This is a genomic window from Companilactobacillus keshanensis, from assembly GCF_003946205.1.
Taxonomy (GTDB): Bacteria; Bacillota; Bacilli; order Lactobacillales; family Lactobacillaceae; genus Companilactobacillus; species Companilactobacillus keshanensis.
Genome location: NZ_RHOS01000004.1, coordinates 1 through 57,671, shown reverse-complemented (window position 1 = coordinate 57,671; position 57,671 = coordinate 1). Strand labels below are relative to the sequence as shown.

Here is a 57,671-nt window from a genome sequence, read left to right as displayed (position 1 = left end):
TCGGCTAGAAGTTTTATCCGCAAAAAATCAACTCTCGATGATCTTAAGGAGTTAGAACAAATAATTAATAATCGAAAAAAAGAACTAGTTGATGATGAAGTTTAGTCGATATTTCGAAAGTAAACCTTTCGGTTATCGACATTTTTATTTATCCCCCTTTAGAATCATCTTAATTTATCAAAAAGTTAGGGCTTACAGTCATATAATAGTAAGATTTTGCTATACTTGGCATAGGGGTGGAAAATATGAGTATAATTATTACATTTATAAATGGAGAAAAACTGAGAATCAAAGCTGACACATATATTAGAACTAGTAAAGCCCTCTCATCTCGTTTCAGTGATGAGGGAGATACATATTATCTCGAACAAATCTTTGAAGGTAACTTTGAAGACGGAAAACAGTATAATTCAATTGATGAAGTGGCTAAAATTGAAGGGTTGCTTGGAACTAGTGATTGGTTCAGTATCGGAAAAGATAGCACGAGATCACTCAAGACCTCATCGATCATGAGCATCGAGCGAGAATAGGATTTAATGACAATTAAAAATAAAAAGAGCAAAAGAAAAAGCTGTAAGTATTGATAAACAATACTTACAGCTTTTTGATTATGCTGCAGGTGAGATTCGAACTCACGACCTACGGTTTAGAAGACCGTTGCTCTATCCAGCTGAGCCACTGCAACATCACTTGTATTATTATAGAGAATGTACCCCAATGATGTCAACGGAAAAATAAAAAAAATCATTTTATTAGACTAAAAAAACTAGATCTAACGATCTAGCTTAATTTGTTACTTATTTTCTTTTTCTAACTCAGCGGCAATCTCTCTGTCGTGCACTGTATCCTCGGAATCTTTAGGACTACTATTCTTTATTAACTGAATCAAATTTTCTATTTTCATAGGCCCACACTCCAGGTATCTTTACAGCTTTTTATGTCATCAGTATCTGGACATCAGTATCAATTGCCAATATCATAACAAATTTTATTTAATTTATTAACAAATCAGCTCATATGTTTAAACATATTTTATTATTTAAAAAATAATTCTTTACAAGCATTAGAAATAGCAATTTTCACATGCTCATACGTCAATCCACCCTGAATATATATAATATATGGTGCACGCATTGGACCATCTGCAGAAAACTCTACACTGGCTCCTGATACAAATGTTCCGGCTGCCATAACAACTTCATCTTCATATCCTGACATTTCACTTGGAATTGGCAAAACATTAGAATCGATCGGTGAAAATTTTTGAACAACTTTAGCAAATTGGACCATCTTATCTGGATCGTTAAATGTAATAGTTTGAATCAAGTCGGTTCTATCATCATTCCATTTTGGTGAAACATTTAAGCCAAGATTTTCAAAGATAGCTGCTTCAAAGATGGCTCCTTTAATAGCATTACCTGTAACTCTTGGTGCTAAGAAGAATCCTTGGAACATCTCTGCCAAACGGTCGATCGTCGCACCTTCTGAATCACCAATACCAGGAGCAGTCAGACGATAACTTGATAGCTCAACAAGTTCTTTTTTACCAACAATATAACCACCAGTTCTAGCAATACCACCACCGGCATTTTTGATCAATGAACCGGCCATTATGTCAGCACCAACTTCGGTTGGTTCAATGGTCTCAGAAAATTCTCCATAACAGTTATCAACAAAGATAATTGCATCGGGTTCAACTTCACGTACGTTTTTTATGATCTCAGCAATCTCAGACACCGTCAAACTTTTCCGTGTTGAATAACCACGAGATCTTTGAATAGCTACTACTTTAGGTTCTTGTTCCTTAATTTTTTTAGCCATTGTTTCAAAATCAACTTTATCGCCAATCATTTCAACATAGTCAAAACCAATTTTATAGTCTATCAACGAACCCTTCTTGTTACCCGCTATACCAACGACTTCTTGCATAGTGTCATAAGGTTCACCAGTAACATATAACAAATTATCTCCAGGGCGCAACATGCCAAACAGGGCAGTAGCTAAAGTATGTGTTCCCGAAACAAATTGTGGACGCACAAGAGCAGCCTCTGTCTTAAAAACATCTGAATAAATAGCTTCTAATTGATCACGACCACGATCATCGTCACCATAACCAGTTGTCCCAAGTAAACTGCTCTCATCAATTCCCTCATTGCGAAAGGCACTTAAAACTTTTTCTTGATTATCTAAAACACGATCATCAATTTCTGCTAGTTGTCCGGAAATCTGCTGATCGGTTTTTTTAATGACTTCTTTTAATCCCTCTGGAAAATCCTTATTCCAAGTTGTCATATTTTCCTCCTAAAAATTTTGTTATCTTTTGGTTGATTACCGATTGATAATCATTTACCTCACTGATATTATACCAATCTACATCCATTTGATTTCTAAAATATGTTAATTGTCGCTTCGCAAAGTGTCGAGAATTCTTTTTTATTTCATCTAAACAGCTATTAAGATCTGAAACACCTTCAAAATATGGAAATAGTTCTTTATAACCAATTCCGTTCTTAGCCTGAGGAATGGTAGCACGATTATCAAAAACAGCCTTAGCTTCTTCAATAAGCCCCATATCAGCCATTTTGTCTACTCTTTGGTTGATACGATCATAAAGTTCTTCCCTATCATCTGTTAAGCCAATAATATAAAAATCAGCCCATTTGTCGCCGTTGCTCTGCTGAGTAATCGATTTTCCTGTTGTTTGATATACTTCAATTGCTCTAATAATCCGTCTGGAATTACTTAGGTCAATTGAATCATAAGCTTTTGGATCAGTGCTCTTTAAGATTTCCTGTAATTTTTCCAGTTTGCCACTCTTTTCTAATTGGAGCAAGCTATCACGTAGGTCATCATTACCTGAAGCTGAACCTCCTAAGTTCAAGTTTTGAACCAACGAGTTCAAGTAAAAGCCTGTACCCCCAACAATGAAGGGCGGTTTATTATTCATATTAAGTTCATGAATAATAGAAACAGCTTTTTTTTGAAAATCTTTGACTGTATAACGCTGATCGACATTACAAATATCCACCAAATGATGCTTGACAAGTTTTAATTCCTCTTTTGAATCTTTAGCAGTACCAATATCTAAATGACGATATATCTGCATCGAATCACCAGAAATTATCTCTCCATTAAATTTTTGTGCTAAATTAATTCCTAAAGCGCTTTTGCCAACTGCTGTTGGACCAACAATCGCGATAACTTTTTCCAAAAAACTCACCTCTGACGCTAATTTTATAGATATTTTTCCTAAAATACGCCATAATATAACCAAGGATAGGAGGTATGACATTATGGCCAAACAACAAAAACATTTTCGCTTTGCTAAAGGTTTCTTAATTGGTTCAGTAACTACTGCTACTGCAGTTTATGGTGCCCTTCACGCTTTCAAGAAGAACGTGATCGAACCTGAGGATCAAGAAAACGACCGTGTCGAAGCTAACCGTCGTCGTGCAAACCGTAAAAGCCTACAAGCACATCAAGGCTAACAATTTAAAATCTATAGCAAAAAGTCGAGACAATGTCTCGACTTTTTTTATTTTATAGTTTAGTAGTTTTTTTAGTTTTACCTTTCCATTCAGAAAATCGTTCATCTAACCATTTAACATCTTCAAATCCCCACTTTTTGAGTTTCAAAGCTGCTCTGATACTTACAGAAGGACGTTCTTCGTACAAATAAACCGGTAAGTCGGGTCTCAATTCACCTTCGTTATACTTCAATTGAGTATATGGTAAATTTCTAGCACCCAAGATGTGTTTTGAATCAAAATTATTCTTTTCACGCAAATCAATAATTTGTGCTTTTCTCATATTTTCTTCAAATTCATCTTGATCGATAGCACCCTTTAATCTTCTTGCTTGAATCCTATAATATGCCCATGAACCAACCATATATGCAAAGACCGCAATTACGATTATGTACAAAATTATATTTAAAACCTTCATATCCATCAAAAATACCCCCTATTTCATCTTGATCAATGAGGCAGCGCCAATAACTCCTGCACCATTACCAAGACTAGCCAAACGTAATTCGGTTGAATCTTTGATAGTAGCGAACTCATTAACACGCATTGCCTTGTTAACTTTATCCAATAAGAAATCACCAGCAGCTGAAACTCCACCACCAATAACAACATATTTAGGATTTAGTGAGTTGGCAATATTAGCCAAAGCAAAGCCCAATGAATCACAAACATAATCTGCAACGATCAATGCAAGATCATCATTTTTCTTAGCTAAATCAAAAACATCTTTTGCTGAAATATCTTGCCCATCATCAAGCATAGCCTTAAGTTCTGAATCACCAGCGTATTCACCGGCACGATCTCTCGCAACATGCACGATTCCAGTTGCAGATGCGATAGTTTCTAAACATCCGCGTTTACCACATGTACATAGGAAACCATGAGGATCGACAGTAATATGACCGATCTCACCTGCGGCCCCGTTTGCACCATGTAATAAATTACCGCCAGCAATGATACCACCACCGACGCCAGTACCTAGAGTAACAAAGACAACATCATCCGCATTATTACCCGCACCCTTCCATCTTTCACCAAGGGCAGCAACGTTTGCGTCATTTTCAATTGTAACAGGAATTCCAGTACCTTCTTCAATATCACGAACAGGATATACTGAATCAGTCCAATTTAAGTTATAAGCGCCCTTAATTGTACCTTCTTTAAAATTAATAGTACCAGGTGAGCCTAGGCCAATTCCATCAAACTGATCAGCTTTCATTTCATACATTTTTAAATGATGTTTGATCGAATCAATAATATCAGGAATAATCATTTGTCCGTCTGCTAAAACGTTAGTTTCCATACTCCACTTTTGCTGGATATCTCCATCAGCAGTAAGTATTGCAAATTTGATTGTTGTGCCACCTAGATCAACACCAATTAGTTTTTTCTCTGTCACTGTCATCTTTCCTTCTCTTCTTTAATCTTTATTCTCTTCTTTTCTGTGTTCTGACTTTAACACCAGCTGAGCCCTAATAAAGGTATCTTTATCGATCATTTCATTATCAAATAAATTTCTGACTTCAATTGACATTAATTCAATATCCCAAAGTCTTTTACCTAAATGAACATAAGTACCAAAACGCTTCAATAACTGTTGTACATCATAGAGATTCTTTAAACTTACATTATCCAATGTTCATACCTCTTGCATACATAAAGTAAGAAACAACAATGATAATTATCACTGAAATTATCCTAATTATCAACTTTGGACGGTCTCCTTTTGGCAAACCTAAAACAAAACCTAAGAAGAATCCACCTACAATACCACCGATATGACCCCAAACATCGAAACTTGAACCCACTAAACTTATTATCAAGTTTAAAACGATCAAAGTTAGAAATGATTTACCCAACTCCTGAAATCCAGGGTTATCACGGTACATTAAAGCAAAGGCTAAAAACGCGGCAAAGGTTCCAAATAGTGAGGTACTTGCCCCAGCAGAAATAGTATAATATCCGCCAAAGGCAAAGCTAGCTAAATTACCAACTATTCCACTTAACATGTATAGAACAAAAAAACGCCAATGTCCCATCAAAGGTTCTAATGACCTACCCATAATATATAGAGTAAATCCATTCATCAAAATATGAAAAATACCTATATGTAAGAATATTGGTGCAATCAGGCGCCACCATTGGCCATCTTGAATCATGGGTGTAAATTTTGCTCCAAAATTAACCAAAGTACTTGTACTTTGAGAACCACCACTAATTGTTTCTAATATGAAGACACCAACGGTTAAAGCCAAAAGAAACCATGTAACATAGGGTTCTCTTTCTCTATACATTATTTTCGCCTTTCACCGTGATGATTTCATCCACTGATTTATCTAATACATAAACTGGCCAGGGAGTTTGCAAATAATATTGTTTCGACATTGCTAAAGCAAGCGTTTTCGTAGGATATGTGGCTAAGTAACGATCATAATAACCTGCTCCAAAACCTAAACGATTATTATCTTCTTTAGAAAAGGCCAATCCCGGAACAATGAGGAGTTCTGGAGGATTTACAGTGTCCACATAGTCTACTGGTTCTTTAGCACCAAACGAACTGTCTTCAAGTGAAGTTTCACTCGTATACTTAACAAAAGTCATTGTATAATCCGAAAAGGTCTTTGGTATATAGACATCTTTTCCCATATCCCAACAGTATTTGATAATTGGAAAAGTAGGAATCTCATTGTTCGTACTCAAAGTAATGCCAATATTATTTGAATTGATGAATTCTTCATTTTGGAATAACTGCATGTAAAGATCATTGATCTCTTGTTGCGCACTTCCAGATCTCATAAAGTCGTCAATCAAATCTATTTGCTTTTTTCTAAAGCTTACTTTGTCCAAATTTTTGCCTCCCTAGTAAAAAAAAACAACAGGGCTATTCACCTGTTGTTTATTTTGTTTCACGGTGCAATGTAACAGTACGTTCGCGTGGACAGTACTTCTTAAGTTCGAGACGCTCTGGATTGTTACGTTTGCTCTTGTTTGTTAGATATGTACGTTCATGACATGAAGTACATTCCATTGTTATATTTACTCTCATTGGGAACATCCTTTCATTATACTTAACTAAAATTCAACTAATTAAATATACCATTTTTTCAGTTATATTAAAAGAACTAATTTGGATTAATCCTGGCCAGTCATCTTATAATAGTACTCATAAATTGCCTTAGCAACAACCTGAGAGTAGCCACCTGTCTCAGAAGTTATGTTAGGGAACACAACTGCCATAGCAATATTAGGATTATCATAAGGACCAAAAGATACCAAACTATTATTAATAGTTTCAGGTGGATCACTATTGTTAGGATCCTTGGGATTAAAGTAGAACGTTTGAGCAGTACCGGTTTTAGCAGCAACTGCTGGTTTCAAATCTTTAAGCTTTGTAGCTGTAGTCCAACCATTAGTACCATGAACGGCGGCATACATACCACTTCTAACAACGTTAAGTTCAGAACTAGTAAAACCGACACGATTTAATACCTTAGGTTGAGTAACTGACTCAATAGTACCTTTATCACCATTATCGTTAGTGTTTTGAGTTGATTGAACAATATATGGACGCATTCTATATCCACCATTAGCAATAGTAGAAATATATTGGGCCATTTCCATCAAAGTATACGAATCGTAGTTACCAAAGGACAAATCAAGTGCTGAACCAGTCTTCAACTGACCATCACTAGTGTGCGTTGAACCAACAAGTCCTGTTGTTTCACCGGAAATATCAACACCAGTCTTAACACCTAACCCAAATTGATTAAAGTATCCCCTCATCTTAGAGAAAATATCAGAATCCATGTGGATATATGAATTAGGCGTGTATTTTGCATTAGCCTCTTTCATTGCTAAAGCCATCATATACTCATTGGATGAAACCTGAAGTGCCATTTCGGCATTCAAACTACTGAAAGTACCAATTGGATATACAGATTTCTTAATAGCTGTACCTGGTAAATAAATAGGAACATCGGCCTGAGTATTATTTGTTGGCGTGATTACGCCATCCATCAAAGCACCTAAAACTGTAGCGCCCTTAACAGCGGAACCCATAACAAACGCTCTATTTATAACACCTAATGAATCTTCAGTTGTCTTACCTGTAGTTGGATCATTCTTAATACCAGCTAGAGCTAAAATAGCCCCTGTTTTAGGATTTGTAACGACAACATAAGCACCATCAGAATATTGCGTAACTCCGTCAGATTGAGCAGTACTATAAGTAGATTCTAGGATACTTTGTACTTTCTTTTGGAACTTAGAATCAATAGTTAGATTTAAGTTACTACCCTTTTGTCCTTTATAGACAATTTTGCTCTTTTTGATTTGGTTATTACCGCCAATTTGAACTTCTTTTTGGCTCTTAGTACCAGAAAGTAAAGTTTCGTAGCTCTTTTCCAAATAACTGGTACCAACACGATCATTTCGTGAGTAACCATAAGCAAGCATTGTATTTAACTCATCATCAGGAATACCCTGCCTCTCAGTTGAAACACTACCAATGATACTTGCGATAGATTTCCCTTGAGGATATTCTCGATTCCAGTTTGTACCAATACTTACACCAGGAAGCTCAGTTAAATGCTCACTAACTTGAGCAATTTCTTTAGCTTTTAAATTTTTATCTTTCAAATAAACCGTTGAAAGTGAATAAGCAGAGCTCATTTTTTTAAAAACTGAGGCCTTAGCAAGATCAGCATCACTTAAATGAATTCCTTGTGCTTTAATATATTTAATCTCATTGCTATAAGTCTTACTTGAAGAGAGTTGATCACCATTTGAGTCGACTCTATATGACTTAGGCATTTGTTTGGCTACCTTGGCAGATTTACCAGGCGCAGCTAAAATATAGTCAGCTTCGTCACGAGTTGATAAATTATCTTTATCAAATGAGACATACTTCGTCAAACGATTGACGATTTGATAGATATCACTCGACTTAACACTTGAGCTCTTTGTATAAGTTATTGAATTTTCGGTTGAATTACCAACTAGTAATCTTCCCTTTGAATCATAAATCATTCCACGAGGTACATTGCCGCTCATTACTGTTTTGTCTGTTCGATCTACTTCAGCGGCAAATTTACCACCATAAACAATTTGTAAATATGCAAGTTGTCCCACTAATAAAGCAAACAAGGCAAAAACAATAAAAAAAAGCAGGTTCAGTCTAAATGGAATAGTAGACTTTGCTTGACTACCTGTTCTTTTCTTTATTATATCGAGTATTTTTCTCATAGGTTTCCCTTCAAAACACTAAAAAGCATTATTCATTAGATTTAAAAATATACTTGGGACCATCCAGGTCAGGATCATATTCTACTAATAAGTCATAGCGTGCAAAGAACCAAACATCGCTGTCAGTAATGAAATACGTAACACCATTGATCTCTGTACTTGATTCAGGTTCTACTGGTTTTTCAGTTCTAAATGCAATAGAGAAACCTTCATGGACCATTGTTTTGCCATAAACTTTACCATAAAAATGAATTCCATCTCCAGGTTGAACACCAACTTCATCTTCAAACCATCTAGATGCTTCCTCAGTTAATTCAATTTTCATTTCTTTCACCCCACTATTTTATAAAATAAACATAGCAGAAAACGATTACATTATGCAACTCCGACGGCTTTTATAGTTAAGTCATAACTACCTACTGGTGTATCAACTGTAACAATATCACCAACATGTTTACCGATTAGTGCTTTTGCAATTGGTGAATCATTTGAGATTTTACCATCATCTGGATCAGATTCTGCAGAACCAACAATGATATATTCTTCAGGATCATCATCATCTTCTTGAACTGTAACCTTTTTACCGACTGATACCTCATCATTAGCAACTTTATCAGTATCAATAACGTTAGCATATTGAATCATCTCAATTATTTGTGAGATACGTGATTCAACAACACTTTGTTCGTCCTTGGCTGATGTGTACTCAGAATTTTCTGAAAGGTCACCAAAACCTCTGGCAATCTTAATTCTATTGATAACTTCCGGTCTTTTGACCTTCTTTAAATCTTCTAATTCTTCTTCAAGCTTTTGCTTACCTTCTGCAGTCATTGGATAACTTTTGTCTGCCATTATTAAACTTCCTCACTTTTAAAATATCTATATTAATTTTTATTGAAACTTCAAAATGTCATCTAGCCAAGAGGGCCAGATGACACTTATCCATTATATCTAACTTCGGACTATTGTCCTAGTGAAGAATTCTTAGTTTCGTGCTCTTCAAGAGTATGTGAGTAATAAACTTTACCCGTCTTCAAGTTAGCAACGAAGTATAGATAATCTTCACTTCTATCAGAAGGATTCAAGACAGCTTCGATAGATTGTAAACTTGGCGTATTAAATGGACCAGGTCCATATCCCTTATTCTTATATAAGTTATATGGAGATTTTACACTGGTATCCTTATTTGTCAAACTAGTTTTATGTGTATTTAAAGCGTACATAACAGAGATATCTGACTGTAAAGGCATATCTACATCAATACGATTAAAGAATACACCTGCAATCTTCTTACGATCCTTATTAGTAACACCTTCACGTTCAACTAAGGAAGCAAGTGTCAATACTTGCTGAACTGTTAAGTTCTTTTCTTTGATTTGATCATAATAAGGTTTCATTTTTTCATCTTCATTAGCAACCATTTGGTTAACTAATTCCTTCATGGTCATCCCCTTATAAAGTCCATAAGTGGCTGGGAATAAGTAACCTTCAAGATGATATCTGACATTTTTCTTCTTCATTGATGAATCCAAAAGTTCAGGATACTTCTTTTGAAGGGCGGCCAGATACTTCTTATTTTTCATTAACTTCAAGAAATCCTTCTTCTTAAAGCTAGTGCTCTTTTGAATTTGATCGCCAATTTGATCAATTGTTACACCTTCACGGACCAATACAGTATCAGAGGCCGCACCAGTAGGTACAGCACTTCCACCCTTTTGCAATTGTTTAACGACTTCGTTCATCGACATTGATTGCTTAAAATGATAGTATCCTGCTTGGAAATCAGTGTAATTTTGAGCCTTAATATAGAAATTAAAAACAGTACCACTTTTAATAACTTTATCTTGCTCTAATTCTTTAGCAATATCTTTGCTAGATGAACCTACTGGAACTTTCACCACGATTTCATCGGTATTCTTTGAATTGTACGGTTGTAGTGAGCTATTGACGTAATTAAAACCAATAATAGCTACAACGACCGCCAAAACAGCGATAACCCCAACGATCCAGTATGCAATATGATTTGCAACGGTTCGTTCTTTAGCACGCGTTGAAATTTTATCCTCAGATTCTTTCTTTAATGCTTCTTTCTTGTCATCCTTTTGGCTCAAGACACAGCCTCCCGAGTTAATTTATTAAATTATACCATTAGTTTGGGCGCTATTATCTTATTTCCACATTAAATTTTTGAACAAGACTTTCTTTAATAACATCAAAAGCTTGTTCAACTGTTTCGTCAGTTAGTGTGTCGTTAGGGTTTTGGAAGACCAAATGGTAGCCTAATGACTTATGTCCCGGTTTGACGTGTGAACCTTGATAAAGGTCAAAGATATTAGCATCAATCAAGTATTTGCCACCATTAGTGAAAATATCGTTGACGATTTGTCCGCTTTCAACATCCTTATCGACTAAAATAGCTAAGTCACGACTTACACTAGGGTATTTAGGAGCGGTTTGAGATTGAACCTTACGTTTATTAAGCTCAAACAATTCATCAATGTTCAGCTCAAAGACAAATGTATCATCAATATTATGTTCACTTTGGTAACTAGGATGTAGTTTACCAATATAACCGACCCTTTGTCCATCTGCTGTTATAAATGCTGATTGTCCTGGATGTAAATTAGTGATTTCATCAGTCGTGACATATTCAAAATGACTCTTAGCATTAGTAAATGAAAGTAATTCTTCAACAATTCCTTTAACATCATAGAAATCTACTTCTTTTTTAGTAGTATTCCATGAATCATTGGCAATATTACCGCTAATTGCACCAGAGATGTATTCAACTTCGGCTGGACGATCTTCACCTTGATGACGATCAAAAATTCTTGCTTGTTCAAAAATAGCAATGTCATTATTGTTTCTAGCTTGATTGTAGGCAACATTATTGACCAATCCTGGAATTAAACTAGTTCTTAGATATTCATGGTCTTCTGTCATTGGATGCAATAATTTAGTTAAGTTAGTTTTTTTAGTATTGAAAGCTTTAACTTCAGTCTTGCTTAAAAGTGCAAAATTGATAACTTCATCTAATCCTTGGCTTAACAGTGAATCACTTAGCTTATTACTGAATTCACGTTTTGGAGAATAGCCACCACTAGTTTCCATACCTGAAGGTAATGTGCCCTTCAAGTTTTCATATCCATAAATTCTAATAACTTCTTCAATAAGATCTGCTTCAATTGCCATATCCCAACGTCTTGTAGGGATTGTAACTGTAACTGCATCACCATCAAGTTTAGCTTCGAAGCCTAGTTGATCGATGATCTTCATAATTTTATCCGTTGATAGATCTAATCCCATCAAATGGTTAATGTGTGCAATGCTACCAGTGATAACTGTTGGATTAGCTTCTGTCTTGTTGCCAACAATTTCTTGAGAGATCTCACTTACTGATCCAGTCTGGTCAACTAATTGAACAGCACGTTGTAATGCTTCAGAAACACTGCCATTATCAACGCCTTTTTCGTAACGGTTTGATGCATCTCCACGAAGATCATGACGTTGGGCAGATTTACGTACACTTACTCCATCAAATACGGCACTTTCAAGTAATACATTCTTTGTATCTGGTGTAACACGAGCACTTATTCCGCCAGCAACACCGGCTAGACCTAAGATCTGTGTACCTGAAGTTACAACAAGGTCGTTGTGACTCAATGATTTTTCAGTATCATCTTCAAGAGTAAATTTCTCACCACTCTTGGCATTTCTTACAACCAATTTATTTTCTTGTAACTTATCAAGGTCATATGCTTGGATAGGTTGACCATATTCGATCATAACGTAATTAGCAGCATCAATTACATTATTCACAGGTTGAATATTTTGATTCCACAAACGACGTTGCATCCAAAGTGGACTTTCACCTACTGTAATATCCTTTAATTCACGTAACAAGAAGTCGGGTACTAATTTTGGATCATTTACTTCAGCAGTAACATCAGATAGTTCTTTAACCTTTGCGTCATCTAATTCTGCTTTCTTTATGTCCGGTTTTTCATCGTAAGTTGCGCCAATTTCCCAGGCAGCTCCGTGCATACCCAAAGTATCGGCTCTGTTCGGTGTGATGTCTAAATCGACCATTTCATCAGTTAATCCTAATAATTCTAAAGCATTTGAGCCTGTTTTTTCAGCCTCTGGGAAAACATAGATCCCGTTTTGAAAAGCCTCTGGGACATATTTTTCAGGAACGCCAATCTCGTCTAATCCACAAATCATACCGTTAGATTCAATCCCGCGGATCTTACCATGTTTGATACGTTTTCCTTCTGGTAAATGTGCGCCATGTCTTGCAACGATAACATATTGTCCATCCGCAACATTAGGAGCACCACAAACTATTTGAATATCTTCATCTTCGCCAACATCAACGGTACAAACATTAAGATGATCTGAATCAGGATGAGGTTTGATACTAGTAATATGACCAACAACTAGTTTATCTAATCCTTGACTCAGGGTTACAGGATTTGATTCAATACCTGTCAATGATACTTTATTTGCTATTTCTTCAACTGTATGAGTAACGGGAATATACTCTTTTAACCAATTTAGTGAAATTTTCATATTACTAATTTACCCCTTTGAATTGTTCTAAGAATCTAACATCATTTAGATAGAAATCACGAATATCAGTAATTCCATATTTAAGCATAGCAAACCGCTCTGGTCCAAGGCCAAAAGCCATACCACTATATACAGTTGAGTCGATACCAGACATTTCCAAAACATTTGGATGAGTTAGTCCAGCACCTAAAACTTCGATCCAACCAGTATATTTACAAATACGGCAGCCTTCACCGTTACAGTTGAAACAAGAAACATCAACTTCAACTGATGGTTCAGTAAATGGGAAGTAACTTGGACGGAAGCGAATCTCTCTATTTGGTCCAAAGACGTGACGACATAAGGCCTCTAGAGTTCCCTTTAAATCTGCCATACTAACATTTTTATCAACAACTAATCCTTCAATTTGGTGAAATTGATGTGAATGAGTTGCATCGTCATCATCACGACGATAAACAACACCTGGTGAGACAACCTTCAAAGGCCCCTTTGAGAAATCATGAGACTCCATATCACGACCCTCTTGAGCAGAAGTTTGTGTTCTCATCAACAGTTCATCGGTCAAATAAAATGTATCTTGCATATCACGTGCAGGGTGATCCTTAGGGATATTTAATCTCTCAAAATTATAGTGATCTTCTTCGACTTCATGACCAGCATCAACTTGATAGCCAAGACCAATAAAGAACTCTTCAATATCTTCGATTGTTTGTTTCAAGATATGTCTTGTCCCGATAGTTCTTGATTGTGCAGGTAACGTTACATCAATTCTTTCGTCTTCAAGCTTTTTAGTAATCATTTGTTGATTCAATTCATCCATTTTTTCTTCAATGGCCAATTGAATATCTTTTTTAACATTATTGGCTAAAGTACCAATTTCTGGTCGTTCTTCAGCTGGAACATCTTTCATGCCACGCAAGGCTTTAGTGATAGGACCCTTTTTACCCAATAGATTAACTCTTAAATCATTCAATTCTTGTAATCTTTCGGCACGTTTGGCCTCATTAATACCATTTTTTCTTAAATCTTTTAACTTATCATTTAATGACATATTTTCCTCCTGCACAAGTTGCTATTTCTACACAAAAAAAGTCCTCATCCCAAATAAGGGACGAGGACTCGCGGTACCACCCTAGTTCATGTTAAAGACATGCACTCAAATGGTTGTATAGTAACCAACTATAAAACTCCGAAAGTGAATTCACTAATTCATTTGTCAAATCTTCTCAGCTATTGATTCTTCCTGTCACAAATTCGTTAGTTACTATTTTTCTTCAATGTTTTAATTATTAATATATCTACGATTATACAAAAAGTATTTATTTAATCAAGTTTCTAGATCTTCAAACCATATAATAAAATACCTGCTGCAACCGCAACGTTAAGCGATTCAGCCTTACCCAAAATTGGAATATAGATATTTTTATCTGTTTCCTTTAAAATGTCTGCCGTTAATCCATGTGCTTCATTACCCATTATCACAGCAAAATCAGATACCTTAGTTAATTCAGTATATGATTCTGCTTGATCATTTACTTCTGAACCATAAACAGGCATATCTGACTTTTTAGCCAATTTAATAGCTTTAGCAAGATCCATTCGATAGATTGGTAAATGGAATTGGCTTCCTTGCATTGCACGTTGAACTTTTGGTTGATAAAAATCTGCAGAATCAAGACTTGTGATCACACCATTATATCCAGCGGCGTCAGCAGTTCTAACAATTGTTCCGACATTACCAGGATCTTGGACACCTGAAAGCATGACCCATTGTCCGGATAACTCAGTTAATTCAGCTGCTTCTTGAACTTCAATCACAGCAAAAATTCCTTGAGGTGTCTTAGTTTCGGATAAACTTTGTGCTACGTCATCTGAAATTCCAATTGCATCATCATAGTATTTTTTAACCAAACGATCATCTTCATTATTTTCAGTTACCAAAATCTTGATGATCTTTTGATCGTTGGCATCGGCTTCACGAACTAGATGAAAACCTTCAATTAAGTAAGTACCAGTTTTCTTGATATACTTAGTAGCAGAAAGCTTAGCAATCTGTTTTATCTCGTCATTTTTCTTAGATTCAATGTATTTCATAGGTTTCTTCCCTCTTGTTTTATAATTAGATGGTAACATACACAACAATCTGGAGTGAAAAATAAAATGAAACATCTTTCAATTAAAGTAACTGGCCTTGTTCAAGGAGTCGGTTTTAGATATTCAACCGTTCAAGTAGCTATTAATGTTGGTGTCAACGGTACTGTTAAAAACGAGCGCGATGGATCTGTTTCTATTGAGGCTGAGGCAGATGAGCGCCTACTATATATTTTCTTAAGTAAAATTCAACAATCCCCATCGCCATTTGGAAAAATAAATCATTTGGATTATACTTTCTCAGATAATTTAAAATCATACAAGAATTTCAAGGTCATTGGTTGAAAGACCAAATGCTTTAAAGTATATTACTTTTATATGATTAAAAGGGTGGTTTATAATTGAATAAAAAATTTATCAAATACATTTCAGTGCTATCGGTCGTTGTAGTGCTGGCATTGGTCGTCTCAGGTTGTACACAATCTGGAGCCCATATGCATGCACCAACTGGCGGACCTTACGGCCTGATCTACAAGTATCTTGGGGTTCCTTTCCAAAACCTGATTTTAGCTACAGCTAGGATCGTTGGCGGTAAAAATGCCTACGCTTGGGGAATCGTTATCATTTCCTTTGTTGTTCGTTTGCTACTATTGCCACTTTCTTTGAACCAACAATACAAATCAACAACACAACAAGAAAAAATGCGTGCCGTACAACCTCAATTAGCCTTACTTCAAGAAAAGCAAAAAGAAGTTAAAGATCCAGCTATTTCTCAAAAACTAAGTGCCCTAATGATGGATATTTACAAGAAGAATAATTTGAGTATCACCGGTGGAATGGGATGTTTACCATTATTGCTTCAAATGCCAATTCTGATTGCCATTTATCAAGCCGTACAATATTCCAAACAAATTGGTTCAGCTGTATTCTTGACAATTCCACTTGGTAAACCAAGTTTTGTCATCGCAATCATCGCCACTGTTTTCTACGTTATCCAAAGTTGGATGTCATTACAGATTGTCCCACAAGAACAAAGAAAACAAATGCAAATGATGTTGTTCATGAACCCAATGTTTACATTCTTCATCTCAATGTATGCTTCCGCTGCGCTGGCTCTATACTTCCTAGTCGGTGGTGTTGTTATCCTGATCCAACAAGCATTAACTAATTACGTCATGGTTCCTAAAGTTAGACGTGAAACTGACGAATATCTTAAAGAACATCCTATTGAAGTTGTTGTTAGTGAAGAAATCATTGCAAAAATCATCAATGATTCAACAAGTAGTTCAACTAAACCTGTTGAAGGCAATGAAAGTTCTGATGCTCCTAAGGATGAACATACGAAGTTACGTGAGTTAAATAAGGGTAAACAAAATATTGATAAAAAATAGTTAGCTATTTTAGTTCAAAAAGTGTATTCTTATTTGTGCAGGTAGCCTACCTGCATATGTGATTGCATTATACATTCCAAAGATTTACTATAATGTAGTCTCGGACCTATACCTAGGATGGTATGGGTCTATTTTTTTATTCTGCTAAATTGCTTTTAATATAATTAAATAACACTCTCTGAATATGCTCATATTGCATATCTAGAGAGTGTTTTTAGTTCTAAACATATAATAAAATTCTGAATTTATACTCCAATCTAAATCGACTAAAGAAATTTATATTTTGTAAGAATTAATTTCTCCAATGTTTAAAATTCCGTTAGACCGGCAATTTGTAAAATGAACGAATTTTAGCGTTCAATCATAAGTATACTTCGTTCTTACAAGAGGAAACACATCCTACTGAATAATCTCAAATCCATACCCTTTAATATGCTGCTTCAACATCTCCAAATATGTTTCAGCAATCGGACTTAATTTAAGTTGTCTAGGTTTAAGCCATCCCAATGTCATTGAATCATCGACATCAAGTGGAATCGCCACTATTTTGTCATCATTTAACGCACTACTAATGATTCCTGAACTAATTGTATAACCATTTAAACCGACCATTAGATTAAAGATAGTAGCTCGATCACTGACTTTGATACTCTTTTTATGATCTAATGTACTCAATATTTCCTCTGAAAAATAAAACGAATTATTCTCCCCCTGCTCATAGGATAAGTAAGGATAATTGACTAGATCATCCAAACTTACTTTAGTTTTCTTAGTTAAGGGATTTTGACGACCAACGAAAACATGTGGCAGTGCCTTAAATAAGGGAGTAAATACTAAATCTTTTTCCTTGAACAATTTTTCCATGACTCGTTCGTTAAAGTGATTTAAATACAGAATACCGATTTCACTTTTGAAGTTGGTCAAATCACTTAAAATATTTTCAGTTTCGGTTTCTCGAAGAGTAAATTGATATTCCTCAGCATCAACAGTTTTGATCAATTGCACAAATGCATGAACTACAAATGCATAATGTTGAGCCGATACAGAAAATGCTTGTTTTCTGACAACTTGTTTTTGATATCTGCCTTCCAGCAGTTGGACTTGATCCAAAACTTGACGAGAATAAATCATAAACTCACGTCCCTCATTTGTCAGAGAAACGCCGAGTTTACTACGTTTTAGAATTTTAATTCCCATTTCTTTTTCAAGCTCTTTGATGGCATTCGATAAACTCGGTTGCGTTAAATATAACTTCTTAGCCACCTCATTGATCGACCCCATTTTGACGATCGTTTCTAAATATTCCAACTGTTGAATTCGCATATTTACCCTCCTGTTTTTATAAGTATATGCCAGGTTATAGTTTTAAACTATAATGACTGATTGTTTTTTTCAGTTATCTAATTTAATCTAACGATGATAGTGTATATACCAATAACAAGGGGGCTTTCATATGACAACATCAATTATTGGTTTTCCACGTATCGGTGAAAAACGTGAATTAAAGTTTAAAACAGAAAAGTACTTCCGTAAGGAAATCTCAGAACAGGAGCTAAAAGACTTCGCTAAAGAATTGCGATTAAAGCATTGGCGGCTGATCAAGGACGCTGGTATCGACACTATACCCAGCAATGATTTTTCATTCTTTGACACAACTTTAGATACTGCCTTTCTCTTTAATATCATTCCTGAGGCAAATAAAAATTTAAAGTTATCACAACTAGACCGCTATTTTGCTTTAGCTCGTGGTTACCAAGGTGAAAAAGGCGACATTAAAGCCCTCCCCATGAAGAAATGGTTCAATACCAACTATCATTATTTGGTTCCACAATTCTCTAAAACAACTGACATCAAATTAACTGATACCAAAATTTTTGATGAATTCGATGAAGCAAAAAAAATTGGAATTAAGACACGTCCAGTCATCGTAGGACCTTTCACATTGCTCAGTTTGAGTGAATTTCACGATACAAATAGAGAAGATTTTGTTGATGATCTTATTTCTGCATATCAAGAAGTATTTGAAAAACTGGCCGCCGAAGGTGCTGAATGGATCCAACTAGACGAACCTGAATTAGTAAAAGACGTTGTCGGTAACGACAAACAATTATTCAAACAAATTTATAAAAAATTACTAAAAAGTAAATTTGGCCTAAAAATCCTGATCCAAACTTATTTTGGTGACGTACGTGATGTCTATAATGATCTGATCGAGTTACCAGTTGAAGGTATCGGTCTTGACTTTATCGAAGGACGTAAAACTAAAGAACTTGTTCAATCTGGCTTTCCTGATGACAAAATACTTTTTGCCGGCATTGTTAATGGTAAAAATATCTGGCGTAATCACTATCAACATTCTTTGGAATTAATCCAGAGTTTGAGTGTCAAAAACATTGTCTTATCAACATCTTGCTCTCTTTTACACGTACCATTCACCATTGAAAACGAGGAATTTTCTGATGAAATAAAGAATCATTTCGCCTTTGCTAAAGAAAAATTATCTGAATTAGTTGAAATTCAAGCTATTCTATCTGGTCAAGATACCGTAGCCGAAGCACAAAATATCGCTTTATTTGAAAAAGATCGTGTGATTCCAAATATAAAAGTTGCTGAAAGAATCAAGAATCTCAATGTGGATTCATTTACAAGAAAACCCTCTCTTGAGAAACGTGCTCAAATCCAAAAAGAAGAATTTAACCTACCACTCCTACCAACAACAACTATTGGGTCATTTCCTCAGACTAGAGAAGTTAAAAAAACTCGTTCCAAATTTAGACACCATGAAATTTCTCAGGATGAATACGACAAATTTATTGCAGGGCATATTGATGAATGGTTAAAATGGCAAGAAGATATTGGTTTGGATATTCTAGTTCACGGTGAATTTGAACGTAACGACATGGTGGAATATTTTGGTCAAAATCTCAGTGGATATTTATTTAGTAAAAATGGCTGGGTACAGTCATACGGTACTCGTGGGGTTAAGCCTCCAATCATTTGGGGTGACGTAGCTAGAACTAGACCTATCACTGTTAAATGGTCAAAATACGCTCAGAGTAAGACCAAAAAGATTGTTAAGGGAATGCTGACGGGTCCAGTTACTATTTTGAATTGGTCATTCCCTCGTGAAGATATTTCTATTAAAGAATCCACTTTGCAAATTGCTTTAGCAATTCAAGAAGAGGTGCTTGATCTTGAAGCAAACGGTATTAAGATTATTCAAATTGATGAAGCGGCACTTCGCGAAAAATTGCCATTGAGAAAAACCGATTGGTATTCAGAATATCTCGATTGGGCCATTCCCGCATTTAGATTGGTCCACAGTCAAGTAAAACCTGAAACTCAGATACACACACACATGTGCTACAGTGAATTTACCGATATCATCCCCGCTATCGAGAGTATGGATGCCGATGTGATTTCCTTTGAGGCTTCACGTTCTAATCTGGAAATCCTTGATGAATTACAAAAACAACATTTCAAGTTACAAGTCGGCCCTGGTGTTTATGATATTCACTCACCTCGTATACCTTCTGTTGATGAAATCACTAATACTATCCACGCTATCCTTTCAAAAGTACCTAAAGAAAAAGTTTGGATCAATCCCGACTGTGGATTGAAAACACGTGGAATTACCGAAGCTAAGGCCAGTGTCGAAAATTTGACTACTGCAGCTAAGGATGTACGAAAGGAGCTTTAATATGGCTGAAACGACTATTGACTCCACTTTATCATTTGAAGTCTTTCCTCCTAATTCTAAAGTAGGCGTTGATAAACTGACCAAAACTTTAGATGACCTAAAAGAACTTCATCCTAGTTTCATCAGCGTAACTTGCAGTAATCATAATGTGGATTATGAAAAAAATACTATCAAATTGGCAAAACATGTTCACAACGAACTAAATTTACCGGCAATGGTTCATATGCCTGCTGCCTATGTTAATAAAGAACAAGTCAGCCGGATACTTAATGAACTAGAAGAACTCAATATCAATCAAGTGTTGGCATTGCGTGGTGATATCGTCGATGATCATGCACCTGAAACTGATTTCAAATATGCCAGTGATCTGACTAGATTTATCAAATCGCAAAAACCTAATTTTGAGGTTAGCGGTGCATGCTATCCGGAAGTACATCCAGAATCAACAAATCGAATTGATGACATCAAACATCTAAAAGAGAAAGTCGATGCAGGTTGTGATCAATTGATAACACAACTTTTTTATGACAACGAGCAATTTTATAGATTCCAAGAGGAATGTTCTATTGCCAATATCAATGTGCCAATCCTAGCTGGTATTATGCCGATCATAAATCGTAAACAAGCACTGCACGTGTTAGAGAATTGTGCTGCACATTTACCTAAGAAATTTTTATCTATTTTAGATAAATACAAGGACAATCCAATTGCTCTACGAGATGCTGGTTTGGCTTATGCAATTGATCAAATTGTAGATCTAGTAACAAATGACGTTTCTGGCATCCATATTTATACGATGAACGATTCAGAAACTGCTAAACATATCTACAAAAATACTTCTTCATTTTTCAAATTTGAAGACTAAATAAATAGCCGGTGAGAATTAAATTTCTCATCGGCTATTGTTTAGTCCTTTTTCTTATTATCTTTTTTGGGTTTGTCATCACCGTCATCCGGTTCAATCGTTACGATCGGTAATTCGATCTTAAAAACTGTTCCAGAACCGACAACACTTTCAACTTCCAAACTACCATGATAGATTTCGATCAATCTTTTGGCAATTGAAAGCCCTAGACCGTTCCCACCACGTTTTCTTGAACGAGCCTTGTCAACTCTATAGAATCTATTAAAAACTCGTTTAAGGTCATTTTTAGCGATTCCTAGACCATAATCTTGGACAACCACTTCCAACAGTGCGGAGTTAGTTGAAGCTGACAAACTGATTTCTTTTCGATCAGCCGAATACTTGAAGGCATTATCCAAAAGGATAACCAAAACTTGTTCCAAATGATTACGATATATCTGAACTAAACTGCCTTCTCTGATATCGTCATCAAAGTTGATCACAAAATCAGGATGCAACATCTTGAAGTCATTATAAACTTGAGTAAATAATGGCTTAACCTCTGTTGTTTGTTTAAGATAGTCGCTATCGATCTGTTCAACACGAGTTAAATCAAGCATTTCTTGAATCAATGACTGCATCCGTTTCAATTCTTGCAATGAAGAATTGATCGAATCATTTAAGACCTCAGGGTCATCTTTACCCCAGCGTTGCAACATATTCAAATGCCCTTCCAAAACGGCAACTGGAGTTCTTAATTCATGTGAAACATCCTCAACGAACTCTTTTTGCTGATTTGTATAGGCTTGCATGCGGTCCAACATCTTATTGATATTGATAGTTAAATCATAAATTTCATCATCACGTTTACGAAGTTTGATTCTGGAATCAGAATCGGGTTTTTTATTCAAATCATCGATCGTACGACTAATAACCTTCAAATTATTTAAAACTTGATTAACTGCTAAATAACTTATCAATACACCAATAAGGAATATCACTACCCCACCGATGATTAATTTAAGATTAAAGGCTTGGATCTCATTGGCAGTAGCTATACCATCAACTGTTTTTGAAGCGATGACAGCAACAACTACGTAAGCTGCCAAAATAACTAAAGATATTAACGACGTCCATTTGAATTTGATTGAAATTCTCATCGTCTCATCACATATCCTTTACCACGAACTGTTGAGATATAACTAGGTGCACCACCACGATCGATCTTGTTTCTAAGGTACTTAATATAAACGTCAACGACGTTTGTTTCAGTACTTGAGCCAGAACCCCAGACACGTTCTAATAAGTCATCACGACTCAAAACTGTGCCTACGTTTTCCATCAAAGCACTCAAGAGATCATATTCACGTCTAGTAAGGTCGATCACTTCACCATTACGTTTCAATGTTTGAGTAGTTTTATCGATAACTAAGTTCTTGTACTTCAAAACTTGATCGTTATTTCTTGTAACGTCAATATCTAAATCGATTCTTCTAAGCAAAGCACGAATTCTTGCAAGTAGCTCCTCAATCGCAAATGGTTTGACTATGTAATCATCGGCACCATGATCAAGTCCTGAAACACGATCAATAATAGAATCACGAGCAGTCATCATAATAACTGGTGTGTTCTTTTCTTGTCTGACACGACGACATACTTCAATTCCGTTTAATTCCGGCAACATTAAATCAAGCAATATCAAATCCCACTCTTCATTCAACGCAGCTGCTAAACCAGTACGACCATCTCGTTCTACGGTTACCTCATAATTTTCATGTTGTAACTCAAGTTGAACGAATTTGGCCATATTTTCTTCATCTTCAATAACAAGTATCTTAGCCATCTTATTCTCCTATATATTAAATAATTTTTAATCATAACTTAATCATTTTTATTTGTATTGCCCGTCTATGGACATGCATTAATGATTTTAACATATAGCAAATATTAAAAGAAGGCAAGTTTTTATTTTTATTCTTTCACAAAAATTTAGAAAGTAAAAAAAAACCTCAGATAATTAAGATTATCTGAGGTTAAAATTAGTCTCTATTGTTCTTTGTACCATGTGTAATGGAAAATACCTGGTTTGTCGTTTCTCTCATAAGTATGAGCACCAAAGTAATCTCTTTGAGCTTGTACTAAGTTAGCTGGCAATACTTCTGAACGATATTGATCATAGTAAGAAACAGCTGACATGAATCCTGAAACAGGGATTCCTGCTTGAACGGCGTAACTAACAACGTCACGAACGGCAGCTTGATACTTTTCAACGATATCTTTGAAGTAATTATCTAACAATAAGTTATCAAGATCAGCATCTTTATCATATGCGTCAGTGATCTTTTGTAAGAATTGTGCACGGATGATACATCCAGCACGCCATATTTGGGCAATTTCACCATATTGTAAGTTCCAATCATAGTGATCTGAGGCAGCCTTCATTTGAGCAAATCCTTGAGCATAACTCATAATTTTACTGAAGTACAAAGCCTTACGGATCTTTTCAACAAATTCATCAATATTTACTTCTGGTTTGTTTGCCGGTGCAGCAAGAACTTTGCTTGCCTTAACACGTTCATCTTTATAAGCAGAAATGTAACGTGAGTAAACGGCTGAAGTAATAAGTGATTGAGGTACACCAAGTTCAAGCGCACTTTGTGAACTCCACTTACCAGTACCCTTGTTACCAGCTTTATCCATGATCTTATTTACGATAAAGTCATCACTACCTTCATCATCTTTTCTTGTTAGGATCTCAGCTGTGATCTCGATCAAGTAACTTGAAAGTTCACCCTTATTCCAGTCTTTGAAGACATCGGCAACTTTGTTTAAATCGTTGTTAAATAAGTGTGTCAACAAGTTGTAACTTTCAGAGATCAATTCCATATCACCATATTCGATACCATTATGTACCATCTTTACATAGTGACCAGCACCATTTGGTCCAATATATGAAACACATGGAGCACCGTCTTCATCTGCCTTAGCAGAGATTTGCTTCAAGATAGGAGCAACTAGATCATAGGCCTCTTTTTGGCCACCCGGCATCAATGAAGGTCCTTCAAGAGCACCTAATTCACCACCAGAAACTCCCATTCCGATGAAGTTGATACCGGATTTATCCAATAATTCACTTCTCTTAATAGTATCTTCAAAGAACGTGTTACCACCATCGATCAAAACATCACCCTTATCAAGTAATGGGATCAATTCTTTGATAACAGCATCTGTACCAGCACCAGCTTTGACCATCATCAAAATACGACGTGGTTTCTCCAATGAAGCAACAAAATCCTCAATTGTATAGCTTGGTACCAATTTTTTATCAGGATGTTCTTTAACAACATTTTCGGTCTTTGAGCCAGTTCTGTTGAAAATAGCAACCTCATATCCACGGCTTTCAATATTAAGGGCTAAATTCTTACCCATAACAGCCATTCCAATAACACCAATTTGTGGTTTTGACATACTAATACCTCCGACTTGTAATTACTTACATATTTAATAGTAACAAAAAAACAAAAAAGGAGTATAAAAAAACTACTCCTCTTCGTTATTATCTTTAAATAAATTTTTAAGTTTAGCAAATTCAGGATTTACTTGCTTATCCTCTTCTTTTTGCTTGTCGTATTCCTCTTCGGAAATAACAGCCCAATTACTGCCTGATGGCATAATATTTTCACTGCGTTCTTTCTCAGTCAAAACTTGTGTCGGAATATCTAACAAAATATTATCTAAGACCGATTCATATACATCAATTACAGGATCTTCTTCGTCGATCGGAATAATAATCGTATTCTCTTCAAATTCTTCTGTATCAATATTATCGATGTTATAAGCCTCATTAATTCGAAAGTTTAGCGGTACTGAAACTTCCTCGAGACTTCTAGTTGATGGCAAAGTAACCTCAGTTGTCACTTTGATATCTGAGATAACTAAACCATTGTCATTAAACAATTGACCATCAACATTTACTTTATCGACCTTCAAAATATCTTTTGAACGATTCTTTAATTCTGTTTCCAGATCGATTTCCTCTTTAAAAGCAAATGGCTTGTCTTTGTACTTTCGAATATCTGAAACGTTCCAATTAAGCATTAATCTTTTCCCTCCATAAAAGGAATTTTTCCAAAATTTTGTTCTCTACTATCTATTAGCTTTCTAATACTATCAGCTTTTAGATCCAAGCTCAAAGTATTACGCTCATTTTTACCCACTCTAACAATAAACTCAGAATCTTTCCTAAGTTCATTTAAGTAATTTTGACCAATTTGATCAAAACCAAGAACCCTTAAATAAGGTTCCTCATAAACTGCACTGATCTCTTTTCCATAAACATTCATCAAAGTGTACAGAGCCAGTCTTCGTAAACGCGACCTAGTATACCGTTTTGATTTCACGCTATCTAAAAATTCAGAGAAGCTATCATGTGAAATTTCTTTTTTGAATTTATTTTCCAGCCCTTCGACCATCTGATAAACTCTATGCAATTCAGGAGAAGATTCACTCAATATTCGATACTTTAAATAAGGAAATGAATCATCCCACGAGATAATTTTATCATTTTTCAAAGCCGACAATGAACTCTCAGGTACTAAATCTCCGATTTGAATTCCGTCATGAAAATTTTGTCTGATTTTAGTTGCACTAATCGATCCTTGACGAATTATTGTATTTATTTTCATAGAATAGGCATTTTTTAAAACCTGTTGGACGTAATTTATTCCCAAAAGTTGATTAGGATATCCCAACACATCAACACCGGACTGTTTATAAAATTCAGTCAGGTTTGTCGCGTAGTTATTTTGATAATCTTGCCTAAAATCCATATTAAGCTTTAGCATCTGGCTTGCCACTGATTCAAAATTTAGATCAGTTTCAGTACCAAACACTAGGTTATTTACTTTCAGCCTATCAAGTAGCATAACCGCACCTTTAGCAAATAAATCGGCTGGCTCAACCGCATAAGCGAATGGCAATTCGACAACTAAATCGACTCCATTTTCAACGGCAATTCTAGCCCTCTGCCATTTATCGAGAATGGCAAAATCACCTCGTTGTACATAATTGCCAGACATGACGGCAATTAAAACATCGGGGTGAAATTTTTGTTTTATTTCATCTATAAATAACTTATGTCCATTGTGAAATGGATTAAATTCAGCGACAAATCCGTAGATTTTTTGCATATTAACCTCTATTTCTGAGCAGAGAAAAACCAGCGATTTGAATCCTTTAAAACATCTGACTTGCCAAAATCGGCACTAATCGAGATATTTTTGAACCCTGTCTCTTTTAAAATATCGACAAAAGTTTCAATTGGATAGGTTCTCTCATGATGAATTTCAGTATTAACCGAATATCCACCGATTTTTTCATTCCAATCAAAGAATGTCAATTCATGCTCGATACTATGAGGATATTCACCCTCAAAACTACTCCACATAAATGCTGAATCTCCACTCTTATGGTTGAACATATAACCCGGAAATACTTCGTCCATTTGGTATAAAGAATGAGCATCGAACAAATAAAATCCACCTTCATTTAAATGTTCAAAGGTTTGATTAAATGCGACTTCTAATTCTTCTTCCCCATTCAAATAACAGATTGAATCATCAAAACATGTTATGACATCATATTTTTTGAAATCATATAGATCCATCATATTACTTTGAATAAAAGGAATATCAACATTATTAGTCGTTGCTTTTTCTTCGGCAATTTTGAGCATTTCTTCCGATAGATCTGTTCCAGTAACCTGATAATTACCAGCCAACTCGATAGTAAGATCTCCTGTACCACAGGCTACATCTAACAAACTTTTTGCTTCTGGAGCTTGTTTTTGAACGTAGTCAGCCCACCTAGCATATAGTGAATCATCCATCAATTCACTATACACACGTGCAAATGAATTATAAATCATTATTCAGTTACCAAGTTTGAAATATCAACACTTGGAGCATCTGACCAAAGTTTTTCTAAATTGTAGAAATCACGTTCTTCAGAAACAAAGACATGAATAACGATGTCGTGTAAATCGATCAAGATCCACTTAGAATCACGTTTACCTTCAACATGACCTACTTCAACGTCGTTTTTACCCATCTCATCTAAAATGGCTTGAACAATAGCGTCTACTTGACGTTGTGAGCTTGCGTCCATAATTACAAAGTAATCAGCCATAATACTTACTTCACTAATATTTAACACACTAATATCATTAGCATGTTTACTATCTGCTGCTTTAACAGCAATTTCCATCATTTCTTTTGAATTCAATTAAAGTTCTCCTTTAGCTATCCAATAATTGTAACTATCAAAGGTTGTAGGATAGATTACGCGATTTTTCTTTACCAAGTATGCTACTGAGTGTTTTAGTTCAAAAGCCACAGCGGCATCTATAGATTTTTCAGCATATTTGCGGGCCTTATCAATACCTGGAAAATCTCTTTCCGGCTCAATAAAGTCTGCCACAAAGACACACTTATCGACTCCCGTCATGTTTGTCGATCCAACAGTATGACGACGAACGGCATTTAAAACATCCTCATCATAAATACCTAACTCATCTTTGATAATTTCAGCACCGACAATTCCATGCCAAATGGCATTTCCATAATTCAGTAAATTCTTATCAAGATGTTTAGATTTAATAACTTCTATAAATTCTTCATCAGAGCGTTCCTTAGCGTAATCATGTAAAAGACCTGCTAATCCGGCCCTATCAACATCGATCTTATATTCTGCAGCCAAACCTCGGCTGGTTTTTTCTACTCGCAAACAATGATTAAATCGAAAGTCACTCAATTGTGTTTTCATACGATTAATCAATTTATCACGATCAAGATCAAGTTTAACATTTTCATAATTGAACTTAGTCAAGATACAACCTCCTATCTTTTATATACTCCTCAACTTTTTTAGGAACAAGGTACTTAATTGACTGTCCTTTTTTAACATGTTGACGAATCATACTGGAACTGATTTCTAATTCCGGAGTATTTACCCAAAGTATAGGATATTTTGACTTCTTCTCAAAGCCCTTTCGACAGACCCCGACAAAATGAACCATGTTAACTAGCTCATCAATATGGGCCCACTTCGACAAATTCTCGACCATATCCCCACCGATAATGAAATAGTATTCAGTATCCGGGTTATATTCCTTGAGTAATTTGATCGTTTCATATGTATAACTGATTCCACCGCGATTTACATCTGTTAGATCCAAATCGAAATGAATATTATCTTCAATCGCTAGCTTGACCATCTTGATTCGATCGCTGCTATCAATGGGACTCTGTTTTTTAACACCACGATGTGGTGGAATTTTATCTGGTAAAAATAAAATTTTGTTTAAACAAAGCTGTTCAGAAACTTGATCAGCTATAACTAAATGTCCTAAGTGAATTGGGTTGAAAGTTCCACCCAAAATACCGACATGCCGTTTTTTATGATTTGTTTGAAATTGTGGTTTTACTTTAGTTAATATTTGTTGTTGTGTGTTCATTTTTCATCACTTATTACTGAATATTTTCTAATTCGTTCGAATACTTACGATATTTGATTTTAGGTGCTTTCTTATAAAAGACCATCTTTGAACCAATTGTTTGAATATGAACGATTTTTTCGTCAAATTCTGCCAATGCTTCAACTAGATCACTTGGTTCAACCATAGTATTTTGAAGTAATGATACTTTGATTAACTCATTTTTATTGATCAACAATTCAAGTTGATTTAAAAGATTCTCACTGATTCCTTCATGTCCAACTTGGATCAATGGCTTCATAGTAGCAGCCTGACTTCTCAAATAGCGATTCTTCTTACCTTTTATTATCATTAATTTTTTCCTTATCTCCAGTTTAACAATTAAATGATAGCATCGCGAATAGAAACGCTCACGCCATCCGGAACATATACTCTAACTTTGCTACCAGCAGGAATTGTGACCCAGCCTAAACCGTAGATAACAATATCTGATCTATCATGTGCTATGAATTCTTCTTTTTTCAAAGTTGGAAATTCTTCAACATCAGATGGTGGTGTCAACATTTCACCCAAATGTTTCTGATAAAATTCTTCAGCGTTAATTGTCTTTGTTCTATGTAAAAGTAAGTTTTGATTTACATAAAAGACAACGTTTGTTTTCTCATCAAGAAAATCAAATCTAGCCAATCCTGCAACAAAGATAGTTTGTCCATCTCTTAATTGGAAAGTTGCTGGTCTAAGCGGTTTTTTAGGTGTAACTGTTTTAAGATCTTCATCATTCAAGAAATGAGCTAATTGATATTTGTGGATAATTCCTGGTGTATCGATCAGGCTCTTTCCGTCATCCAATGGAATATCAATTCTATCCAAAGTAGTTCCGGGAAATCTTGAAGTTGTTATCAAATCCTTAACATCAGAGTTTTGACTGATAATTTTATTGATTAATGTTGATTTACCAGTATTAGTCGTTCCTACGACATATACGTCCTTACCATTACGGTATTTTTCGATCAATCTCATCAATTTATCTATATTTGTACCTTTTTCGGCTGATACCATAACTTGGTTAACCGATTTGATACCATTCTCTTTACTCTTTTGTTGTAACCAGTTCAAAAGACGATTTTGGTTAACTGATTTTGGCAATAGGTCGACTTTATTCCCTACTACTAAAATATCTTTATCTCCGACAAAACGTTGTAATCCAGGGATCACACTACCTTCATAGTCAAAAATATCAATTACATTAACGATCAATCCATCTTTTTGGGCGATGGAATCTAATAGTTTCAAGAAATCATCGTCACTGATATCAACATCAGTTATCTCGTTGTAATTTCTTAATCTAAAGCACCTCTTGCAAAAGAGTTCCCGTGAATCATCTTCTTGATATTTTTTCAAGGTAGAATTTTGTACATAGCCGGGTTTTGTTTTATCTTCGGTTTGAAGTTCAGCCCCACAGCCAATACAATACATTTTTTCACTAGTCTCTGTCATTTAATGAATCCTTCCAATTTAAATTTGAATCATGACTCTGCATAAATTTTAAAAGAGGACGTTCAAAAAATCTATTCACACGAGTTTTTTTAGCATCAGTATCAACCAATGGTTTTACTAAGACTGTTTTTAGACCTGACATATTACCAGCTAAAACATCTGTCATAACTTGATCACCAACAAATAAAACACTTTGCGGATCGATCTTCATCTCATGCAAATGTTTCATAATTACAAATGGTAATGGTTTAACGGCTCTGGCAACAATACTTACTGGTAGATCTAAAACGGCCTTCTCTACACGTTCATAACTGTTATTTGAAACCACCATTACCTCGACATCTGCACGATTCATTTGATTAAGCCATTTTCGTAGCGACAAATTGTATTCGTTACTATCCCATGGTAACAAAGTGTTATCAAGATCAGTCATTATTGTTGTAACACCCAATTTCTTTAGTCCTTGAGCATCAATATCAGTAATTTTATTGAGCATAATATATGGTTTAAACATTTTCAATCCTCTATCCTTAGTAAAAAAACGTAATTTGGAATGTCCAAATTACGTTTTCATCATTAAGCTAAAGCTTTCTTAGCTGTATCTACTAAACTTGTAAATGCCTTTGGATCTTCAATAGCAATTTGTGCCAGCATCTTACGGTTGATGTCAACATTTGCTAACTTCAAACCATGCATCATTTTGCTGTAACTGATTTCATTCAATCTTGCAGCAGCATTGATTCTAGCAATCCATAACTTACGGAAATCACGTTTTCTTTGACGACGATCACGGAATGCATAACGGTATGAAACCATGATTTGTGTATGTGCTGCTTTAAAAGTGATATGTTTTGATCCACGATATCCCTTAGCTAATTTTAATACCTTTTTACGACGTTTGCGAGTTACTGTTCCACCTTTTACACGTGGCATAATGACTCCTCCTTTAAATTATCAAAAATTAATTAGTATGTAGCGAGCATTTGCTTGATACGCTTCATATCACTTGCATCTACCATGCCTGGCTTAGCCAATTGACGACGTTGCTTCTTTGTCTTACCGTGGAAACGGTGACTTGTATAAGCATGACTTCTCTTCCAGCCACCATTAGCAGTTTTCTTAAATCTTTTTGCTGATGCGCGGTGTGTTTTTTGTTTAGGCATTGAAAGTCCCTCCACTATTTTTTCTTATTATCTTTTGAACTAATTGGATCAAGCATTAAGAACATGTTACGACCGTCCATCTTAGGCCTTGTAGTTACGTTTGCAATATCCTTGGTCTGTTCAGCGACACGGTCCAAAACTTCCTTACCTATCTCTTTATGAGTAATGGCCCTACCCTTAAAGCGAAGAGAAACTTTGACCTTATCACCCTTAGATAAGAATTTACGAGCGTTATTAAGTTTTGTATTAAAGTCGTTATCTTCAATAGTAGGACTTAGTCGTACTTCTTTTAAACTAACGGTTTTTTGTTTTTTACGTGCTTCACGATTTTTCTTTTGAAGTTCAAATTTATATTTACCGTAGTCCATAATTCTAGCTACGGGTGGGTTTGCGCCAGGGGACATAAGTACTAAGTCCATGCTAGCTGCATCAGCCAAACGTTGTGCTTCTGCTCTTGGTTTAACCCCAACTTGATCTCCAGTTTCAGAAATTAATCTAACTTCTTTTGCATGTATTTGATCGTTTATTAATAGATCTCTTGCTATGAGTAGCCACCTCCATAATTATTTGGACCCACAAAAAAAGTGGGCGCATACAACGCCCACCATTATTTATACAATCGTATTATAACCTAGAGGCAAACGCATAGGTGAGAAGCGGGCGCTTCTGCTTAATCTCAACAGTTATTAATAATACTATCTTATTAATAAACTGTCAACCAATTGTGATACTTTTTAGCCGTTTCTACGACTAAAGTTATTAATATCAGCTTCAACACTACCTACAAACATGGCAACATTCTCTGAATTAGAATTGTCCTCACCATATTTTCTAACTGAAACAGTTGCGTCAGCCATTTCTTGATCACCAACAACAGCTGTATATGGAACCTTCATTGTTTGAGCATCACGAATCTTATAGTTCATCTTTTCGTCACGATCATCAATTTCAGCACGAATATTCTTAGCACGTAATTCTGAAAGAAGATTCTTAGCATATTCACCATGAAGCTTTTGGTTAACAGGAATGATCTTAACTTGCATAGGAGCTAACCATGTTGGGAAGGCACCCTTGTACATTTCGATCAAGTAAGCAATAAATCTTTCCATTGTAGAAACGATACCACGGTGAATCATAACTGGTCTGTGTTCTTCACCATCTGAACCAACATATGTCAACTTGAATTGTTCTGGTTGCATAAAGTCAAGTTGGATAGTTGATAATGTTTCGTCATTACCTAGGGCTGTCTTTGTTTGAACATCTAGTTTTGGACCGTAGAAAGCAGCTTCACCTTCTGCTTCGTAGTAATCCAATCCAAGGTCATCCATAGCGCCCTTAAGCATTGATTGTGATCTGTTCCACATTTCGTCATCATCAAAGTATTTTTCTGTATTAGCAGGATCTCTATAGCTTAGACGGAATGAGTAATCTGTAATATCAAAGTCCTTATAGACTTCTACCATTAATTGTAGTGTACGTTTGAATTCTTCTTGAATTTGATCAAGAGCAACAAATGTGTGACCATCGTTTAAAGTCATTTCACGAACACGTTGTAAACCACTTAAAGCACCTGATTTTTCATATCTGTGCATCATACCTAATTCAGCGATACGAACTGGTAATTCACGGTATGAACGAATGTGATGTTTGTAAATTTGAATATGTGAAGGACAGTTCATAGGACGAAGTTCAAGCATCTCGCCATCTCCCATATCCATTGGTGGGAACATGTCTTCACGGTAGTGTTGCCAGTGACCTGAAGTCTTATAAGCATTTAGGTTCATAAGGATAGGTGTGTAAACGTGTTGGTAACCCCAGGCAACTTCCTTATCAATAATGTATCTTTCGATAACACGACGGATAGTAGCACCATTTGGCATCCAGTATGGAAGTCCGGCACCAACTTCTGGATCAACGAAGAACAAGTCAAGGTCACGGCCTAATGTTCTGTGATCACGCTCTTTGATTTCTGCACGACGCTTCATATCTGCATCAAGATCATCTTGTTTGAAGAATGATGTACCATAAATTCTTTGAAGCATTGGATTACTTGATTTACCTTGCCAATATGCACCGGCAACCGATAGAAGCTTGAAGTGTTTCAAACCACTTAAACTAGGAAGAACTGCTGAATAGCCAAAGTCAACAAAGTTGTCTAATTTGTAAACTGGAATTTGAACAGCTTCGATAGCGCTGATCAATGATGACTTGTATGGATCATCTTTGAACATTTCTACAAGTTCTGATTTGTCCATCAATGTACGTTCAATCTTGTCATTCTTCTTGATGATTTTTTCCATAGCTTTTTCAATGTTTTCAAGTTCATCAACACTGATTTGGCCATCTTTGTCATCAGTATCTACATAGAAACCGTCGTCGTTACTTTGTTTTTCACCAAAGTGTAAGTCTTTTTTAATTTCTTTAGCAGCAGCGCCAAATACTAAACTGGCAGTGTTTCTCAAAGTGATCAATGAATCCTTATTGTCATCTTGTGACAAAATTTCGATTTTACCATCTTGCTTGATAGGACTATCGATATCAACTAGAATACCGCTAACTTTACCTGCAACGGCCTTTTTTCCTAGAGATGTGCTAATTGACTTAGCAACTTCTAAGACTGTAGTGCCTTGATCGAACTCCTTAACAGAATCGTCTGGGAATCGCAGTTTGATTTTTGACATATCTTGTTTCCTCCTAAGTTTTTGACAACACATAAAAAAATGCGTCTCTGAAGTATGCATACAAAAATTTGCATATATACTTCAGGGACGCATTTCTACGCGGTTCCACCCATATTAAAACTGGACACAAAAGAACAGTTTTCTCTCTTTAGTTATAAAGTTACCGTCTACAAATATACAGTTTTAATATGAAAGTGGTAGCTCCAGTAATGGGTAAGCTTTCAGTAATCGTACCCTCCCTGAATTAGAACCGAAGTGTTATCTTTCATGAACACATTGAAACATTTATTTTTAGTTATTGCAAGTCCTAATGCTGAAATCTTTTGTTAGGTCCTGTAACAATAACTTCACGTGAAAGGTATTTCACACGTTCCATAATTCGCTTAGCCTTTACTGGCTCTTGCTCTCCTCGTTGATTAACGGAAAGATGTTCTTCGAGTTCGTTCATTGAAAAATTGGATGAAAAAAATGTTGGCAAGTTTTCTTGCATACGATATTGCAGAATAACACCCAAAACTTCATCACGAATCCAACTGGACATTGAGTCAGCTCCAATATCATCTAACATTAAGATTTCCGAATCTTTAACTTTATTCACACGATTCAAAACGTTATTTTGCCCAATAGAATTCTTCATTTCAATCGCAAAAGTTGGAAAATGCATGATTGTCGTTTTAACATCAGATTTAAATAGCTCGTTAGCAATGGCACCTAAAAGATAGGTCTTACCCACACCGAAATCCCCTGCCAGATACAAACCGGGTACAAAGCCATTATGTCCATTATAATTTTCAATAAAATCTACAGCATCCGCCAACGCTTCTTGACGTCCATCACCATCGTAATCATCAAGTGTAGCTCTACGTATATCACTTGGCATATCCATCAAAACAAAGCGAGATTCATATTCTGATTTCTTAGCTTCACTACGCTTTTTGGCATTCGGAACATAGGCAACTTCAATATTGTGATTATTGATCACCAATTTTGGATAATATCCCTTGGAAAGTTCACTTTGGTTAGTCTTATGATTGTAAAATTCATAAATACTGGCCGCACTAACAGAGATGGTATCTTCATTGATCGATTCTTGATTCTCTTTTAAAAATCTCTGCACATCAACATCGTTCAAAGCTTGATTCAACAATTTACGATAATCGTCGGTTAAATTCTTTGAGCTTAAATAAGCTGACATTGTTTTCCCTAAATTTTCCATAGTTAACTATCCTTATTCCGCATTTTTCTGATTCTTGCCTGCAATTCTTGACGCTTGATTTGAGCCTTCTTATCATTTGTTGGCGTATTCGACTGCACTTTACTCCAATCTGTCGCCTTCTCCACCTTTTTATTCCGGTTATTGTATCGACGTGAATTACGAGGTCTATTTTGGAAGTCATGCAATCTTTGCAGAGCCTGTTCTGGAGTTTTAACTTCGTTTTGTTGCCAATCATTGGCGACAGTTTCCATCAAGGCGACTGACAATGTAGGTGAGTTTTGTAGAATATAATCCACCAAAATATTCAGAACAGCTGGAGAAAGATACGTCTTCATGGCCATATCTCGTAAAGCTTTCGATTCGGCCGCACCGGTAAAGCCACCACTCTTTTGTTTTTCAGCTGCTAAAAAGTCTGCCGGAACCATTGACTTCGCCTGTTCTAATAGCAGATTATCTGCTCGACTCAAATTATTAGTCACTGGTGCATCAATGGGCTTCTCTTCCACGTTTTTGACTGAGATATTGGCATTCTTTTCAAACCGATCCTGAACTGATCTTCGTAAACGTTCTGGATCGATTTTATTATCAGCAATATTGGCTGTTTTTCCGATCAAATCAATCAAAGCTATCTCATCAATTCCATAAAATAGATGCAGATTGATGATCAATTCTTGATTCTTCAAAAGGTCATCTTTCTCAATCTTAAATAACTGACTGATTCGATCTTCTATCAGTTCCCAATCCAATTGATTCATAGTTGCAGGATCTACTTTGGGCTTACCTTTATCAGACTCACTTGTGAATTCACTTTGAGCGTTTTTGACATCCGTCGGAGTATTGATCAAATCATCATTATTAAGTTGAAATACTTCCAAAAAATCTTTAGTTATTTCTGTCGACTGATCTAATATTGCTTCTGATCGAGAGTATTTTTTGATCAATTCATTGTAATTGATCTGTCCAATTTTTTCATATAGAAAAATACTCATCAAGTCATCTTTAAAAAACTCCTTAGGAGTTAGCGGCTCAAACAACTGATAAATGCAGTATTCACCCAGATCATCATTTTTGGTGAATGTTCGGATCAGGCCTAGTGCTTCTGCTCTAACTCTAGCAGCATTAAATTTATTTAAATCAACATTCAAAAGACTCAACAAATCGTTGTGATTTTTACGATCAGTTACCACTTCTTTGTTTGGGACTTTTTCCCACAGTAATAAATAAACACTATAAGCGGTCGTACCTAAAAGCGGTAAATATAGATCCGTTAAAATACGGCGGTCATAGTCATTGATCTGTCCATGAGGCAGACACCAATAACCAGTTAAAGGATTGATTTCTATATCAGAATTATTTTCTCTATCCAAACTATCCATCCTTAATCACGCTTATTTTGGCTATCATTGGACATCATTTCTTGTACTTCTTTCATGAAGTTATTCATATCTTTAAATTCACGATAAACACTAGCAAAACGAATATAAGTAACATCATCAACATCGGCCAATATCTTCATGACATGCTCACCGATCACCTGTGAACGTACTTCATTTTCACCTGTTGCTCTAATTTGATTTTCAACTTTATCAACGATCTCATTCATTTGATCCATTGTAACTGGTCGTTTTTCAGCAGCACGAACTAAACCACGAAGTAGTTTCTCTCGACTGAATTCTTCACGATTACCGTTCTTTTTAATTACTAATAAAGGTGCTTTTTCGATTCTTTCAAAAGTAGTAAAACGAGTACCGCAATACTCACATTCACGTCTTCTGCGAATCGCACGTCCTTCATCACTTGGTCGGCTGTCGACAACCTTTGATGAATCATGATGACAATGTGGACAGATCATAAGACAGACCTCTTTTCTTGATTATAGATTTTTTAATAACGTTTTTATTTCACTTTTTAACTCATCCAAGTCACCAGAATTATCAATCACAAAATTCGCCAATTTCTTTTTTTCTTCCATTGGCATTTGCGAATCAATCTGATTCTTAGCCGTTTGCCCATCTATGTTGTTACGTTTCATAAGTCGAGATAATTGAATATCTGACTTAACGAAAATACTTATGGTGGCATCAAAATACGGTTGATAATTAGTTTCAAACAACAGTGGTATCTCAAAAATATAAATTAAATTATCTTTTAAAGTGTGTACATTTTCAACAATTTGTAAAATTCTTTTTCTGATCAATGGTGCAGTTATATCAGTCAATTTATCCAATTTTTGTTTATCACTAAAAACAATTTGACTCAATTTTTTTCGATTCAAATTACCGTCGGACATTAAAATATCATCTCCAAAACTAGCCGTAATTTGGGCCAATCCGGGAGTTCCAATTTCTACCACTTCGCGAGCAATTTCATCAGCATTATATACCCGACAACCGTTCTCGATAAAGATATTCAAAACAGTTGTTTTTCCAGAGGCAATCCCACCTGTTAATCCATAGATCTTGCTCATTTGATCACCTGACACTTAGGACAAAAGTGCGTGCCACGTCCACCAACTTTAATTTTTACAATTTCAGTACCGCAACGATCACACGGCGTACCTTCTTTACCATACGCGTGCAAAAAATCCTGCATGTGTCCTGCATGTCCAGTCGAATCTAAATATGAACGTACAGTTGATCCTCCAGCCTCAATCCCCATTTTCATTTCCATATTGGAATATTTAATAATATTATCGATATCTTCATCATTCAAATGATTAGCTGGTGTTTCGGGATGTATCTTGGCGTTCCAAAGAACTTCATCAACATAAATATTACCGAGTCCACTCATCACTGACTGATCCAATAATACTGTCTTGATATCTTTTCGATGACGCATGATCCTTGGTTTGACATTTTCAGCTGTAAATTCATCAGATAAAGGTTCTGGACCAAGTTTTTGAATCGACTTATTGACAGACAGGTCATGGGTACGCCAAAGTTGCATTCGACCAAATTTACGCACGTCATTATAAATAAGTTTTTGACCATCATCCAAACTAAAAATTGCATGAGAATGTTTATCTATCATAGATGGATCATTGGAAACACGGTACTTTCCCTCCATTCGGAGATGACTAATAATTGTATAACCATTGTCCAAATGAATCAATAAAAATTTTGCTCGACGGCCTATATCAGTAATTGTTGTACCAGTTACCATGTCGATAAACTGTTCTACATCCCCTGTAATAAGATTTTGATAACGGATCTCTACGTTTGTGATCTTACGACCCTGAATTTGTTTGATGAGTCCACGTCTAACTATCTCTACCTCTGGCATTTCAGGCATTTATTTCACCTACTTCGAATTTTCTAGTAACTATTTTGCTTCATACCAAGTTTTACCATGTGCTGATTCAACCTTCAAAGGAACATCAAGTTTAACGGCCGAATCCATAACACTTGGAACTAATTTTTCAAGAATCGGTATTTCAGATTTTGGTGCTTCAAAAATCATTTCATCATGTACTTGCAACAATAAATTAGCCTGTAATTGTTCTTTATCAAGCATCTTTTGCATATTGATCATGGCAACCTTAATAATATCAGCTGCACTACCTTGGATCGGAGTATTCATGGCTGTTCTTTGGGCAAAGTTTCTAACATTGAAATTCTTTGAATGAATGTCCGGTAGGTAACGACGACGATGCATTATCGTTTCAACATAACCATTTTCACGAGCATATTTAACAATATCATCCATATACTTCTTAACACCAGGATACTGTTCAAAATATGAATCAATAAAAGCAGCCGCTTGTTTTCTAGTTATGCCAATATTTTGAGATAGACCATAGTCACTGATCCCATAAACAATACCAAAATTTGTAGCCTTAGCTTGTCGACGCATGTCTGGTGTAACTTCTTCAGTACTATCTAGGCCAAATATTCTCATAGCAGTATGGGCATGGATATCATAGTCTTCCTTAAAGGCTTCTTGCATATGTTCGTCACCAGAAATATGAGCCAAAACACGCAACTCAACTTGTGAATAATCCGCAGAAAACATTTCCCAATCTGGATGTTGTGGAACAAAGGCTCTTCTGATCTGACGTCCTTCATCTATTCTGATTGGAATGTTTTGCAGATTAGGCTCAATGGAAGACAATCTACCGGTTTGAGTTAGAGTTTGTAAATAAATTGTATGAATTTTATTATCTGGTTGAATAAATTTCTGTAATCCTATTACATAAGTAGACTGAATTTTAGATATTTGACGATAATCCAAAACCATCTGAACAACTGGTGACTTGTCTTTCAATTTTTCAAGTACATCGACTGATGTCGAATAACCAGTCTTAGTCTTCTTGATAACTGGCAACTTCAAGTCTTCAAATAAAACTACACCAAGTTGTTTGGGCGAGTTGATATTAAACTCTTGTCCAGATTCCTTATAAATTTTTTGTTCAACCTCAGTTAATTTTGTAGCAAAAGTATTTTCCATTTCTTTTAGTCTTGATGCATCAACTTTAACACCCTTGATTTCCATCTCGGCTAAGACATTTGACAATGGTAATTCAATTTCATCATAGAGACTATCTTGATCGTTATCTTTTAATTCTGACAACATTTTATCTTTTAATGTTGCAATAATCTGCGCTTTTTGTGCAAGAAAGTTCATCAGGACCTGATTATCTTCTGGTACGGCTTTTTTTACACCTTTGCCATAAAACTCTTCTTCCATTGGGAGGTTATAACCATAATTTTGTGCAACGATACCAAGATCGGACTTATTATCATTTGTATCTAATAGGTAAGAAACCAATAATAAATCAAAACTGACACCTTTAAGATCACAACCATAACGATGCAATAAAGCAATCGTTTTCTTATTATCAAAGGTATATTTCTCTTTTGTTCCATCCTCGATCCACTGTTTCAAATCTTCATTTTCTAAGATTGAAACGTCAGATGTAGCATAGTAATTGTCGCCACTTTTAACTGCTAAACCAATTATCGGATCAATATGATAGTTGCCACCAAAATTCTCAACGATCAATGTTTGTGGTTCAGTACTATTCAAAATATTCTTTGCAGCATCGGAATTCAATTCTAAATATTTGATCTCGGCCATAGCTTCTTTAGTTTCTTCTGGTTCAACATTCATCTTTTCTAAAAATGAGTTAAAACCAAGCTTTTGATAGAATTTGATCAATTGTTCTTGATTGTCTCCTTGATATTCTAACTTTCCCAATTCAAGTTCAACCGGAGCTTCGCAGTTGATCGTGGCAAGTTTCTTACTCAAAAAAGCTTGATTCTTATCGTTAATCAAATGTTCCTTTAACTTACTCTTTTTCATTTCATCAACGTGCTCATAGAGATTTTCCATACTGTTATATTCGGTCAACAGTTTAATGGCAGTTTTCTCACCGACTTTTTCAACCCCAGGATAGTGGTCAGAATTATCTCCCATTAGGCCCTTCATATCAATAATTTGTGCCGGGGTTATTCCTAACTTTTCTTTAACATGTTCTGGAGTGTAGGCTTCTGTTTCCGTAACACCTTTGACATTAACTTTGACGGTCACTTTATCAGTTGTTAATTGAGTTAAATCACGATCACCAGTAATAACAGTGACATTCATGTTGTCCTCTTCGGCCTTTTTTGACATTGTTCCGATAATATCATCAGCCTCATAATTCTTTAAATCATAAGTTTTGATTCCTCTAAGATTCAACAACTCTTGAATTATTGGTAACTGCTCCATTAGTTCTGGTGGAGTTTTGGCACGTGTGCCCTTATAGTCGGAAAACATTTCCGTTCTAAAAGTTGTTTTCCCAGCATCAAAAGCAACCAATGCATGCGTTGGTTTTTCATCTTTTAAAATAATTTCCAACATATTATTAAAGGCGTACACAGCATTTGTATGGATGCCATCACCTGAAATAAATTTATCTAAAACATTATGCATGGCAAAAAATGCTCTAAAAGAAACACTGTTCCCATCAATTAAAAGTAATTTTTTCTTTTCCGTCATATTTTCTCCCATTGAAAACGAAATTAATCATATCTATTTTAACAAAGTATTGGCCTTATTGAAAAATAAAGGACCAAACAAAAAGACCGCCAGAGGCAGTCTTTAGATATTTTTCTTAGTTTGATACTTTCTTTCAACATAAATTATTGAAACTAAAATTGCCGCGGCCAAGATCGTCAAAATACCAAAGTCGATCCTAGATCCAGTCATTGTACTTGAAACTGCACTACCGCCACTCAGTGCAGCCACCGAAATAATAACTGACAACACGTTAGTACCAAGAGATCCAGCATATTGTTGCATCATACTAAACAGTGAATTCTGATCAGATTTATTACGTCCATGCACTTGCATACTTCCATCCGACAGAGTCGTCCCAAAGCCAAAGTTAAATCCAATTCGCAATAATAGGTAGATAAGAATAATACTTACTAAAGTTAAATTGTTGCCGACTATAAAGAACAAGAAGGCACCAATTGTCACTAGTGAACCACTAATAACCAACGGAATGGTCGAACCTTTTTTATCGTAAATATATCCTGCATATGGTCCAACCATGGCTCCGACTAGTGAACCGGGCAACAACATCAAACCCGCTTCAGCGGAGTTTACCTTTAGAACTGTCTGGGCAAAAATTGGTAAGAGAAACGACAAACCTATATTAATAAATTGTAAACTAAAATATCCAAACAATCTAAATCTCAAAACTGGTATTTTTAAAATAGAAAAATCAATCAATTGACGCTTACTTTTAGAATTATACCAGCAGAAAATAGCAATAATGACAGCGGTCATCAAGACCCAGATCCCAAATTGTGATGAAATAAATCCATGTCGGCCGGCCTGATCAAATGTGAATAAAATCATTGAAAAAATTGCTGCCAAACCAACAACACCTAAATAATCAAATGACATTCCCTTTGTACCACGTGCTTCTCCACGAATAGAAAACCAACCGATAACTGATAATAAAATAATTATTGGAATTACACCAACGAAGATGGCCCTCCATGACCATAATCCGTTAACGATACCACCGTAAGTTGGTCCTAATGCTGGTGCCAAAGAAATAATAATACTAGCAAATCCTGTATAAACACCCAATTTGGCTGGTGGAACCTCTTCAAAAATCAAATTGAACATCAGTGGCGTTGATAAGCCAGTTGCCACCGCTTGTAATAGTCTTCCACCTAACAAAATGCTGAAATTAGGTGCTATCATACAAACCAATGTCCCGACAAGACACAATAAGGCCGCAAAACTAAAAACCTTGATCGGCTTAAATTTCTTCAGAACAAAAGCCGTTGTACTCATAACGATCGTCGTTAATAACAGGTAACCTGTCGTTAACCACTGAACCGTTCCTAAACTGACGTGTAATTCATTGGTTAAAGTCGGAAACGTTACATTCATTGAGGTTTCTACTAAAACTCCGACAAATGATAATAACCCGACTGCTAAAATAGATAGTTTAACTCTTGTAGATACTGTTTGATCCACATTTATTTCCTCTTTTCCAAAAAAATAGAGATATCGCATGTTCAACGATATCTCCGTTACAGATATTAATTTTTATTTTAAATTTTTATCGAGCAAATATTACTTTAATCCAATCACATAAATTTGTCAAAGAAAGCACTAGTCTTCAATAATATCGCCTTTTACATACAAATTAATACAGGAAACTAGCATTACGATACTCAATACAAACATAAATAATGGCAACGCAGTGATCGTACCATTGTGAATCAAGCTAACCAAATAAGTTAACAAACTGACAATAAGATAATATCCCAAACTAAAAATTCCACTAGCACTACCAATAATATCCTCATAACCTTTTAAGGCAAGATTTAGAGCAATTGGCAATGAAGTATTTAAACCTAAGAAAATCATAAAAAAGCCAGTGATCAAAATAAAAGGTTGATCAAATTTCAATAATACCAACAATAATCCACTTGAAATAACACTGAAAACCAATCCCGATATTAAAATCGTCTCTGATTTAAAATAGTTAACCAAATAATTTACCAGTGCGGCTCCCAATAAACTAGCTAAGGCTAAGACAACTCCTAAACTTCCGTATTGAACCGACGTAAATCCAAAGTGATTCATAAAGATAAATGGTGCCTCAGAATAATAACCAAAAAGTATTCCGTTAATACCTCCTATTAAAATTCCATATGACCAAATTCTGGAATCCATTATGAGTCTCTTAGTTACATCTATTAGTGAAGCCGTTTCTTTATTTGTAACTACTTGAGTTTCCGGCAATCGATATGAACTATAAAGCAAAACTAGAATTCCCATCACAACTAATGTACTAAAAACATTTCGATAACCTAAGTATTGCTGTACGATTCCACCGATCAAAGGACCAAGGGCCGGAGATAATGCCATAGCTGCTCCGACTTTAGAAAATACTTTAGCACCCTCAACACCGTTAAAACTTTCACGCATGATAGTTTGCGTAACAACTGATCCGACACTAGCACCAAACGCTTGAATAAATCTACTTAATAGTAAAATTTGAAAATTAAAACTGATCAGTAATCCCATATTACCGATTAAATAGAAAACAATTCCCCATAGCATGGCTCTTCTTCGACCGATTTTATCTGAAAGTCGACCCCAGAAAAATACTCCGATCGCAAAGGCAACAAAATAAAAGCTCATTGTTAACTGTGCCTTCGACGCATCAACAAGCATATGTCTGCTGATCTGTGGCAATACGGGAGTAAAAATGGATTCACTTATTTGTGGGAATCCTACTAGCACAATAATTAATAATAATGATGGTACTCTTCTTTGGACGTTCTTCATTTTTCTCTCCTAAATAATTACTTTGCAGAAAAACGTCCTGAACCGTTTGCTGGGACACAAACCATGATTCTATTAATGTCCACAGTATTCACCTAATTTCTATAATATGATTATTTGTATGTTACGTGAATTATTATTTTATTGCAACTTACTACGGTTAAGAGGATGCTGCCTTGCTGTAGACCGTCCAATATAAAGACAAAAAAGCATGATCCACGCAAAATGGAATCATGCTTTAACTATAAATATTCTAATTGATCCGTCTGACGAAAAAAAACTACCTATTCAACAAGTTCACCCTTCTTATAAACAGCTTTGTCAGCCTGAGCAACTGCTTCGACACTTTCCAATGGATTATTATCTAATACTAAGAAATCAGCTACTTTACCTTCTTCAAGACTTCCGTATTCATCAGTGATTCTCAATAATTCGGCGGCGTACTTAGTTGTACCAAGAAGTGCTTGATAAGGAGTGGCACCAATACTTGTTAATAGTGCTAGTTCATCAGTTGTACCCGTTTCAAAACTGTTGAATGGTGTTCCAGCGTCAGTTCCGACAACAACTTTAACGCCCTTCTTAATAGCCATACCGATGTTTTTGAAGAAATCATCTTTAACGATATCATTCTTCTTGATCATGTAATCAGGAATCTTGCCGACACCATATTTATCAATGCCAGCACAAGCGTTCAGTGTTGGTACTAAATAAATGTTGTGTGCTTTCATAAAATCAGCTTGCTTCTCGTCAACGTAGATACCATGTTCGATGGAATCTACACCAGCATCAAGTGACAATTGGATACCACGGTTACCTTGGGCATGAGATGCAACGGTCATGTGCTTTGTATGTGCTTCTTGAACTGCAACTGCCATTTCACCTTCTGTCAATTCAGTATCATCAACTTGATCAGTTGAAGACATAACGCCACCAGTTGCCATTACTTTGATATTTTTGGCCCCCAGTTTGAAGTTTTCACGTACAGATTTTCTCATTGTGTCAGGTGAATCAACTAAATGACCCATCGTAGTTTCACCATCTAGTCCTTCTTTAAAGTCCCCATGTCCACCTGTCATTGTCATTGGACGTCCAGAAGGCATGATTTCTGTCCCTTTTAGATTACCTTCTGCTTGGATCTTGGCTAATTTGATGTCAGTATTGAAAGCACATCCGCAATCTCTAATGTAAGTAACTCCTGCATGCAACAATGTATTTAAGTTCTTTAAAGCCAAAAATGTAACTTCAGTTTCAGATAAATATTCAAGCTTGTCACTATCATCAGGGTCCATCATTAAATGAGTATGGGCGTTGATTAGCCCAGGCATAACATATTTACCGTGAAGATCAACAACATTGTCACTAGTTTTTGGTGTACCTGTACCTGCTGCAGTGATTTTCCCGTTTTCAGATACAGTTAAGTAACTATTTTCTATTATCTTATTATCGGTTCCGTTAAATAAATTTAAATTAGTGAATGTTGTCATTAAGATCTCTCCCTACAAATATTTTTAAAATGTAAATCAAATTCTAAGAGTGTTTTTAATTATTGTCAAACAAAAATTAGATATTTAATATTATTCAATGTCTGTTTTAATCTAAGTAAGCGGTTACACTCTAAAAAGCCTTAATTATCACTAATTGCAGGTTGACAGAAAGATTAGAGAAGTTTAACTTTAAACCTAATCTTTATTTAATATTCGAGGGGGATCTATTTTTATGGAATACTTAATTGCATTCACTATTGTTATGGTATTCATGTTGATCGGTGACTGGATTTCAGCGGCTACCAAAGCATTTATACCATCTATCTTTATTACGGCGGTACTTTTCGCTATCGGGTTTTGGACGATCATTCCTAAGGATATTGTTGCCAAGGCATCTTTTAACACAGCCTTCACTGGCATGGGTGTTTCATTATTATTAGTACATCTTGGTACACTGATGAGTTTAAAAGAGCTTATTAATCAATGGAAAGCCGTCTGTATTGCACTATTAGGAGTATTGGGGACTCTAGTTCTTACACTAACAGTCGGCACATTGATATTTGACTGGCACACAGTTGTCGCTGCAATTCCTCCACTAACAGGTGGTATGGTCGCAACACTTTTGATGACCGACGGATTAAAGGCAGCCGGTGCTACAACATTAGTTGCTCTGCCAGTTTCAATGTTTATCCTACATTCTTTCATTGGCTACCCATTAACTGCCATTCTTTTAAGAAAAGAAGGTCGTAGACTAAAGGAAGAATTAAAAAGTGGTAAAGGTCACATCGATCCAGATGCTCCAAAAGTAACCGGTATGGCTGCTTCATTAGATACGAAAAAACATATTTTGAATTTACCAGAACAATTTCAATCACCTGTTTTCATAATCGTTCGAGTTGCTCTAATTGCCTTACTAGGTAATTGGTTAGCAGGACTAATGAATGGCGTTATTAATGCCAATGTCATTTGCCTTATTTTAGGCGTTTTGGCTCATCAATTCGGTTTACTTGAAGATAACGCGCTAACACGTGCTGGAGTATTTAACTGGCTGATCTACGGTTTGATGGCTTACGTCTTTTCCCAATTAAGCTTAACAACACCAGATATTATTGGAGGAATCCTAGTTCAAATTTTGGTTTTGATCGCATTGGGAATTTTAGGAATGTTTATTGCTTCATATCTTTTAGCAAAACCTTTTGGTATGAGTAAACAAATGGCCTTTGCATGTTCATTGACCGCTTTGTTCGGCTTTCCAGCTGATTTCATTTTGACAACCGAAGTTTGTCGAACAATTGCTGATAACGAACAAGAAGAGGAATATCTAACCCAAAACATGTTACCAAAAATGCTAGTGGGTGGATTTGCAACTGTTTCAATGGCTTCTGTTATTATCGCCTCTGTTTTTTTGAAATTGATTTAAAAAATTAGGAGTATCCTAAACCAGCTTTCTGGTTTAAGATGCTCCTTTTTTATTTATATTCATTAAACATGGATATTGAATTGTCTATGATTTTTAAAAGTTTCTTCCTATATAAATGCCTATATGAAATCTATAATTAGATCTCATTTTAACTATCATATATAATATTTGTCACTTTATGAAATCTTTTAAATATAAAAGATGCAATTTTTATGAAAATACTCATTTTGGGAAAATATCTCTTACAATAACTGCACTATATAACTATAAATGAATATTATAATTTAGTTATGTCATACAGGGTATTCACAATTTGACAATTATCGAGGATAGAGGGAATTAAAATGAGATTTCAACAATTAAACCATGATCCAAATACTGTCATGAAGAAAAAGTTAGTTAAATCTAAAAAGAATTGGATCGTCGTAAGTAGCCTTTCATTAGCTGGAGGCCTATTTTTGCTGGGCGCACCTAGCTATGTAGCAAAGGCCGCAACTACAGATACAGTTCAAACAACATTATCACAAGCCGCTGCCGAATCGCCGACTTCGGGAAGTGGTACTACAGATGGTTCTGGAACAAGTACTGAAGGAAATGTCACTGACACTACTGGTAAGGTAGTTGAACAACCAGCCACAGGCGCTGGAACAACCAATTCAGGTACATCAACTGGTAGTACACCTGCTCCAAGTACTGGTACACCTAGTACTCCAGCACCACAAAATGGAACTGGTTCAAACACTACTTCAAATACAACTGGTACTAATGAAGTAACACCTGAAGAACCTGCAACACCTCAACCTCAAATGGCTGCACAAGCATTTTCTGCTGAATCAATGGCTGTTTCTGAAGACACTGCAGTTACTACTAATACTGGTAATGGTTGGACATATGACCCAACTTCTAAAACTTTAACAATTAATGGTCAATTAGATGAAGGAAACGGATCTTACGACGCAAATCGTTGGGGTGGAAACACTTCGGATATAACAAGTATAAAAACTGACACTGGTGCAGTAGCACCAACGGATTCTTCATATTTATTTGCTAATATGACTAATCTAACAAGTGATAATACTGATTTTTCTAATTTAGATACGGGAAATGTGGCAAATGCTCAAGGAATGTTTTCAAATGATACTAGTCTACAAAGTATTAATTTAGCAAACAATAATTTAAGAATGATCACTAATCTTAGTCATATGTTTGAAAATGATCATCTTCTTGAGACTATCACATTAGGATCAAATCCATTTACAAAAATAGTTGATGCTAGTTATGCATTCGCCAATTGTTATGTTTTAAGTGATTTCATAGGTGTATATGATGGAATTTCCAGTACAAATGCTTGGCAGGTTAATACAGCAAGCCCTGTAGCAAACTTAACTTCTATGTTCAAAAATGACAAAAAACTAAGTTCATTACAATTAACAGGTTGGAAATGGGCAGCCGGAACCATAACTGGTGATTCTTCCAAGGGTGAAGGTATGTTTGATGGTACAAACTTATCTAAAATAAAAATAAACGCTAATTTGGCCTTCGATCCTAGTACAGCATTAACATCATCTAACGGTATAAAATGGACAGAGAGTACTTTTAATCAATCTTTCTCTGGAGTTCCAACTTTTGACGCCGATGGGAATCCAACAGGTGGATTAGGATCTTTATATAATGGTGATACCAGCCATGTACAAGGTGGAACTGTATTAAAAACTGCAAGCCTTGAGTATTCAGCCAGTGGTACTCCAAATGGTACTACACTTGTAACGAATTTGGTAACAATACATACGACACGTGATGGAATTACATCTGATATCACTGCTACGGCTAGTGGTATGTATGGTAGTACTGTTCCAGTACCTGTCCCAAGTGCATATCCAAATGATACCGATTATACTACAACGACTACACAGGTTGACGCTGTTTTGGGAATGACACAAACAACAGCCGCAGATACAGTTCTATACACTAAAATTTTACCTGCACAAAGCGGTAATGTAAATGTTACAACAAGCAATGGTAGTACTATCAGTATTCCAGTTACAGTTGAAAGTACCGATCTTGTGGGTGGATCCAAAACTGTAACTGTAACTAATGATCAAATTAAAACATTAGCACCTGGTTATCATCTCGCAAACGATGCAACTTCAACAACCGTAGATGTTACTTTCATTAGTCCAACAACTGATAATCCAGATATAACTGGTACATCTACTTCTACTATCGATTTAGTCGGTAATGATGTAACTGAAAATCCCAATGGTTTAGTTCATACTGCTCAAGGTGATGTTACTGTCATCGTTCCAGCTGGTACAGTCGGTACTCCTTCTTCTCCTATTACGGTTCACGTTGACGGTTATAAAGATGCCACTGTCCTAGCTACTACTGATGCCAATGGTAATGTTACTTACACTACTAATGATGAAGCTAAGACTCCTATCACTAGTGAAAATCCTCTTGTCTTAGTTGGTAATGATGCTACTGACACCTCCTATGACGTTAAACTGCCTAATGGTAAAACTATATCTAATCCTTTACCTACTGATGCTAAGGTTGGTGACATTATTTCTCTAGATGTTACTCCTGAAGATGGTTATACAACTAATGAGACTAAGGTTACTGGTACCATTGATACTGCTGGTCACTTCGTTCCCGATACACCTCTTGTTTACACTGGTAATGATGCAGTCGATAAATCTTATGACGTTAAATTAGCTAATGGTGAGACAGTTTCAACTCCTCTTACTACTGACGCCAAAGTCGGTGACCATATATCTATTACTCCTACTACTAAAGATGGATATACTACTAACGAAGATACGGTTACTGGTACTATTGATACTGCTGGTCACTTCGTTCCCGATACACCTCTTGTTTACACTGGTAATGATGCAGTCGATAAATCTTATGACGTTAAATTAGCTAATGGTGAGACAGTTTCAACTCCTCTTACTACTGACGCCAAAGTCGGTGACCATATATCTATTACTCCTACTACTAAAGATGGATATACTACTAACGAAGATACGGTTACTGGTACTATTGATACTGCTGGTCACTTCGTTCCCGATACACCTCTTGTTTACACTGGTAATGATGCAGTCGATAAATCTTATGACGTTAAATTAGCTAATGGTGAGACAGTTTCAACTCCTCTTACTACTGACGCCAAAGTCGGTGACCATATATCTATTACTCCTACTACTAAAGATGGATATACTACTAACGAAGATACGGTTACTGGTACTATTGATACTGCTGGTCACTTCGTTCCCGATACACCTCTTTTTTACACTGGTAATCATGTAGATCAAAATACCAACGGTTCTGTTCCTACTAAACAAGGTCTAGTTGATTTACCTGTTAAAGTTACTGTTCCTGCTGGTTCAGTCGGTACTCCTTCTGATCCTATTACTATTCACGTTGATGGTTATAAAGATACTACTGTTATCGCTACTACTGATGCCAATGGTAATGTTACTTACACTACTAATGATGAAGCTAAGACTCCTATCACTAGTGACAAACCTCTTGTTCTAGAGGGTAATCCGGTTGAATCTCAACCAATTGATATTCCGGCAATAGCTGGCTCCAAGGATAACACGAAAACAGTTACCATAAAGGGCGGTAAAGTTGGGGATACTGAGGATATTACTCTTGATGGTGAACCCGGTTATACCTCCCCAACAGTTACAGTTACTTACGGTCCTAACAACACATTCACGATTGTTGATAAAGCAACTAATAAGCCTATTACAAAAGAAGCACCTGCGAAATATATTGGTACTCCAAATAAGGCAATAACAATAACATTTACAAAACCAGATGGTACTACACAAGTCATCGATATCCCTGCAGGTACTGGTAACTATGGTGACGGACCTACCACTTATACAGCTGATCCCGTAAATGGATATACTTCACCTTCAGTTATCGTTACCTACACAATTGGCGGTGTTCCAACAGTAAGTTATGCCAATGATCCTAACAAAACTGTTCTAGACACTGATAAGTTAACATACACACCGATCCAAACAGGTTCAGGCAATACTGATAACCCTGAAAATAGTGATATCGAATATAAGAATCAAACAATTTCTACATATGCTGACAAACCTGCTGTTGAACTTTATCAACTAGGTGAAGACGGCAAGATGACTCTATCAACGACTCGTTCACTAGCCGCAGCGACTGATTGGCTAAGTGACGCTGTTATCACAGTTGACGGTGTTAGTTACTATCGTGTTTCTACTAACGAATGGGCTAAGATGAGTCAGGCTTATCCATATACAGCTCCAAATGTTTATGTTAGAGCCTACGATGACTCTGCTAAGAACCTCTACAAGGCTGAAAGTGATTTGATTGGCAATAGATCACTTGCACCAAATAGTAGTTGGATCGCAGATCATCAAACATATGTTATCAATGGTATAAAACACTATCGTGTTTCTACTAACGAATTTGTTAATGAAAATGACGTTTACGTATACACACCAGTAAACGAAATTGTAACAACTCATTCTGGTTCGTATGCAAGTCTTTACACTGCTAAGGGCGACTTAGTTTCAAACAGAAGTCTAAGTGCTAAGAGCAGTTGGAAGACTGATAGTATTACAACTATTAATGGCGAACAATACTATCGTGTTTCAACAAATGAATTTGTTAAAGCATCCGATGTTGATGTTAATCATTAATTAGATATAAAAATAGCTTTAAGTCAAATCGTATTGGTGAGACATATTAGAACATTTACCACATCAGAAATGATGTGGTTTTTTTATGCCATTTATATTTTTATAAATAAGTGTTTCAGGTCCTGTAAATCAACATGTGGAGCAGATTCCAACTTAGTAAGTCTCAGTTGATTTTGGTTTGGTCGCTTGAATGATAATATGGGACCCATGAGGTCCTCTTTTCTATCTAAAAATTAAGGCAAAAAAAAGAACTAGTTGAAGTGAACCCCCAACTGGCTCTTCTATTGTTCAAAGGTAATTCCATGTAATCGATAAACTTCATTTAGATCATGAATATTCAAAATCGCCGGTTTCTCTTGATCCATATGTTCTATTTGAATCATATCCTCGTCTGTTAATTCAAAATCATCGATGTCAAAATTTTGTTGAATTCTTTCTAGATGAACTGATTTTGGAATCGCGATAATTTCGTTTTGATTTAACCAACGTAATATTACTTGTGCAGGAGTTTTACCATATTTTGAACCAATTGACTGTAATGTTTCATTTTTGAAAATGCCATTCATTCCTTCAGCAAATGGAGCCCAAGCCATTGTTTTAATATCGTAATGTTCCATAACTGAGCGTAAATCTTTCTCTTGCCAAAATGGATGCATTTCAATTTGATCAACTGCTGGTACGATATTGTGAGTTAAAATCAAATCTACCAATCGATTGGCTTCAAAATTACATACTCCAATGACTTTGATTTTCCCAGCATTATACAATTCTTCCATTGCGCGCCAACTACCGTGATAATCACCATATGGCATGTGGATCAAATACAGATCAAGATAATTTGTTTGAAGATTATTTAAGGTTTTTTCAAAAGATTTCATCGTTTTTTCATAACTAGCATCTTGAATCCAAACTTTTGAAGAAATAAAAATCTCTTCTCTAGGAATTCCACTTCGTTTGATAGATTTTCCCGACTGCTTGTTCGTTTCCATAAGCTGCGGCAGTATCTAACAATCTATATCCTGTGCTTAAGGCATTGAGAACACTTTCCTCACACTGGTCCAAATCTGGAATTTGAAACACTCCAAATCCTAATGCAGGTATCTTTACATCATTATTTAAATTAATTGTTTTCAATTTCCCACCTCTATATCCAACTAGGTTTGTCGCCATCTGTATTTGGCTTATTCAACCCAAGGCTTTCATTTTGATATTTTGTTGGATCTGCAATTACTTTCATAACAAAATCTGCCACACTTGCCCTTGAAACTTCAGTTCCAGTAAATGGTTGGTCCAGTGCTATTATTTCATAACTAATTTCATCTTTATCGGTTAACCATGAAGGTCTAATTTCCGTATGCGTAATAAATGAATTTTCTAACATTTTAGCTGACTCTCTAAAGCCTGGTAAATAGGCAGCAATTGCCTGTTCATTCCATTCACCAAATTTACCTTTGACTTCATGATGGGCACCCAAGGCACTAATAAAAATCAATCTGTCTTTTTTTGCCTGAGTCATAGCAGCTAAAATACTTTGTGTTTGATTAGCTAAATCTGTTCCACCAACATTTGAATAAATAATATCTGCTGGTTTCATTGCTTTTGCTAGTAAATCAGTCTTTAGAACATCCCCATCTACCAATGTGACGCGTTTATTATTCTCATATTGATTCAATCTTTGTGCATTTCGCAAAAATAAAATCAAATTGTCATCTGTTTCATTCAATAATCTGTCTATCAATATTCTTGCTGTGCCACCATGAGCACCAATAATCATTACATTTTTCATTTAAAAAGCCTCACTTAATCTATTTGTCTAGGAATGATCTTCAATGTTGTGCTTCTTGGACCTTCTTGAATCATGGGAGATAAATATGAACTCCCCGCATATTTCTTCCGATAAGCCATATCCACTTTATCTATCAATTGCATATCATTGACATCTTGAAAATTAATCTCATAGTTTTGCCCAGCTAGATGCATTCTTCCAGCACGTTGTTTAATTGCTGATCGATACCAACGCGACCTTTTTCCATTCCACGCTCTTACGAATAATTGTTGATCTACTACAACTGACCAGATCCACGTTGGTGTTCCATAAGTTTTACCATCGTCATAAAATGGAGAAATACGCATATCATCAGCCTTTGCAAAACCATCTAATTGATATTTTTTCCATTTTCTACTGATTCGTTCCATCTTAACTCCTCTTTTTACCAAGGTTGATCTGTTGGTCCAACGGTAAATTCATTAACATTTGTGTCCTCTGGTTGGTCGATTGCAAAGGCAACAACATTAGCGATTCTGTCTGGTCCAATTTCATATTGATCGTAGACTTGTTCCATACCCTTGGCTGATTCCGGATCAGTGATAGTATCCAATAATTCTGTTTTGATAGCCGCTGGATAAATTGTAGCTGTTCTAATATGGGAGTTTTCTTGTGCGGATTCCATACGTAGTACTTCCATCAAATCTTTAACCGCCCATTTAGTAGCACCATATACAGCCCCACCAGGATAAGCTTTCAAACCGGCAACTGATGATGTAGCAATTACATGCCCTGACTTTTGTTCTTTAAAAGTTGGAAGAACAGCAGCAATACCATTCAAAACTCCTTTGATATTTACGTCGATCATTTGATTCCATTCATCAGTTTTCAATTCCGACAATGGAGAGTTGGGCATTAATCCAGCATTCAAAAACATAACATCGACTTTGCCAAAAGTTTTTTTGGCGTATTCAACTAATGACTTATTATCGTCAGGATTTACAACATCTGTGACTTGATAAATTGCTTCCCCACCATCACTTGTAATTTTGTTGACTAATTGTATAAGTTTATCTTCTCTACGTGCTCCCAATACTAATTTAGCTCCTTTACTAGCAAGTAATACAGCCGTTGCTGCTCCGATACCACTTGATGCTCCAGTAATAATTACAACTTTATCTTTGATCATATTTGTTTTCCCTCCGTGGGTTCAATTTACAAGTATTAGATTAATTCTTGACAGCAAATATGTAAAATGCTTATATTGAATTAGAATCTATGCGTTTATGTTATGGGAGGAATTGATATGGAATTACGAGTTCTTAGATACTTTCAAGCGGTCGTTCGCGAACAAAATATTAGTCGAGCTGCAGATGAATTGCACGTTTCCCAGCCAGCCGTCTCTCGCCAATTAAAGAGTCTTGAAGACGAATTAGGAATCACACTGTTTGAACGTGGTAGCCGTTCAATTGAACTGACAAGTAGTGGTGAGTATTTTGCCAATCAAGTTGATCAAATCCTTTCACTGACAGACAAAACCTTGAAAAATATTCATGAGAATCAAGATGTTGCTGGTTCAATTGTTATTGGTAGTGCCGAAACTCGAATATTTTTAAACATCGCTCAAACTGTCAGTCATCTACGTAAAAATTATCCAAATATCCAAACTAACATCATTAGTACTAATGCTGATGATGTCAGAAATCATTTAAAAACTGGATTCTTCGATTTTGGTGTCGTGATGGAACCAGCTAATAAAACTGATTACGACTTTATTAATCTTCCCGGAGAGAGTCGCTGGGGCCTGTTAGTTCCAAATAGTTCTCCGATCGCAAAAAAAGACCATCTAACATTAGATGATCTCGAAGGAAAAGATTTAATTGTCTCACGGCAGAAGGGAATGATGGAATTACTAGAAAACTGGTACGGAGAAAGTACTCCAAAATTTAATGTTGTCGCAACCTATACCCTGCTCTATAATGCATCATTATTAGTTTCAGCAGGAGTGGGATACGCTTTGGCTTTAGATGGTATTGTTAATACGAATCAATCTGATTTGACCTTTGTTCCGTTAACACCAAGGAAAACTTCTGGTGCCAGTTTAGTCTGGCGTAAAGGAATAAGGCTTTCCGCCGCCGCAGATACTTTTTTGAAACAATTAAGATCGGATCTAAATTAAAAAGAAAGACAACTACATACCGCGATAACTGCGGAACATAGTTGTCTTTCTTTGATTACTAGTACAAATATTTATGATTGACCACCAACCAAAGTTATTCGTTGGCGAACATAGGTGTTGTTTTCAAGAATATCCAACATACCAGTAGCGTAGTCAGCGTAACTAATGTAACTATCATCATCTGACTTAGCCAGGTATTCTTCACCATCAATGTGGTAATAACCTGTAGCTGGTCCTTCTGAATCATAGTTGAATGCGGGTGTGACGTATGTCCAAGCAATATTAGAGTATGAACGTAATCGATTCAAGCTGGCGACGAGCACATCGGCTAATGGTACCCAATCCGTTGGATAGTCAGCACGATCCTTTAGCATCTTGGTATGATCGGCATTAATATAGAGGGTCCCTGCCCCACCAACCTTAAGATAACGAGTATTTGTATTTGATAAAATTTGTGCTAAGTGAGAGAGCCCAGTTGTGTGAACAGCAAATGTTTCCGGTGTCCAAGCACTAACGGCATCAATAACAGCATCTAAACCGGATAAATCTGCTGCAGTTAAGTCCATTAAATCCTTAATTAGTAGATTATCGTAAGTAATATCATCGTGTTGACGATGTGCGATGGCCAGAACAGAATGACCTCGCTTTGTAGCCTCTTGAATAAGTGCTCGACCAGTTTTTCCGTAGGCCCCAATGACAGCAATTTTCATAAATAGTATTTCCTTTCATTATTACATTGACTAAATAATTTTTCTAAACGTAACAACTGAAATACACGTTACAGTTATAGCAAGCATCTTTGAAAGACAAGATTTAGCATACGCCCCATTTTAAGATAATAAAAATGCTTAAAATACATCTTCACCATACGAAAAATGTATATCTGCTAAACTGTGATAAAATATACATATAATAGTGATCTAATTGAAACATGTGGAAGAGGTTTGGATGATGGATGTACGAGTCCTGAATTATTTTTTGATGACAGCCCGGGAAGAAAACGTTACTCGAGCAGCTGCATTACTTCATTTGACGCAACCCACCCTGTCACGCCAACTTAAAGGCTTGGAAGAAGAGCTAGGGGTCGAATTGTTTCGCCGTAGTAATCACAGTATCTACTTAACCAGAGAAGGCTTATTATTTCGTCAACGAGCCCAGGACATGGTTAACCTATTGGAGCGTACTCGGGAAGAACTTCAGCAGACTGAGGAACTAGCGGGAACGATTGCCATCGGATGCGGTGAGCTGCAAAGTATGGAAGAACTAGCAAGTCTAATGGATCAATTTCAGCAAAAGAATCCAAAAGTAAAATTTGCACTCCACAGTGGTAATAACGACGATATCAAAGGATGGATCGAACAAGGTACCATCGATCTAGGACTTTTAATTGAGCCAGTTGAAATTGGTAAGTATGATTTCGTACGAATGACCGCTAAGGAAGAATGGGGAATTCTAGCACATGAAGATTCTAAATTTGCTAAGTATCAGGCTATTCATCCTGGAGACCTCGTCGGTACCCCAGTAATTACAATTTTGGATAAAGTCGTTCAAAATGAGTTAGCGAATTGGTCTGGAGAATATGCTGCTAAGATGAGAAATAAAGCTCGTTACAATTTAGTTTATAATGCTGCGATGCTAACACAACGTAATCACGGAGTAATGATTTGTTTGAAGTTAAATCAACATTTTGATCATCTTATTTATGTTCCATTGGTACCAAAGCTAACTTTGAATTCAGTTTTGGCATGGCGTGGCCAACAACCCCACTCCCAGGTAACGACAGCATTTATTCGATTTATTAGAAAAGAAAAGGCACAAACAGATTGACTGTAGGCACTGAGTATATAATTTGATACAGATAAATAAGAGCACTTCTGAGAAAATAAATCTTGGAGGTGCTTTTGCTTTGACT

The 57,671-nt window shown here is 35.9% G+C and carries 56 protein-coding genes, 1 tRNA gene, 1 pseudogene and 1 other annotated feature (1 of these 59 running past the window's edge); of the genes and pseudogenes, 11 read left to right on the top strand and 47 right to left on the bottom strand.

Annotated elements, in window-relative coordinates; all coding sequences use genetic code 11:
• A protein-coding gene (locus tag EKM64_RS03630; RefSeq protein WP_125675698.1) for a hypothetical protein crosses the window boundary here: on the top strand, positions 1-105 show its 3' portion. 87 nt of this gene lie to the left of the window's left edge; only the last 105 of its 192 coding nucleotides appear in the window; its start codon lies off the left edge, out of view; the stop codon is at positions 103-105.
• Positions 106-245: 140 nt separating this feature from the next.
• A complete protein-coding gene (locus EKM64_RS03625; RefSeq protein WP_125675696.1) occupies positions 246-530 on the top strand; it encodes a hypothetical protein in 285 nt (94 codons plus the stop codon).
• Positions 531-611: 81 nt separating this feature from the next.
• Here EKM64_RS03625 and EKM64_RS03620 read toward each other — a convergent pair.
• From EKM64_RS03620 to miaA, 3 genes are all read right to left on the bottom strand, one after another.
• Positions 612-685: transfer RNA gene (locus EKM64_RS03620), tRNA-Arg, on the bottom strand.
• A 350-nt stretch (positions 686-1,035) separates the two neighbouring features.
• Positions 1,036-2,292 carry a methionine gamma-lyase family protein gene (locus EKM64_RS03615; protein WP_125675694.1) on the bottom strand — a complete coding sequence of 419 codons (1,257 nt, stop codon included), beginning with the start codon at positions 2,290-2,292 and terminating at the stop codon, positions 1,036-1,038.
• Positions 2,276-3,211, bottom strand: a complete 936-nt coding sequence (gene miaA, locus EKM64_RS03610; RefSeq protein ID WP_125675692.1) for a tRNA (adenosine(37)-N6)-dimethylallyltransferase MiaA — start codon at positions 3,209-3,211, stop codon at positions 2,276-2,278. Before miaA ends, EKM64_RS03615 begins: the two co-directional genes overlap by 17 nt.
• 82 nt (positions 3,212-3,293) lie before the next feature.
• Here miaA and EKM64_RS03605 point away from each other — a divergent pair, with 82 nt between their 5' ends.
• Positions 3,294-3,488, top strand: coding sequence for a DUF3042 family protein (locus EKM64_RS03605; protein WP_125675691.1), 195 nt, complete (start codon positions 3,294-3,296; stop codon positions 3,486-3,488).
• Between the two features lie 52 nt (positions 3,489-3,540).
• On the opposite strand, the gene EKM64_RS03600 is transcribed toward EKM64_RS03605, so the two are convergent.
• The 13 genes from EKM64_RS03600 to EKM64_RS03540 form a co-directional block, all read right to left on the bottom strand.
• Positions 3,541-3,945 carry a rhodanese-like domain-containing protein gene (locus EKM64_RS03600; protein WP_125675856.1) on the bottom strand — a complete coding sequence of 135 codons (405 nt, stop codon included), beginning with the start codon at positions 3,943-3,945 and terminating at the stop codon, positions 3,541-3,543.
• 18 nt (positions 3,946-3,963) lie between these two features.
• A complete protein-coding gene (locus EKM64_RS03595) occupies positions 3,964-4,932 on the bottom strand; it encodes an ROK family glucokinase (protein WP_191988516.1) in 969 nt (322 codons plus the stop codon).
• 15 nt (positions 4,933-4,947) lie between these two features.
• Positions 4,948-5,163, bottom strand: a complete 216-nt coding sequence (locus EKM64_RS03590; RefSeq protein WP_125675689.1) for a YqgQ family protein — start codon at positions 5,161-5,163, stop codon at positions 4,948-4,950.
• Positions 5,156-5,821 carry a rhomboid family intramembrane serine protease gene (locus tag EKM64_RS03585; protein WP_125675687.1) on the bottom strand — a complete coding sequence of 222 codons (666 nt, stop codon included), beginning with the start codon at positions 5,819-5,821 and terminating at the stop codon, positions 5,156-5,158. Before EKM64_RS03585 ends, EKM64_RS03590 begins: the two co-directional genes overlap by 8 nt.
• Positions 5,814-6,374: a 5-formyltetrahydrofolate cyclo-ligase gene (locus tag EKM64_RS03580; RefSeq protein WP_125675685.1), complete on the bottom strand. Its 561-nt coding sequence runs from the start codon at positions 6,372-6,374 to the stop codon at positions 5,814-5,816. The genes EKM64_RS03585 and EKM64_RS03580 overlap by 8 nt, the downstream gene beginning before the upstream one ends.
• Positions 6,375-6,423: 49 nt before the next feature.
• Positions 6,424-6,573 carry a 50S ribosomal protein L33 gene (gene rpmG, locus EKM64_RS03575; protein WP_083480699.1) on the bottom strand — a complete coding sequence of 50 codons (150 nt, stop codon included), beginning with the start codon at positions 6,571-6,573 and terminating at the stop codon, positions 6,424-6,426.
• A gap of 86 nt (positions 6,574-6,659) precedes the next feature.
• A complete protein-coding gene (locus tag EKM64_RS03570) occupies positions 6,660-8,771 on the bottom strand; it encodes a peptidoglycan D,D-transpeptidase FtsI family protein (protein ID WP_125675683.1) in 2,112 nt (703 codons plus the stop codon).
• A 28-nt stretch (positions 8,772-8,799) separates the two neighbouring features.
• Positions 8,800-9,096 carry a HesB/YadR/YfhF family protein gene (locus EKM64_RS03565; protein ID WP_125675681.1) on the bottom strand — a complete coding sequence of 99 codons (297 nt, stop codon included), beginning with the start codon at positions 9,094-9,096 and terminating at the stop codon, positions 8,800-8,802.
• Between the two features lie 50 nt (positions 9,097-9,146).
• Positions 9,147-9,623, bottom strand: a complete 477-nt coding sequence (greA, locus tag EKM64_RS03560) for a transcription elongation factor GreA (RefSeq protein ID WP_125675679.1) — start codon at positions 9,621-9,623, stop codon at positions 9,147-9,149.
• Positions 9,624-9,733: 110 nt separating this feature from the next.
• Positions 9,734-10,882 (bottom strand): endolytic transglycosylase MltG, encoded by a 1,149-nt coding sequence (gene mltG / locus EKM64_RS03555; protein WP_125675677.1) that lies wholly within the window; start codon positions 10,880-10,882, stop codon positions 9,734-9,736.
• Between the two features lie 52 nt (positions 10,883-10,934).
• Entirely contained in the window at positions 10,935-13,343 is a 2,409-nt protein-coding gene (gene pheT, locus EKM64_RS03550) for a phenylalanine--tRNA ligase subunit beta (protein ID WP_125675675.1), read from the bottom strand.
• Between the two features lie 4 nt (positions 13,344-13,347).
• Positions 13,348-14,394, bottom strand: coding sequence for a phenylalanine--tRNA ligase subunit alpha (gene pheS, locus EKM64_RS03545; RefSeq protein WP_125675674.1), 1,047 nt, complete (start codon positions 14,392-14,394; stop codon positions 13,348-13,350).
• Between the two features lie 53 nt (positions 14,395-14,447).
• Positions 14,448-14,630 (bottom strand) — a binding site (T-box leader).
• Between the two features lie 48 nt (positions 14,631-14,678).
• On the bottom strand, positions 14,679-15,437 hold the full coding sequence (locus EKM64_RS03540) for a TrmH family RNA methyltransferase (RefSeq protein WP_125675672.1): 759 nt from the start codon (positions 15,435-15,437) through the stop codon (positions 14,679-14,681).
• 66 nt (positions 15,438-15,503) lie between these two features.
• Between EKM64_RS03540 and EKM64_RS03535 the strand changes: the two genes are divergently transcribed.
• Together EKM64_RS03535 and yidC are read left to right on the top strand one after the other, a co-directional pair.
• Entirely contained in the window at positions 15,504-15,779 is a 276-nt protein-coding gene (locus tag EKM64_RS03535; protein WP_125675670.1) for an acylphosphatase, read from the top strand.
• Between the two features lie 56 nt (positions 15,780-15,835).
• The gene (gene yidC / locus EKM64_RS03530; RefSeq protein WP_125675668.1) at positions 15,836-16,825 is read left to right on the top strand and encodes a membrane protein insertase YidC; all 990 of its coding nucleotides are present in this window, start codon (positions 15,836-15,838) and stop codon (positions 16,823-16,825) included.
• A 399-nt stretch (positions 16,826-17,224) separates the two neighbouring features.
• On the opposite strand, the gene EKM64_RS03525 is transcribed toward yidC, so the two are convergent.
• Positions 17,225-18,148 (bottom strand): LysR family transcriptional regulator, encoded by a 924-nt coding sequence (locus EKM64_RS03525; protein WP_125675666.1) that lies wholly within the window; start codon positions 18,146-18,148, stop codon positions 17,225-17,227.
• Between the two features lie 130 nt (positions 18,149-18,278).
• Here EKM64_RS03525 and metE point away from each other — a divergent pair, with 130 nt between their 5' ends.
• Both metE and metF read left to right on the top strand, forming a co-directional pair.
• Entirely contained in the window at positions 18,279-20,525 is a 2,247-nt protein-coding gene (gene metE, locus EKM64_RS03520) for a 5-methyltetrahydropteroyltriglutamate--homocysteine S-methyltransferase (RefSeq protein ID WP_125675664.1), read from the top strand.
• Position 20,526: 1 nt separating this feature from the next.
• Positions 20,527-21,390: a methylenetetrahydrofolate reductase [NAD(P)H] gene (gene metF / locus EKM64_RS03515; RefSeq protein WP_125675662.1), complete on the top strand. Its 864-nt coding sequence runs from the start codon at positions 20,527-20,529 to the stop codon at positions 21,388-21,390.
• A 41-nt stretch (positions 21,391-21,431) separates the two neighbouring features.
• On the opposite strand, the gene EKM64_RS03510 is transcribed toward metF, so the two are convergent.
• From EKM64_RS03510 to EKM64_RS03390, 25 genes are all read right to left on the bottom strand, one after another.
• Entirely contained in the window at positions 21,432-22,529 is a 1,098-nt protein-coding gene (locus EKM64_RS03510; protein WP_125675660.1) for a sensor histidine kinase, read from the bottom strand.
• Complete coding sequence (locus EKM64_RS03505; RefSeq protein WP_125675658.1) at positions 22,526-23,212, bottom strand: response regulator transcription factor; 687 nt, start codon at positions 23,210-23,212, stop codon at positions 22,526-22,528. The genes EKM64_RS03510 and EKM64_RS03505 overlap by 4 nt, the downstream gene beginning before the upstream one ends.
• A 203-nt stretch (positions 23,213-23,415) precedes the next feature.
• Positions 23,416-24,837 carry an NADP-dependent phosphogluconate dehydrogenase gene (gene gndA, locus EKM64_RS03500; protein ID WP_125675656.1) on the bottom strand — a complete coding sequence of 474 codons (1,422 nt, stop codon included), beginning with the start codon at positions 24,835-24,837 and terminating at the stop codon, positions 23,416-23,418.
• A 72-nt stretch (positions 24,838-24,909) separates the two neighbouring features.
• Positions 24,910-25,467: a YceD family protein gene (locus tag EKM64_RS03495; RefSeq protein WP_125675654.1), complete on the bottom strand. Its 558-nt coding sequence runs from the start codon at positions 25,465-25,467 to the stop codon at positions 24,910-24,912.
• Positions 25,467-26,558, bottom strand: coding sequence for a nucleotidyltransferase family protein (locus EKM64_RS03490; protein WP_125675652.1), 1,092 nt, complete (start codon positions 26,556-26,558; stop codon positions 25,467-25,469). Before EKM64_RS03490 ends, EKM64_RS03495 begins: the two co-directional genes overlap by 1 nt.
• 8 nt (positions 26,559-26,566) lie before the next feature.
• A complete protein-coding gene (locus EKM64_RS03485) occupies positions 26,567-27,295 on the bottom strand; it encodes a class I SAM-dependent DNA methyltransferase (protein WP_125675650.1) in 729 nt (242 codons plus the stop codon).
• On the bottom strand, positions 27,295-27,651 hold the full coding sequence (gene rsfS, locus EKM64_RS03480; RefSeq protein ID WP_125675648.1) for a ribosome silencing factor: 357 nt from the start codon (positions 27,649-27,651) through the stop codon (positions 27,295-27,297). Before rsfS ends, EKM64_RS03485 begins: the two co-directional genes overlap by 1 nt.
• Positions 27,652-28,254, bottom strand: coding sequence for a bis(5'-nucleosyl)-tetraphosphatase (symmetrical) YqeK (yqeK, locus tag EKM64_RS03475; protein WP_225420942.1), 603 nt, complete (start codon positions 28,252-28,254; stop codon positions 27,652-27,654).
• Positions 28,247-28,882 (bottom strand): nicotinate-nucleotide adenylyltransferase, encoded by a 636-nt coding sequence (locus EKM64_RS03470; RefSeq protein ID WP_125675646.1) that lies wholly within the window; start codon positions 28,880-28,882, stop codon positions 28,247-28,249. Before EKM64_RS03470 ends, yqeK begins: the two co-directional genes overlap by 8 nt.
• 13 nt (positions 28,883-28,895) lie before the next feature.
• On the bottom strand, positions 28,896-29,213 hold the full coding sequence (locus EKM64_RS03465) for a YhbY family RNA-binding protein (RefSeq protein WP_125675644.1): 318 nt from the start codon (positions 29,211-29,213) through the stop codon (positions 28,896-28,898).
• A gap of 29 nt (positions 29,214-29,242) precedes the next feature.
• The gene (gene yqeH, locus EKM64_RS03460; protein WP_125675642.1) at positions 29,243-30,358 is read right to left on the bottom strand and encodes a ribosome biogenesis GTPase YqeH; all 1,116 of its coding nucleotides are present in this window, start codon (positions 30,356-30,358) and stop codon (positions 29,243-29,245) included.
• Positions 30,345-30,872, bottom strand: a complete 528-nt coding sequence (locus EKM64_RS03455; protein ID WP_125675640.1) for a YqeG family HAD IIIA-type phosphatase — start codon at positions 30,870-30,872, stop codon at positions 30,345-30,347. The genes yqeH and EKM64_RS03455 overlap by 14 nt, the downstream gene beginning before the upstream one ends.
• A gap of 62 nt (positions 30,873-30,934) precedes the next feature.
• Entirely contained in the window at positions 30,935-31,291 is a 357-nt protein-coding gene (gene rplT, locus EKM64_RS03450) for a 50S ribosomal protein L20 (protein ID WP_125591490.1), read from the bottom strand.
• Positions 31,292-31,323: 32 nt separating this feature from the next.
• The gene (gene rpmI, locus EKM64_RS03445) at positions 31,324-31,521 is read right to left on the bottom strand and encodes a 50S ribosomal protein L35 (protein WP_057763535.1); all 198 of its coding nucleotides are present in this window, start codon (positions 31,519-31,521) and stop codon (positions 31,324-31,326) included.
• Positions 31,522-31,535: 14 nt separating this feature from the next.
• A complete protein-coding gene (gene infC / locus EKM64_RS03440) occupies positions 31,536-32,066 on the bottom strand; it encodes a translation initiation factor IF-3 (protein ID WP_125675638.1) in 531 nt (176 codons plus the stop codon).
• 189 nt (positions 32,067-32,255) lie between these two features.
• The gene (thrS, locus tag EKM64_RS03435) at positions 32,256-34,202 is read right to left on the bottom strand and encodes a threonine--tRNA ligase (protein WP_125675636.1); all 1,947 of its coding nucleotides are present in this window, start codon (positions 34,200-34,202) and stop codon (positions 32,256-32,258) included.
• Positions 34,203-34,509: 307 nt separating this feature from the next.
• On the bottom strand, positions 34,510-35,418 hold the full coding sequence (gene dnaI, locus EKM64_RS03430) for a primosomal protein DnaI (RefSeq protein WP_125675634.1): 909 nt from the start codon (positions 35,416-35,418) through the stop codon (positions 34,510-34,512).
• Between the two features lie 2 nt (positions 35,419-35,420).
• Positions 35,421-36,785, bottom strand: coding sequence for a DnaD domain protein (locus EKM64_RS03425; RefSeq protein WP_225420941.1), 1,365 nt, complete (start codon positions 36,783-36,785; stop codon positions 35,421-35,423).
• An 11-nt stretch (positions 36,786-36,796) separates the two neighbouring features.
• Complete coding sequence (nrdR, locus tag EKM64_RS03420) at positions 36,797-37,270, bottom strand: transcriptional regulator NrdR (protein WP_125675630.1); 474 nt, start codon at positions 37,268-37,270, stop codon at positions 36,797-36,799.
• A gap of 21 nt (positions 37,271-37,291) precedes the next feature.
• The gene (gene coaE, locus EKM64_RS03415) at positions 37,292-37,885 is read right to left on the bottom strand and encodes a dephospho-CoA kinase (RefSeq protein WP_125675628.1); all 594 of its coding nucleotides are present in this window, start codon (positions 37,883-37,885) and stop codon (positions 37,292-37,294) included.
• Entirely contained in the window at positions 37,882-38,709 is an 828-nt protein-coding gene (gene mutM, locus EKM64_RS03410; RefSeq protein ID WP_125675626.1) for a DNA-formamidopyrimidine glycosylase, read from the bottom strand. Before mutM ends, coaE begins: the two co-directional genes overlap by 4 nt.
• A gap of 30 nt (positions 38,710-38,739) precedes the next feature.
• Positions 38,740-41,397 (bottom strand): DNA polymerase I, encoded by a 2,658-nt coding sequence (gene polA / locus EKM64_RS03405; protein ID WP_125675624.1) that lies wholly within the window; start codon positions 41,395-41,397, stop codon positions 38,740-38,742.
• 102 nt (positions 41,398-41,499) lie between these two features.
• On the bottom strand, positions 41,500-42,936 hold the full coding sequence (locus EKM64_RS03400) for an MFS transporter (RefSeq protein WP_164505290.1): 1,437 nt from the start codon (positions 42,934-42,936) through the stop codon (positions 41,500-41,502).
• Positions 42,937-43,035: 99 nt separating this feature from the next.
• Complete coding sequence (locus EKM64_RS03395; protein WP_125675622.1) at positions 43,036-44,220, bottom strand: multidrug effflux MFS transporter; 1,185 nt, start codon at positions 44,218-44,220, stop codon at positions 43,036-43,038.
• Positions 44,221-44,501: 281 nt separating this feature from the next.
• Positions 44,502-45,701, bottom strand: a complete 1,200-nt coding sequence (locus tag EKM64_RS03390) for a metal-dependent hydrolase family protein (RefSeq protein WP_191988515.1) — start codon at positions 45,699-45,701, stop codon at positions 44,502-44,504.
• 232 nt (positions 45,702-45,933) lie between these two features.
• On the opposite strand from EKM64_RS03390, the gene EKM64_RS03385 reads away from it, so the two are divergent.
• Positions 45,934-47,121 (top strand): hypothetical protein, encoded by a 1,188-nt coding sequence (locus EKM64_RS03385; protein WP_125675618.1) that lies wholly within the window; start codon positions 45,934-45,936, stop codon positions 47,119-47,121.
• Positions 47,122-47,465: 344 nt separating this feature from the next.
• Entirely contained in the window at positions 47,466-51,815 is a 4,350-nt protein-coding gene (locus EKM64_RS03380; RefSeq protein ID WP_125675616.1) for an SLAP domain-containing protein, read from the top strand.
• A gap of 281 nt (positions 51,816-52,096) precedes the next feature.
• Here the strand turns inward: EKM64_RS03380 and EKM64_RS03375 are convergent.
• From EKM64_RS03375 to EKM64_RS03360, 4 genes and pseudogenes are all read right to left on the bottom strand, one after another.
• Positions 52,097-52,949, bottom strand: a pseudogene (locus EKM64_RS03375) (aldo/keto reductase).
• Between the two features lie 10 nt (positions 52,950-52,959).
• The gene (locus EKM64_RS03370; protein WP_125675614.1) at positions 52,960-53,601 is read right to left on the bottom strand and encodes an NAD(P)H-binding protein; all 642 of its coding nucleotides are present in this window, start codon (positions 53,599-53,601) and stop codon (positions 52,960-52,962) included.
• A gap of 14 nt (positions 53,602-53,615) precedes the next feature.
• On the bottom strand, positions 53,616-54,011 hold the full coding sequence (locus tag EKM64_RS03365; protein ID WP_125675613.1) for a DUF2255 family protein: 396 nt from the start codon (positions 54,009-54,011) through the stop codon (positions 53,616-53,618).
• A 14-nt stretch (positions 54,012-54,025) separates the two neighbouring features.
• Positions 54,026-54,769, bottom strand: a complete 744-nt coding sequence (locus EKM64_RS03360; RefSeq protein WP_125675611.1) for an SDR family oxidoreductase — start codon at positions 54,767-54,769, stop codon at positions 54,026-54,028.
• Between the two features lie 117 nt (positions 54,770-54,886).
• On the opposite strand from EKM64_RS03360, the gene EKM64_RS03355 reads away from it, so the two are divergent.
• Entirely contained in the window at positions 54,887-55,759 is an 873-nt protein-coding gene (locus EKM64_RS03355) for a LysR family transcriptional regulator (protein ID WP_125675609.1), read from the top strand.
• 71 nt (positions 55,760-55,830) lie between these two features.
• Here EKM64_RS03355 and EKM64_RS03350 read toward each other — a convergent pair whose 3' ends face one another.
• Complete coding sequence (locus EKM64_RS03350) at positions 55,831-56,469, bottom strand: NAD(P)-dependent oxidoreductase (RefSeq protein ID WP_125675607.1); 639 nt, start codon at positions 56,467-56,469, stop codon at positions 55,831-55,833.
• Between the two features lie 238 nt (positions 56,470-56,707).
• Here EKM64_RS03350 and EKM64_RS03345 point away from each other — a divergent pair, with 238 nt between their 5' ends.
• Positions 56,708-57,586 (top strand): LysR family transcriptional regulator, encoded by an 879-nt coding sequence (locus EKM64_RS03345; protein ID WP_225420938.1) that lies wholly within the window; start codon positions 56,708-56,710, stop codon positions 57,584-57,586.
• The last annotated feature ends 85 nt before the right edge of the window (positions 57,587-57,671 follow it).

What these genes read in the sequence shown, in the direction of transcription:
- EKM64_RS03625 (WP_125675696.1), top strand. Translation starts at nt 246, where the DNA reads ATGAGTATAATTATTACATTTATAAATGGAGAAAAACTGAGAATCAAA.
- EKM64_RS03615 (WP_125675694.1), bottom strand. Translation starts at nt 2,292, where the DNA reads ATGACAACTTGGAATAAGGATTTTCCAGAGGGATTAAAAGAAGTCATT.
- EKM64_RS03605 (WP_125675691.1), top strand. Translation starts at nt 3,294, where the DNA reads ATGGCCAAACAACAAAAACATTTTCGCTTTGCTAAAGGTTTCTTAATT.
- EKM64_RS03600 (WP_125675856.1), bottom strand. Translation starts at nt 3,945, where the DNA reads ATGAAGGTTTTAAATATAATTTTGTACATAATCGTAATTGCGGTCTTT.
- EKM64_RS03595 (WP_191988516.1), bottom strand. Translation starts at nt 4,932, where the DNA reads ATGACAGTGACAGAGAAAAAACTAATTGGTGTTGATCTAGGTGGCACA.
- EKM64_RS03585 (WP_125675687.1), bottom strand. Translation starts at nt 5,821, where the DNA reads ATGTATAGAGAAAGAGAACCCTATGTTACATGGTTTCTTTTGGCTTTA.
- rpmG (WP_083480699.1), bottom strand. Translation starts at nt 6,573, where the DNA reads ATGAGAGTAAATATAACAATGGAATGTACTTCATGTCATGAACGTACA.
- EKM64_RS03570 (WP_125675683.1), bottom strand. Translation starts at nt 8,771, where the DNA reads ATGAGAAAAATACTCGATATAATAAAGAAAAGAACAGGTAGTCAAGCA.
- EKM64_RS03565 (WP_125675681.1), bottom strand. Translation starts at nt 9,096, where the DNA reads ATGAAAATTGAATTAACTGAGGAAGCATCTAGATGGTTTGAAGATGAA.
- greA (WP_125675679.1), bottom strand. Translation starts at nt 9,623, where the DNA reads ATGGCAGACAAAAGTTATCCAATGACTGCAGAAGGTAAGCAAAAGCTT.
- pheT (WP_125675675.1), bottom strand. Translation starts at nt 13,343, where the DNA reads ATGAAAATTTCACTAAATTGGTTAAAAGAGTATATTCCCGTTACTCAT.
- pheS (WP_125675674.1), bottom strand. Translation starts at nt 14,394, where the DNA reads ATGTCATTAAATGATAAGTTAAAAGATTTAAGAAAAAATGGTATTAAT.
- EKM64_RS03540 (WP_125675672.1), bottom strand. Translation starts at nt 15,437, where the DNA reads ATGAAATACATTGAATCTAAGAAAAATGACGAGATAAAACAGATTGCT.
- EKM64_RS03535 (WP_125675670.1), top strand. Translation starts at nt 15,504, where the DNA reads ATGAAACATCTTTCAATTAAAGTAACTGGCCTTGTTCAAGGAGTCGGT.
- EKM64_RS03525 (WP_125675666.1), bottom strand. Translation starts at nt 18,148, where the DNA reads ATGCGAATTCAACAGTTGGAATATTTAGAAACGATCGTCAAAATGGGG.
- metE (WP_125675664.1), top strand. Translation starts at nt 18,279, where the DNA reads ATGACAACATCAATTATTGGTTTTCCACGTATCGGTGAAAAACGTGAA.
- metF (WP_125675662.1), top strand. Translation starts at nt 20,527, where the DNA reads ATGGCTGAAACGACTATTGACTCCACTTTATCATTTGAAGTCTTTCCT.
- EKM64_RS03510 (WP_125675660.1), bottom strand. Translation starts at nt 22,529, where the DNA reads ATGAGAATTTCAATCAAATTCAAATGGACGTCGTTAATATCTTTAGTT.
- EKM64_RS03505 (WP_125675658.1), bottom strand. Translation starts at nt 23,212, where the DNA reads ATGGCTAAGATACTTGTTATTGAAGATGAAGAAAATATGGCCAAATTC.
- gndA (WP_125675656.1), bottom strand. Translation starts at nt 24,837, where the DNA reads ATGTCAAAACCACAAATTGGTGTTATTGGAATGGCTGTTATGGGTAAG.
- EKM64_RS03495 (WP_125675654.1), bottom strand. Translation starts at nt 25,467, where the DNA reads ATGCTTAATTGGAACGTTTCAGATATTCGAAAGTACAAAGACAAGCCA.
- EKM64_RS03490 (WP_125675652.1), bottom strand. Translation starts at nt 26,558, where the DNA reads ATGCAAAAAATCTACGGATTTGTCGCTGAATTTAATCCATTTCACAAT.
- EKM64_RS03485 (WP_125675650.1), bottom strand. Translation starts at nt 27,295, where the DNA reads ATGATTTATAATTCATTTGCACGTGTGTATAGTGAATTGATGGATGAT.
- EKM64_RS03470 (WP_125675646.1), bottom strand. Translation starts at nt 28,882, where the DNA reads ATGAACACACAACAACAAATATTAACTAAAGTAAAACCACAATTTCAA.
- EKM64_RS03465 (WP_125675644.1), bottom strand. Translation starts at nt 29,213, where the DNA reads ATGATAATAAAAGGTAAGAAGAATCGCTATTTGAGAAGTCAGGCTGCT.
- yqeH (WP_125675642.1), bottom strand. Translation starts at nt 30,358, where the DNA reads ATGACAGAGACTAGTGAAAAAATGTATTGTATTGGCTGTGGGGCTGAA.
- EKM64_RS03455 (WP_125675640.1), bottom strand. Translation starts at nt 30,872, where the DNA reads ATGTTTAAACCATATATTATGCTCAATAAAATTACTGATATTGATGCT.
- rplT (WP_125591490.1), bottom strand. Translation starts at nt 31,291, where the DNA reads ATGCCACGTGTAAAAGGTGGAACAGTAACTCGCAAACGTCGTAAAAAG.
- rpmI (WP_057763535.1), bottom strand. Translation starts at nt 31,521, where the DNA reads ATGCCTAAACAAAAAACACACCGCGCATCAGCAAAAAGATTTAAGAAA.
- thrS (WP_125675636.1), bottom strand. Translation starts at nt 34,202, where the DNA reads ATGTCAAAAATCAAACTGCGATTCCCAGACGATTCTGTTAAGGAGTTC.
- dnaI (WP_125675634.1), bottom strand. Translation starts at nt 35,418, where the DNA reads ATGGAAAATTTAGGGAAAACAATGTCAGCTTATTTAAGCTCAAAGAAT.
- nrdR (WP_125675630.1), bottom strand. Translation starts at nt 37,270, where the DNA reads ATGATCTGTCCACATTGTCATCATGATTCATCAAAGGTTGTCGACAGC.
- coaE (WP_125675628.1), bottom strand. Translation starts at nt 37,885, where the DNA reads ATGAGCAAGATCTATGGATTAACAGGTGGGATTGCCTCTGGAAAAACA.
- mutM (WP_125675626.1), bottom strand. Translation starts at nt 38,709, where the DNA reads ATGCCTGAAATGCCAGAGGTAGAGATAGTTAGACGTGGACTCATCAAA.
- polA (WP_125675624.1), bottom strand. Translation starts at nt 41,397, where the DNA reads ATGACGGAAAAGAAAAAATTACTTTTAATTGATGGGAACAGTGTTTCT.
- EKM64_RS03400 (WP_164505290.1), bottom strand. Translation starts at nt 42,936, where the DNA reads ATGCGATATCTCTATTTTTTTGGAAAAGAGGAAATAAATGTGGATCAA.
- EKM64_RS03395 (WP_125675622.1), bottom strand. Translation starts at nt 44,220, where the DNA reads ATGAAGAACGTCCAAAGAAGAGTACCATCATTATTATTAATTATTGTG.
- EKM64_RS03390 (WP_191988515.1), bottom strand. Translation starts at nt 45,701, where the DNA reads ATGACAACATTCACTAATTTAAATTTATTTAACGGAACCGATAATAAG.
- EKM64_RS03385 (WP_125675618.1), top strand. Translation starts at nt 45,934, where the DNA reads ATGGAATACTTAATTGCATTCACTATTGTTATGGTATTCATGTTGATC.
- EKM64_RS03380 (WP_125675616.1), top strand. Translation starts at nt 47,466, where the DNA reads ATGAGATTTCAACAATTAAACCATGATCCAAATACTGTCATGAAGAAA.
- EKM64_RS03370 (WP_125675614.1), bottom strand. Translation starts at nt 53,601, where the DNA reads ATGAAAAATGTAATGATTATTGGTGCTCATGGTGGCACAGCAAGAATA.
- EKM64_RS03365 (WP_125675613.1), bottom strand. Translation starts at nt 54,011, where the DNA reads ATGGAACGAATCAGTAGAAAATGGAAAAAATATCAATTAGATGGTTTT.
- EKM64_RS03360 (WP_125675611.1), bottom strand. Translation starts at nt 54,769, where the DNA reads ATGATCAAAGATAAAGTTGTAATTATTACTGGAGCATCAAGTGGTATC.
- EKM64_RS03355 (WP_125675609.1), top strand. Translation starts at nt 54,887, where the DNA reads ATGGAATTACGAGTTCTTAGATACTTTCAAGCGGTCGTTCGCGAACAA.
- EKM64_RS03350 (WP_125675607.1), bottom strand. Translation starts at nt 56,469, where the DNA reads ATGAAAATTGCTGTCATTGGGGCCTACGGAAAAACTGGTCGAGCACTT.
- EKM64_RS03345 (WP_225420938.1), top strand. Translation starts at nt 56,708, where the DNA reads ATGATGGATGTACGAGTCCTGAATTATTTTTTGATGACAGCCCGGGAA.